51 protein-coding genes, 1 tRNA gene and 1 pseudogene are annotated in these 55726 nt (G+C 67.2%); 25 read left to right on the top strand and 28 right to left on the bottom strand.

Annotation, left to right across the window (positions count from 1 at the left end):
* Positions 1-79: 79 nt before the first annotated feature.
* Together ACH0CP_RS00480 and ACH0CP_RS00475 are read right to left on the bottom strand one after the other, a co-directional pair.
* A complete protein-coding gene (locus ACH0CP_RS00480) occupies positions 80-1600 on the bottom strand; it encodes an acetyl-CoA hydrolase/transferase family protein (protein ID WP_406893852.1) in 1521 nt (506 codons plus the stop codon).
* Between the two features lie 135 nt (positions 1601-1735).
* Complete coding sequence (locus ACH0CP_RS00475; RefSeq protein WP_294443186.1) at positions 1736-3070, bottom strand: diguanylate cyclase; 1335 nt, start codon at positions 3068-3070, stop codon at positions 1736-1738.
* 274 nt (positions 3071-3344) lie between these two features.
* On the opposite strand from ACH0CP_RS00475, the pseudogene ACH0CP_RS00470 reads away from it, so the two are divergent.
* The 6 genes and pseudogenes from ACH0CP_RS00470 to ACH0CP_RS00445 form a co-directional block, all read left to right on the top strand.
* Positions 3345-3686 (top strand): annotated as a pseudogene (locus ACH0CP_RS00470) (asmA family protein); the annotation flags it as partial.
* Between the two features lie 153 nt (positions 3687-3839).
* Positions 3840-5195 (top strand): AsmA-like C-terminal region-containing protein, encoded by a 1356-nt coding sequence (locus ACH0CP_RS00465; protein ID WP_294443212.1) that lies wholly within the window; start codon positions 3840-3842, stop codon positions 5193-5195.
* Positions 5196-5384: 189 nt separating this feature from the next.
* Positions 5385-6062 carry a nucleoside triphosphate hydrolase gene (locus ACH0CP_RS00460; RefSeq protein WP_294443187.1) on the top strand — a complete coding sequence of 226 codons (678 nt, stop codon included), beginning with the start codon at positions 5385-5387 and terminating at the stop codon, positions 6060-6062.
* 29 nt (positions 6063-6091) lie between these two features.
* On the top strand, positions 6092-6775 hold the full coding sequence (locus ACH0CP_RS00455; protein WP_294443189.1) for a nucleoside triphosphate hydrolase: 684 nt from the start codon (positions 6092-6094) through the stop codon (positions 6773-6775).
* Entirely contained in the window at positions 6772-8097 is a 1326-nt protein-coding gene (locus tag ACH0CP_RS00450) for a lipopolysaccharide biosynthesis protein (RefSeq protein ID WP_294443190.1), read from the top strand. Before ACH0CP_RS00455 ends, ACH0CP_RS00450 begins: the two co-directional genes overlap by 4 nt.
* On the top strand, positions 8094-8969 hold the full coding sequence (locus tag ACH0CP_RS00445) for a hypothetical protein (RefSeq protein ID WP_406888929.1): 876 nt from the start codon (positions 8094-8096) through the stop codon (positions 8967-8969). Before ACH0CP_RS00450 ends, ACH0CP_RS00445 begins: the two co-directional genes overlap by 4 nt.
* On the opposite strand, the gene ACH0CP_RS00440 is transcribed toward ACH0CP_RS00445, so the two are convergent.
* Entirely contained in the window at positions 8930-10390 is a 1461-nt protein-coding gene (locus ACH0CP_RS00440) for a glycosyltransferase family 39 protein (protein WP_294443192.1), read from the bottom strand. The two genes, ACH0CP_RS00445 and ACH0CP_RS00440, sit on opposite strands and share 40 nt — an antisense overlap.
* Positions 10391-10649: 259 nt before the next feature.
* Here ACH0CP_RS00440 and ACH0CP_RS00435 point away from each other — a divergent pair, with 259 nt between their 5' ends.
* The 3 genes from ACH0CP_RS00435 to ACH0CP_RS00425 are packed head-to-tail and all read left to right on the top strand — an operon-like array spanning position 10650 to position 13224.
* Positions 10650-11540, top strand: coding sequence for a diacylglycerol kinase family protein (locus ACH0CP_RS00435; RefSeq protein ID WP_294443193.1), 891 nt, complete (start codon positions 10650-10652; stop codon positions 11538-11540).
* A complete protein-coding gene (locus ACH0CP_RS00430) occupies positions 11537-12454 on the top strand; it encodes a hypothetical protein (RefSeq protein ID WP_294443195.1) in 918 nt (305 codons plus the stop codon). The genes ACH0CP_RS00435 and ACH0CP_RS00430 overlap by 4 nt, the downstream gene beginning before the upstream one ends.
* Positions 12451-13224: a nucleotidyltransferase family protein gene (locus ACH0CP_RS00425; protein WP_294443196.1), complete on the top strand. Its 774-nt coding sequence runs from the start codon at positions 12451-12453 to the stop codon at positions 13222-13224. Before ACH0CP_RS00430 ends, ACH0CP_RS00425 begins: the two co-directional genes overlap by 4 nt.
* On the opposite strand, the gene ACH0CP_RS00420 is transcribed toward ACH0CP_RS00425, so the two are convergent.
* On the bottom strand, positions 13221-13382 hold the full coding sequence (locus ACH0CP_RS00420; protein WP_294443197.1) for a DUF1674 domain-containing protein: 162 nt from the start codon (positions 13380-13382) through the stop codon (positions 13221-13223). The two genes, ACH0CP_RS00425 and ACH0CP_RS00420, sit on opposite strands and share 4 nt — an antisense overlap.
* A 41-nt stretch (positions 13383-13423) precedes the next feature.
* Between ACH0CP_RS00420 and ACH0CP_RS00415 the strand changes: the two genes are divergently transcribed.
* The 4 genes from ACH0CP_RS00415 (at position 13424) to purH (ending at position 18982) form a co-directional block, all read left to right on the top strand.
* Positions 13424-14743 carry an RsmB/NOP family class I SAM-dependent RNA methyltransferase gene (locus ACH0CP_RS00415; RefSeq protein ID WP_294443213.1) on the top strand — a complete coding sequence of 440 codons (1320 nt, stop codon included), beginning with the start codon at positions 13424-13426 and terminating at the stop codon, positions 14741-14743.
* A gap of 121 nt (positions 14744-14864) precedes the next feature.
* Positions 14865-15524 carry a ribulose-phosphate 3-epimerase gene (rpe, locus tag ACH0CP_RS00410; protein ID WP_294443198.1) on the top strand — a complete coding sequence of 220 codons (660 nt, stop codon included), beginning with the start codon at positions 14865-14867 and terminating at the stop codon, positions 15522-15524.
* Positions 15521-17254, top strand: coding sequence for a heparinase II/III family protein (locus ACH0CP_RS00405; protein ID WP_406875425.1), 1734 nt, complete (start codon positions 15521-15523; stop codon positions 17252-17254). The genes rpe and ACH0CP_RS00405 overlap by 4 nt, the downstream gene beginning before the upstream one ends.
* Positions 17255-17410: 156 nt before the next feature.
* Positions 17411-18982, top strand: coding sequence for a bifunctional phosphoribosylaminoimidazolecarboxamide formyltransferase/IMP cyclohydrolase (gene purH / locus ACH0CP_RS00400; RefSeq protein ID WP_294443200.1), 1572 nt, complete (start codon positions 17411-17413; stop codon positions 18980-18982).
* A 57-nt stretch (positions 18983-19039) separates the two neighbouring features.
* On the opposite strand, the gene ACH0CP_RS00395 is transcribed toward purH, so the two are convergent.
* The 6 genes from ACH0CP_RS00395 to ACH0CP_RS00370 form a co-directional block, all read right to left on the bottom strand.
* Complete coding sequence (locus tag ACH0CP_RS00395) at positions 19040-20128, bottom strand: MBL fold metallo-hydrolase (RefSeq protein ID WP_294443201.1); 1089 nt, start codon at positions 20126-20128, stop codon at positions 19040-19042.
* Positions 20129-20238: 110 nt separating this feature from the next.
* The gene (locus tag ACH0CP_RS00390) at positions 20239-20919 is read right to left on the bottom strand and encodes a DUF1013 domain-containing protein (RefSeq protein ID WP_294443202.1); all 681 of its coding nucleotides are present in this window, start codon (positions 20917-20919) and stop codon (positions 20239-20241) included.
* Positions 20920-21024: 105 nt separating this feature from the next.
* Positions 21025-22041 carry a glycosyltransferase family 1 protein gene (locus tag ACH0CP_RS00385; protein WP_294443203.1) on the bottom strand — a complete coding sequence of 339 codons (1017 nt, stop codon included), beginning with the start codon at positions 22039-22041 and terminating at the stop codon, positions 21025-21027.
* Between the two features lie 5 nt (positions 22042-22046).
* Positions 22047-22934 (bottom strand): UDP-2,3-diacylglucosamine diphosphatase, encoded by an 888-nt coding sequence (locus ACH0CP_RS00380; protein ID WP_294443214.1) that lies wholly within the window; start codon positions 22932-22934, stop codon positions 22047-22049.
* Positions 22935-23015: 81 nt separating this feature from the next.
* Positions 23016-23633, bottom strand: a complete 618-nt coding sequence (locus tag ACH0CP_RS00375) for a glutathione S-transferase family protein (RefSeq protein ID WP_294443204.1) — start codon at positions 23631-23633, stop codon at positions 23016-23018.
* An 8-nt stretch (positions 23634-23641) separates the two neighbouring features.
* A complete protein-coding gene (locus ACH0CP_RS00370; protein WP_294443205.1) occupies positions 23642-24643 on the bottom strand; it encodes an NAD(P)H-quinone oxidoreductase in 1002 nt (333 codons plus the stop codon).
* 93 nt (positions 24644-24736) lie between these two features.
* Between ACH0CP_RS00370 and ACH0CP_RS00365 the strand changes: the two genes are divergently transcribed.
* Both ACH0CP_RS00365 and clpA read left to right on the top strand, forming a co-directional pair.
* Positions 24737-24934: a DUF1192 domain-containing protein gene (locus ACH0CP_RS00365; protein ID WP_294443206.1), complete on the top strand. Its 198-nt coding sequence runs from the start codon at positions 24737-24739 to the stop codon at positions 24932-24934.
* Positions 24935-25062: 128 nt separating this feature from the next.
* Positions 25063-27381, top strand: coding sequence for an ATP-dependent Clp protease ATP-binding subunit ClpA (gene clpA, locus ACH0CP_RS00360; RefSeq protein ID WP_294444904.1), 2319 nt, complete (start codon positions 25063-25065; stop codon positions 27379-27381).
* Positions 27382-27437: 56 nt separating this feature from the next.
* On the opposite strand, the gene ACH0CP_RS00355 is transcribed toward clpA, so the two are convergent.
* A complete protein-coding gene (locus tag ACH0CP_RS00355; RefSeq protein ID WP_294444903.1) occupies positions 27438-27944 on the bottom strand; it encodes a TetR/AcrR family transcriptional regulator in 507 nt (168 codons plus the stop codon).
* 106 nt (positions 27945-28050) lie between these two features.
* On the opposite strand from ACH0CP_RS00355, the gene ACH0CP_RS00350 reads away from it, so the two are divergent.
* On the top strand, positions 28051-29226 hold the full coding sequence (locus ACH0CP_RS00350) for a cytochrome P450 (RefSeq protein WP_294444901.1): 1176 nt from the start codon (positions 28051-28053) through the stop codon (positions 29224-29226).
* Here the strand turns inward: ACH0CP_RS00350 and ACH0CP_RS00345 are convergent.
* Both ACH0CP_RS00345 and ACH0CP_RS00340 read right to left on the bottom strand, forming a co-directional pair.
* Positions 29216-29662 (bottom strand): thioredoxin-like domain-containing protein, encoded by a 447-nt coding sequence (locus tag ACH0CP_RS00345; RefSeq protein ID WP_294444899.1) that lies wholly within the window; start codon positions 29660-29662, stop codon positions 29216-29218. The genes ACH0CP_RS00350 and ACH0CP_RS00345 overlap by 11 nt on opposite strands.
* 79 nt (positions 29663-29741) lie before the next feature.
* A complete protein-coding gene (locus tag ACH0CP_RS00340; protein ID WP_294444897.1) occupies positions 29742-31829 on the bottom strand; it encodes a TonB-dependent siderophore receptor in 2088 nt (695 codons plus the stop codon).
* 110 nt (positions 31830-31939) lie between these two features.
* Between ACH0CP_RS00340 and mntR the strand changes: the two genes are divergently transcribed.
* From mntR to ACH0CP_RS00325, 3 genes are all read left to right on the top strand, one after another.
* Positions 31940-32362 (top strand): manganese-binding transcriptional regulator MntR, encoded by a 423-nt coding sequence (gene mntR, locus ACH0CP_RS00335; protein WP_294444896.1) that lies wholly within the window; start codon positions 31940-31942, stop codon positions 32360-32362.
* Positions 32363-32467: 105 nt separating this feature from the next.
* Positions 32468-33733, top strand: a complete 1266-nt coding sequence (locus tag ACH0CP_RS00330; protein WP_294444895.1) for a sugar MFS transporter — start codon at positions 32468-32470, stop codon at positions 33731-33733.
* A 1-nt stretch (position 33734) separates the two neighbouring features.
* Positions 33735-35066: a carbohydrate porin gene (locus ACH0CP_RS00325; RefSeq protein WP_294444894.1), complete on the top strand. Its 1332-nt coding sequence runs from the start codon at positions 33735-33737 to the stop codon at positions 35064-35066.
* Positions 35067-35087: 21 nt separating this feature from the next.
* Here ACH0CP_RS00325 and ACH0CP_RS00320 read toward each other — a convergent pair whose 3' ends face one another.
* The 9 genes from ACH0CP_RS00320 to ACH0CP_RS00280 all read right to left on the bottom strand — a co-directional run bounded on the left by ACH0CP_RS00320 (position 35088) and on the right by ACH0CP_RS00280 (position 44819).
* Positions 35088-37514: a PAS domain S-box protein gene (locus ACH0CP_RS00320; protein WP_406875426.1), complete on the bottom strand. Its 2427-nt coding sequence runs from the start codon at positions 37512-37514 to the stop codon at positions 35088-35090.
* Between the two features lie 117 nt (positions 37515-37631).
* Positions 37632-37859, bottom strand: coding sequence for a Trm112 family protein (locus ACH0CP_RS00315; RefSeq protein WP_365929056.1), 228 nt, complete (start codon positions 37857-37859; stop codon positions 37632-37634).
* The gene (locus tag ACH0CP_RS00310) at positions 37856-38473 is read right to left on the bottom strand and encodes an LON peptidase substrate-binding domain-containing protein (protein ID WP_294445206.1); all 618 of its coding nucleotides are present in this window, start codon (positions 38471-38473) and stop codon (positions 37856-37858) included. Before ACH0CP_RS00310 ends, ACH0CP_RS00315 begins: the two co-directional genes overlap by 4 nt.
* Positions 38470-39366 (bottom strand): tetratricopeptide repeat protein, encoded by an 897-nt coding sequence (locus ACH0CP_RS00305; protein WP_406875439.1) that lies wholly within the window; start codon positions 39364-39366, stop codon positions 38470-38472. Before ACH0CP_RS00305 ends, ACH0CP_RS00310 begins: the two co-directional genes overlap by 4 nt.
* A gap of 116 nt (positions 39367-39482) precedes the next feature.
* A complete protein-coding gene (locus ACH0CP_RS00300) occupies positions 39483-40331 on the bottom strand; it encodes a TorF family putative porin (protein ID WP_406875427.1) in 849 nt (282 codons plus the stop codon).
* 156 nt (positions 40332-40487) lie between these two features.
* Positions 40488-42020: a SulP family inorganic anion transporter gene (locus ACH0CP_RS00295; RefSeq protein ID WP_406875428.1), complete on the bottom strand. Its 1533-nt coding sequence runs from the start codon at positions 42018-42020 to the stop codon at positions 40488-40490.
* On the bottom strand, positions 42017-42712 hold the full coding sequence (locus ACH0CP_RS00290) for a carbonic anhydrase (RefSeq protein WP_294445181.1): 696 nt from the start codon (positions 42710-42712) through the stop codon (positions 42017-42019). Before ACH0CP_RS00290 ends, ACH0CP_RS00295 begins: the two co-directional genes overlap by 4 nt.
* Before the next feature lie 68 nt (positions 42713-42780).
* Positions 42781-44112 (bottom strand): ATP-binding protein, encoded by a 1332-nt coding sequence (locus ACH0CP_RS00285; RefSeq protein WP_406875429.1) that lies wholly within the window; start codon positions 44110-44112, stop codon positions 42781-42783.
* A complete protein-coding gene (locus ACH0CP_RS00280; RefSeq protein WP_294445182.1) occupies positions 44109-44819 on the bottom strand; it encodes a response regulator transcription factor in 711 nt (236 codons plus the stop codon). Before ACH0CP_RS00280 ends, ACH0CP_RS00285 begins: the two co-directional genes overlap by 4 nt.
* A gap of 141 nt (positions 44820-44960) precedes the next feature.
* On the opposite strand from ACH0CP_RS00280, the gene ACH0CP_RS00275 reads away from it, so the two are divergent.
* Positions 44961-45035 (top strand) — tRNA-Gly (locus tag ACH0CP_RS00275).
* A gap of 81 nt (positions 45036-45116) precedes the next feature.
* On the opposite strand, the gene ACH0CP_RS00270 is transcribed toward ACH0CP_RS00275, so the two are convergent.
* Positions 45117-46769, bottom strand: coding sequence for a mechanosensitive ion channel family protein (locus ACH0CP_RS00270; RefSeq protein WP_294443513.1), 1653 nt, complete (start codon positions 46767-46769; stop codon positions 45117-45119).
* A 140-nt stretch (positions 46770-46909) separates the two neighbouring features.
* Between ACH0CP_RS00270 and ACH0CP_RS00265 the strand changes: the two genes are divergently transcribed.
* Together ACH0CP_RS00265 and ACH0CP_RS00260 are read left to right on the top strand one after the other, a co-directional pair.
* The gene (locus ACH0CP_RS00265; RefSeq protein ID WP_294443514.1) at positions 46910-47707 is read left to right on the top strand and encodes a DUF72 domain-containing protein; all 798 of its coding nucleotides are present in this window, start codon (positions 46910-46912) and stop codon (positions 47705-47707) included.
* Between the two features lie 65 nt (positions 47708-47772).
* Complete coding sequence (locus ACH0CP_RS00260; RefSeq protein WP_294443515.1) at positions 47773-48153, top strand: hypothetical protein; 381 nt, start codon at positions 47773-47775, stop codon at positions 48151-48153.
* A 21-nt stretch (positions 48154-48174) separates the two neighbouring features.
* Here the strand turns inward: ACH0CP_RS00260 and ACH0CP_RS00255 are convergent, their stop codons facing one another.
* Genes ACH0CP_RS00255 through hemC form a run of 4 tightly spaced genes read right to left on the bottom strand, consistent with a single transcriptional unit; the run spans position 48175 to position 52038 of the window.
* The gene (locus tag ACH0CP_RS00255; protein ID WP_294443516.1) at positions 48175-49401 is read right to left on the bottom strand and encodes an acyltransferase; all 1227 of its coding nucleotides are present in this window, start codon (positions 49399-49401) and stop codon (positions 48175-48177) included.
* A 58-nt stretch (positions 49402-49459) separates the two neighbouring features.
* Positions 49460-50404, bottom strand: a complete 945-nt coding sequence (locus ACH0CP_RS00250; RefSeq protein ID WP_294443517.1) for a hypothetical protein — start codon at positions 50402-50404, stop codon at positions 49460-49462.
* Between the two features lie 25 nt (positions 50405-50429).
* The gene (locus ACH0CP_RS00245) at positions 50430-51113 is read right to left on the bottom strand and encodes a uroporphyrinogen-III synthase (RefSeq protein ID WP_294443518.1); all 684 of its coding nucleotides are present in this window, start codon (positions 51111-51113) and stop codon (positions 50430-50432) included.
* A gap of 4 nt (positions 51114-51117) precedes the next feature.
* Positions 51118-52038 (bottom strand): hydroxymethylbilane synthase, encoded by a 921-nt coding sequence (hemC, locus tag ACH0CP_RS00240; RefSeq protein WP_294443520.1) that lies wholly within the window; start codon positions 52036-52038, stop codon positions 51118-51120.
* A gap of 94 nt (positions 52039-52132) precedes the next feature.
* Between hemC and tsaD the strand changes: the two genes are divergently transcribed.
* From tsaD to ACH0CP_RS00225, 3 genes are read left to right on the top strand one after another with little or no spacing between them, the layout of a single operon-like run.
* Positions 52133-53158, top strand: coding sequence for a tRNA (adenosine(37)-N6)-threonylcarbamoyltransferase complex transferase subunit TsaD (gene tsaD / locus ACH0CP_RS00235; RefSeq protein ID WP_294443521.1), 1026 nt, complete (start codon positions 52133-52135; stop codon positions 53156-53158).
* Positions 53155-54126, top strand: a complete 972-nt coding sequence (locus ACH0CP_RS00230; protein ID WP_294443522.1) for an NAD(P)H-dependent glycerol-3-phosphate dehydrogenase — start codon at positions 53155-53157, stop codon at positions 54124-54126. The genes tsaD and ACH0CP_RS00230 overlap by 4 nt, the downstream gene beginning before the upstream one ends.
* A complete protein-coding gene (locus tag ACH0CP_RS00225) occupies positions 54126-54653 on the top strand; it encodes a DUF1697 domain-containing protein (RefSeq protein ID WP_294443523.1) in 528 nt (175 codons plus the stop codon). Before ACH0CP_RS00230 ends, ACH0CP_RS00225 begins: the two co-directional genes overlap by 1 nt.
* A 49-nt stretch (positions 54654-54702) precedes the next feature.
* On the opposite strand, the gene ACH0CP_RS00220 is transcribed toward ACH0CP_RS00225, so the two are convergent.
* Complete coding sequence (locus ACH0CP_RS00220) at positions 54703-55533, bottom strand: alpha/beta fold hydrolase (RefSeq protein ID WP_294443524.1); 831 nt, start codon at positions 55531-55533, stop codon at positions 54703-54705.
* Positions 55534-55726: the final 193 nt, after the last annotated feature.

Here is a 55726-nt window from a genome sequence, read left to right as displayed (position 1 = left end):
CGCGTCGCGCTTCGGAAGACGACACCTGAGATACCTGGCAGCAGATCCGCGATCCACCGCCAGGCGCGTGCAACGAACCTCAGGCGGAACGCATCGTTCCGGTTTCGATGAAACGGCGATGCCAGGAGAGCGCCTCGCTGAGGAGCGACGGCGCATGAAGACCATAGGCGCCTTCACGCGCACGCTGCGCATAATGGTGCAACTCGGGCCGGAAATCCGGATGGGCGCAGCGTTCGATGACGACGTCGGCCCGCTGCCGCGGACTCAGCCCGCGCAGATCGGCAAGTCCCTGTTCCGTGACGATCACCTGCACGTCCTGCATGATGTGATCGACGTGGCTAACCTGCGGCACGATTGCGGAGATCTTGCCGCCCTTGGCGGTCGACGGCGTCATGAAGATCGACACATAGGCGTTGCGCGCGAAATCGCCCGAGCCCCCGATCCCGTTCTGGATTCGCGAGCCCATCACCAGCGTCGAGTTGACGTTGCCGTATATGTCAGCCTCAATCAGGCCGTTCATGGCGATGCAGCCGAGCCGTCGAACGAGCTCCGGGTGATTGCTGATTTCCTGCGGGCGCAGGATCATGCGATCAGCATAATGCGCCATGTCCGCATTCAGCCGCTCGGCGGCCTGAGGACTAAGCGAGAAGGCCGTCGCTGACGCCATGCGCAACTTTCCGGAATCGAGCAGGTCGAGCATCCCGTCCTGAATGACCTCGGTATAGGCAGTCATCGGTTCGAACGGTGCATCGATCAGGCCCGAGAGCACTGCATTGGCAATGTTGCCGACGCCCGACTGGATCGGCAGCAGCGATGCGGGCAACCGTCCGCGCCTCACTTCATGAGTCAGGAACTCGATGATATGGCCAGCGATGGCCAGCGCAGTGTCGTCCGGCGCGGCGAACGGCAGATTACGATCCGGCGAGTCCGTTTCGACAATCGCGACGATCTTGTCCGGGTCACAGGCGAGATAAGGGGTGCCGATGCGATCGTCCGGACGAACGAGCGGAATGGGCACGCGATCCGGCGGCAAGCGCGTGCCGTAGTAGATGTCGTGCATCCCCTCGAGCGCGGCATTCTGCCAGCGGTTGACCTCGAGAATCACGCGCTTCGCGCGGTCGAGCCACGTCTTGTTATTGCCAACGGAGGACGAGGGAATCAGCGATCCATCCGGCCGAATTCCGGTGACCTCCACGACCGCGGTGTCGAGCGTTCCGATCACGCCTTCCCAAGCCATCGGTGCAACCTGGCTGAGATGCATGTCGAGATAATCGATCTCGCCGCGGTTGATCTTCTCTCGTGCAACCGGATCCGAACTGTACGGCAGGCGCTGCGCGATGCCGTCGACGGCGGCCAGCGCACCATCTAGCTCCGGACCGGTGGATGCGCCCGTCCACAGATTGATGCGGAAATCCCGACCTGCCTCGTGCTCCGCCGCAATCCGGCGGGCAAGCGCCTGGGGCACCGCCTTGGGATAGCCCGACCCGGTGAAGCCGCTGGCGCCCACCGTCTCACCCGGCTGGATCAGGGCAGCCGCTGTTTCGGCATCCGTCACACGGGAACGAAGCGGGACACAGGCAATACGATCAGACACGCACATACACTCCAGGTTGGAGACGCTCGTTTATCAGTGAGGATAGCGACGCGAAAGAACGGGAGACCCCGTAAACAATTCGAATCGGTTCGCTATCGTAACGAATTCAGTGGCTTGGCTGCCAGCTTCGGCAGGCGGTGCCTAGTGGCAGTTATCCGACACGACGACCCGGTTTCGGCCTTCCGCCTTGGCGGCATAAAGGGCGTCATCGGCAACCTTGATCAGGTACTTCTGATCAGGGTGTCCGCCGTGCGCCGCCACCCCGAACGAAGCGGTGACACGCAATTCTTCGCCGGCGCTCGCCTCGATTGCGCTCTGTTGCAGCGCGCAACGTATCCGCTCGGCAACAGCCCTCGCCTGCTCGACACCCGTCTCGTTCAGCACGATGAGGAATTCCTCTCCGCCATAGCGGAAGACGAAGTCGCTCGGCCGCACCTGATCCATCACGATCTGCGCCACTTCGCGCAGCACCATGTCGCCCGTCTGATGGCCGAAACGATCGTTGATCTGCTTGAAGTGATCCACGTCCAGCAGGATAATGCACAAGGGACTGTCGTGTTCGTTGGAAAAGGCGATCTCCCGTCCGAGGATCGCTGGGAGGAACCGGCGATTGAGCGCACGGGTCAGCGGATCACGCCCGCTCTCCATGGCGGCCAAGCTTTGAAACAACTCGTTGAGCAGAAATGATACCCGGCCGACGGCGGCCTGAAGCGCGGTCAGCGTCTCCACCTGGCGATTGGTGCGAGCGTCGCCTTCCAATTGGGGGAGCAGCAGTCGATCGATCTTCTGCGTCTCGGCCATCAGATCCTGAAACAGGCCGGACTTGTCGAACATGAAGCTCGCGCGGTGCCGAAGCCACAGGCCAAACGGCGATTCCGCCAGCCGTTCCAAACCGCCGTCGCCGCCGCGCAGCAATGTGAAGAGCGTTTTCTGGCTCCATTCCATGAGGCTGGCCTTCTGCGCCTCCTTTTCCGTCGACACGTCCTGATCGATCGAAAACAGGCGATAGGCTTCATCGAGCCGAGCACGGGCCGCAGTGTCGTTGACGTAGGCCTGGCTCATCAACAGAATCGAGGTGTCGATCCGTTCATATGCAAGTTGAAGCGCCCCCAGCGCCTCGCGCGGGGTGGCCGCGCGGGCGGCCAGCAGGCGCGCGCAATCCGCCTTGATCGCCATCGCCCCCTCCATCACCAGATGAATGGGGATCTTGATCCGCGCATGAACCTCGCCGATCACCTTCTGCCGCTCCTGCAATGCGGCGGACGAGCGAATGTCATCGGCATCGAACAGCGCTGACAACCATTCCAGCAAGGAGGCACTGAGCCGACTATGCACGACCGAATGGTTCAGAAATGCCTGCGCCTGCTCATCTTCCAGCAGCTTGTCGTAAAAGGCGGCGACCATCGCGCCGCCGTGATCGGCAACCACCCCGCGCAGAAGCGCAACCCTGCGCTCGGCGGCATCCTCAACTGACATCGTAGACGACATAGGTATCATGGCGGTCCAAAGGCAACCGTTCCCGTCCGCCAGCGAACCCTACTCCGGAAAAGTGAAGTGAAGGACAGTTCGGCCAAACCATGGCCGCCTCTCCTGGACAAAGCCGGTCGCGATCTGATCGGCGCCGCCTCGCTTATCCGAGATCGAGGTACGAGTTGGCGCAACACCGGGTCAACCCTTACGCGGCAAGCCGCTCGAGCCGCATTTTCCTTTCACCACCGGAACGAACCACGATGAGGCGCGTCTCGCTGCGATGCGCCGCCACTTTTTCGACCGTCGCGTCCATCTCGCGATCGGGTTCTTTGCCATCACGCTGGCCGCGCTTGCACTGCTTCTCGCCGCGTTCCCGTGGGGAATCTTCAAGAGGATCGCCGAACAGCGCCTGACCGCGCGGTTCGAACGCCCGGTGCGGATCGGCGCGATGGAGCGCGTCGACCGCTTCGGTTTCACCCCGACGATTGCCCTGCGTGACGTGCGCATTCCTGGTCCGGGCTGGGCGGGCAGGAACGATCTGGTTCGCGCAGAGCAAATCCAGGTCAGCTTCCCGGCGCTCCCCCTTCTGATCGGTAAGTTGAGCCCGCGCGAGATCACCGTCGATGGAGCGCAGGTCCACCTCGTTCGCGCAAAGGACGGACGCGAAAACTGGCGTGATGAGAGACGCACAGGTAAATCCGGGCAGAGCACGCTCGAGGGCCTGACCGTTCGGCGATCGCGCCTGATATATCGCGACGCGAAACGGGAGCGACAGGTGAACCTAGCGGTCACTTCGGACACGCAGGGTCTTCGTCTTTCCGGGCCAGGCGTAGTTCGCGGCGCGAAGGTGGACGTGACGCTTCGCGCGCCGGCCGTGACAGGCAATCGTCAGGGTGGCTGGCCGTTCGACGCGCGGATCGCCGGCGATCAACTCCGCATGCATGCCAAGGGCGTGATGGCCGCTCCGCTGGATACCAGCCGCATGACGCTTGATGTGACGGCAGAAGCAGCAGACCTCGCCTTGATCGATGCGGTGATCGAGGCGGGCCTGTTTCAGAGCCAGCCGGTGTCCCTGTCGGCGCACGTGCGGCGCGAACCGCAACGCTGGCTGATCGACCGGCTGAACGGACGGATCGGGCGATCCGACATCAGCGGCACGCTCACTGTCAACAAGGTCGACGGGCGCAGCAAGCTCGACGGGACCGTCCGCTCGCGTCAGATGGATTTTGCCGACCTGTCGTCGGACGAAGGCCTGGCCCGAGCGGCCGCGAAGGAACAGGCGCTCGGCCCACGCATCGTCCCGGACACCCGGGTGAACCTCGCGAAGGTGGGGCGCACTGACGGGCGCATAAACTTTCGTGTGGACAGGATCGTCAGTCGCGAGGGGCCGTCCTCGTTGACGAACATGGCGGGGACGTTGGTACTCGACCATCGCGTGCTGACGATCGCCCCGTTGAGGATTGGCCTGCGCCGCGGCTACATCACGGGACGCGCGGTGGTCGACCAAGGTGATAATGGGCCCGTCCCGCTCGTTCGGCTCGATCTGAAGCTCATCGACAGCAGCATTCCCGCGCTTGGCGGGGGCGGCGGCACCGTGACCGGCCGTGTCGACGGCCGGGCAGTGCTCGCCGGCCGCGGCAGCACAATCCGCGAGGCGGTCGGAAAAGCGGACGGGCGCATCGGGATCGTCGCACGGGACGGTGCCTTGCCAACCGAGATCGCCGCTGCGCTTGGCTTCGACGCCGGGCGCGCGATCCTTGCCGGCAGCGATGATCGCGCGGCGCTGCGCTGCGTGGTCGCGGGCTTCACGCTTCGCGGCGGGCGCGGCCGCGCGGGCCCATTCGTGGCCGACACCGCACAAAGCCGCCTTGACGGCACCGGAACGCTCACGTTCCCGCAGGAAGCATTATCGATCCGCCTGACCGGCGCGCCGAAACGCGACGCCATCCTCCGCCTGCCTGGGTCAGCGACGATGACGGGCACGCTCAGCAGGCCTGACATCGTCGTTCCGCCCGAGGTCAAGTCTGTCGGCAACGTGTTCAAGGCACTCGGCCGCGCGATTACAGGCCGACAAGGGCCGGTGGCGCAGGACGCGGATTGCGAGCGGCTCTCCGCGCGGGTGCTCCGCTGATCGACCTGAGCACCAATGGTGAATGCTGCAATGCGGTAGTAGCGCTGCCCCGCGGCGGCACTATATGGCGCACATGTCGCGCGCGGCCCATCCTTCGATCAGATCATGGCCAGCAGGGACGGCACATCGCGCCCGCGGGCCGACGCCTTGGTTTGTTCAGGTTACATTTCTAAGCTGCGCGGACCTGCGATGCCTGCGCCGTTAATCGCGATTGTCGGTTGCGACGGATCCGGCAAGACGACCCTGACGGCGGATCTACTTCGTGTCCTCGGCAACGAGCGCCTGGTGGGCACGACGTATCTCGGCCTTGGCTCCGGAACCCTCGGCGCGCGTATCCGCGAACTTCCCGTGATCGGTGCGCCGATCGAGAAGCGGCTGGCAAAGAAGGCTGAGCGGACGCGTTCGAAGGAGGATCGTATTCCCGGGCTGGCTACCGCGTTGGTCGTCTACGGGTTCTCTCTGCTCCGTCGCCGCCGTTTTCGCCGTGCGCTCGCCATGCGCGACAGCGGCGTCACCGTGATCACCGATCGCTATCCGCAGGTCGAAGTGCCCGGTTTCTATGACGGCCCCGGACTGTCGGCAGCCAAGGCGGATAGCCCCGCCGTCGCCCGGCTAGCGGCGCGCGAGCGGCGGATGTACGAGTGGATGGCGAGCTATCGCCCCACATTGGTGATTCGCCTCAATGTCGACGTGGAGACGGCCGCAGCGCGCAAGCCGGATCATGATCGCGCGCTGCTCGCCCGCAAGGTGGCAGCGACGCCGCTGCTCCGCTTCGGCGGCGCCCCTATTGTTGATCTGGACGCGCGCGCTCCTTATGAGCAGCTGCGCCAGCAGGCGCTCGATGCGGTTCGCGCCGCCATCGCCTGAACCGCGCGATCCTGCCGAACAGAGATGCAATGACCGAACCGAGCCTGGCGCCATTGATCGCCATCGTGGGAACCGATGGATCGGGCAAGTCGACCGTCGCCAATGCGCTGCTGCCATGGATGCAGGAGCAGCGCCCCACCGAACTCCATCATCTCGGCAAGCAGACCGGGCACATCGGGCGGGCGATCGCGCGGTGGCCGCTGGTTGGCAAGCGCCTCGACAAGACGATCGTGAAGAAGGCCGGGATCGCGCCTGACAGCGATCGGCCGGATACGCTGGCCGCAATGGTGATCTTCGCCTTCTCGATGCGCCGCGTGCGCCGGTTCCGCCGCATGCTCGCCGCGCGTCGGCGCGGGATCGCGATCCTTGCCGATCGCTTCCCGCAGATCGCCGTGCCTGGTCCGATGGATGGACTTGGCCTCGCCCGGGCTCATCCCACCGGCCTTCCCGCGCTGCTCGCACGCCGCGAGCGGGCGCATTACGAGTGGATGGAGCAATATCGCCCCGATCTGGTCGTGCGGCTGAACGTTGATCTTGCCACTGCGCTCAAGCGCAAGCCCGATCATCGACCCTCCTCGCTCGAGACGAAGATCGCGGACGTGCCGCGCCTCACCTTCAATGGCGCGCCGATCGTCGATATCGATTCCACGCTGCCGCTGGATGAGGTGATCGCGCAGGCGAAGGCGGCGATCGCGCCCGTTCTGCGCCGATGAGAAAGTGGTTCGCCGATGGCGTCTTCCGCACAGTGCTGCGCAACGCGGGCTATCTCATTTCCGGCAAGCTGGCAGGCGCGTTGTTCAGCCTGCTCGCTTTTGCCTGCGCCGGCCGCGCGCTGACACCCACCATCTTCGGCGTGCTGATGATCGTTCACAGCTACGCCCATACGGCGGGCGGTCTCGCAAAGTTTCAGACGTGGCAGTTCATCGTGCGGGAAGCGACGCCGGCGCTTCACCATGGCAACGTTGACAAGGCGCGCGACGTCATCCGCTTCTCGTTCGGCCTCGACATTGCGAGCGGCTTGATCGGCATGGTCGGTGCGATCATCGCCTTGCCCTGGCTGGCGGAACGGTTCGGCATCGACCAACGCATGCTGCCGCTGGCGATCGCATATTGCACCCTGGTGCCGACCATGTCCGCGGCAACCGCCACAGGCGCGCTTCGCGTGCTTGACCGGTTCGACCTCATCGCCGGCCAGCAGATCGTCACCCCCGTGCTGCGGGCTGCAGGCGCCGTCCTCTCCTATTTTGCCGATCTCGGCTTCGTCGGGTTCGTCATCACCTGGTATTTGTCCGACCTGCTCGGCGATCTCGTGCTTTGGGCCTATGCCGTTCGTGAGCTGAAGCGGCGCGATATGCTGGACGCGCTGAAGCCGGGATTGTTCGGCACCGCGCGACGTCTGCCGGGCGCATGGGCGTTCGTCTGGACGACCAATGCGGCCCACTCGGTCTATGCCGCATGGGGCCCGCTCAGCAATCTCGTGGTCGCTGCCATCCTCGGCCCGGTCGCCGCCGGCCTCTACAAGATCGCCAGCACCCTGCTCGACTCCGCGGCTAAGCCGGCGGACCTTCTTCGCCGCGGCTATTACCCGGAGATCATGCGCCTCGATCCCCGCGAGCCGCGCCCCTGGCTGCTGGGGGTGCGCGCCGGTGCCCTGGCCGGGCTGACCGGCCTGGCCATCGTCGGGCTGGTGCTGATCGGCGGAAAGCCGCTCATCGGCCTCGTCTTCGGGCAACGGTACCTTGAGGCCTATGACCTGTTGAAGCTGATGGCGGTCTCTCTCGTCGTCGCGATGGCCTTCTTCCCGTTGGAATCGCTGCTCTACATGGCGCAGCGTCAGACGGCCGCATTCCTCGCCCAACTGGTGGCGGTGATCATCTACCTCGCCCTGCTTGCGGGCCTGACCCATGCCTACGGCCTGGAGGGGGCGGGTGTCGCCTACCTCGCCGGCAGCATCGCGGTCGCGCTGTGCATGCTGGTGCCGACGATCAGTGCCTACCGTCATCGCGCCAGCCTGCCTTGGGCCGTGCCGGCATGACGCCGTTGCGCCGCGCCGCGTTGGAAGAAGGAGCCTATGGCGCGCAGACGCTCGACGCGCTCGTCTCAGCCATCGACGTCAACGACCTGATCGATCTGCAAGCGGCGCTGCCCCGAGCCGTGACGCTCGACTACCCGCCGGAGCGCTTTATCGAAGGCTTCCGCCTGTCGCGGCAGCTATGGCAGCTCGGCTTCGATCGTGCGGGCCTGATCGCGCTCGCCGCGCGGCTGCGGCGGGGCGAGACCATCGATGAAGCGCAGCGGCACTGGTTCAAGCAGGTGCGCGCGCGCTTCAAACACCTGCGCTTTGCCTTCTTCCTCTATTCGCAACAGCATCGCTCCCCCAAGATGCTGTCGCTGGTAACCCTCGTGATGGGTGAGCTGCAGGACGCCGTCAAAGTGAAGGGCCCTGCCGAGGTGCAGCAACAGGCGAGCAGGCTGTCCTTCCTCCTGAAGGCGCCGACATGGCGGCTGCTGACGCGCGAAGCGGATCGCTTCGTGCCCAGCGGTGCGGCGGGCTTCCGGCGCTTCACCTTGGCGGAGATGGCATCGCTCCAGCCGCTGCTGGCAGCGCCCACCATCGGCGCACACGCGTTCCACGCCGGCCGCAAGGTGATCAGCCGTCAGGTTTCCTTCCACGACGACATGCGCACGCTCTATCCGGCGGAAGAGCATCAAACCATGGCCCGGTGGCTTGCGACGCTGAACGGCCTGATGGGGCAGTTCCACGACGATCTCGTCGCGCGCAACGCTTCAGGCAAGTTCAGCTACGCACGCGATACCTTTGCACTGCCTGATGACATCCGCAGCCGGCTTGCTGAGCTGGCGACGCTCTATCTCGGCACCAGCAGTTCGGTACCGTCTGCCTCGTAGACCGTACGATAGTGCTTGCGGATCGCGGGGATCAGGCGATTCTCGTGCCACCCCGGATTGCTGCTGCGCATCGCGATCATCGCGATCTCCTTGCGCGCTAGTGCCTCGGTGAGTGCCGGCTGGTCCCCCTTCACCAGGCGCTGCTTGAGCGCGAAGAAATCGAGCGCACTTTGCCGGCCCGCCCAATGGCAGATCGATTGATCGTCACACGCCACGGGTCCGTCTGCCCGGGCGATCTGCTCGATGAAGGGGCGCCAATGGCGCTCTGACTCGCCGCGCCCGGCGAGTTCCCTCACATCCGCCGCTGCCGCCACGGGGAGGAAGGCAATCGGCGGGACCAGCGCCAGTGCAAACCACCGCCATGGCCTTTCCGTCCGCAATGAAGACCCGATCGGCACGACGATCGAAAAGGCAATCATCGTTTCGAACATCGCATTGATGTCCACGCCGGCGCCCGAACGCTGGAGGAAAGCCGTGGGCACGGCGGCACCAAGAAACAGCAACGGCAACAGGAGCCGGGTGTCAGACCGCCAAGCGGCGAGCAGTGGACGCGCCGCGAGCACACCGGGCAGAATGAACATCAGCAACGGAACGCCGTGGACGAGCATTCGGCGCAGCGAATAGCTCCGCGCAGGCCCCAGCACCTGCGCGAACACATCTTCGCCCCAGATCACGTAGAGCCCCCCCAGCGCCGCAGCGGCAATGACCGCGCCCGACGAGACCCAGATCCAAAGCGAGCGGCGATCCGTGAACCAGAGCCACAACGTTACGGCGATGGGGATGGCGACGAGGTTGTGCTTCACCAGGCCGCCAGCAACCACGAGAGCGGCGGCTGCGATCACCGTGCCGGCACTAAGCCCTGCATCGGCACGACGCGGCACCATCAACACCAGAGCCCAGGCCATGAACGCCTGGCCCAGCCACTGCGGATCATTCATCGCGAGATACTTGCGTAGGATGGTGACGCTCAGCGCGGCGAACAATCCCGCGGCGGCGGCGGCAAAAAGCCGATCTGGCACCAATCGTCCGGCAATGATGTAAATTGCCACGCCGACCGCCATCTGGCTCAACAGCGACACGATCCGGCCAGCGAGGATTGCGTCGCCGACGATCGGCTCTACCAAGCTGACGACGAAAAATGACAGCGGAGGGTAATTGTTCGCGAACAATGCGTCCGGCGAGGGATAGAGCAAGCCTTCACCAAAGGCCCGGGCCACATGGCCAGCGTTCCAGCCTTCGTTGACGTTCAGCGAGGCGTGCGCTGGAAGCCACCACAGCCGTCCCAGCATCATCAGCAGGACGACAATGGCGGCGGACAGGGCCAGGCGGCGTGCCCGTGGCGTCCATTCTCCCCGGCCATGGTGATTCTGCGGCGGGTGCCCCTGCGGGCCTCCACCCTCAACATTCGCGACGGCTTGCATTGAAATTTGGCTGGACCTTCATACGTGTTGCAACATATTAGCAACAAGCAAAAAACCGCACCAGCGGATGCTCGGTGCCTTGAACGAGTCTCACTGCTGATGCCTTGGAAGTGCCTCTGTGGCCACTGTTTTGGATAGGGCCGAGGCGTCCCCGATGCCATCGGCATCCAAGTTGAGCGCCGCCATGTCAGCGGATCGTCGCACTCCCCCGCAGGTCAAACCCGGTTCCATTAAGACCGGCCGAACTCCGCGTATCGGCGTGATTCATAACGCACGCGCCCGCCACAACATCGGCCGGGACTTCCCGTTGGTGATCGACGGATGTGACCGCGTCATCCCCCGCACCCATGACGAACTTCACTCCGTGCTCGGCAGCTTTGTCGACAAAGGCATCGACACGCTGATCGTCGAGGGCGGGGACGGCACCGTTCGGGACATACTGTCGATCATCGCGCGCCACTTTCCCCGCTTTCGACCGAGCATGGCGATCGTGCCGTCCGGCAAGACGAACGCGCTGGCGCTGGACCTTGGCATCTCCTCACGCTGGACCCTGGACGATGCGGTGGCCGCGGCTGCCACCGGCCGGACGGCGGAGCGGACGCCGATCGAGATCATCCGTGATGGCCGTGTCGATCTGTGTGGGTTCATTTTCGGGGCCGGCGCCTATCTGCGTGCTACGAAGACCGCCCAGGGAGCGCATCGGATCGGTGCCTTCAATGGGTTGGCGGTCGGCATGTCGATCGCCGCGGGCGTGGGACAAACGGTATTCGGCAAGCCGCACAACCCCTGGCGGAGCGGAGAGCATATGCGCCTCGCATGGGATGCGGAGGAGGCAGTCGACGGCCCGCAATATCTGATCCTCGCCTCCACGCTTGGACGGATGCCGCTGCGCATCAAGCCGTTCGGCCAAGAGCGACTGGGCATGAAGATGCTGCGCATCGACGCGCCGGCTTCGCATGTACTGCGCGCCCTTCCTGCCATCCTGACCGGCGCGCAATGGGCATGGCTCGAGCGTGCCGGCTACCACCGGCATGACATGCGGCAGCTGCAGCTTTCGATGGAGGGCGGCTTCGTCCTCGACGGGGAGACCTTTCCGGGCGGTGACCTAATCTTGCGGCAGGGCGCCCCTGTGGCATTTGTGGTGCCATGACGGACGCCGCCCTCATCACCTTCGTCACGGGCGAACTCGACGTGCATGTCGAGCCCGAAGTGGAGGCCGTGGCGAGCCAGCTGGCGCGCGATCTCCATGGCGTCGCGATCCTCTATTATGGCTCGACGCTGCGCACCGGCGACTTCGACGGGGTGCTCGATTTCTACGTGCTGACCAGCCAGCCTGTCGGCAAGGCGATCCGCCGCCTTGGGATCCGCTGGCTTTGGCCGGACGTCAGCTATCACGAGGTCGTCGTCGACGGTCGTACGATCCGCGCCAAGGTCGCCACCATGCCGATCAGCACGTTCGAAATGGCGGCGCGCGGCCACATGCTGGATACGACGATCTGGACGCGATTCGTCCAGCCCGCCGCCTTGGTGTGGCAGGCCGATCCAACGATCAAGCACCGCGTCGTTCGGGCCGTCGCCGATTCGATCATGACGGCTGCGCGGTTTGCGGCAGTGCTCGGCCCGTCGCGGGGTGAGCCGCGGGATTTCTGGCTGGCGCTGTTCCGCGAAACCTATCGTGCCGAGCTTCGGGTCGAGCCGCCCGGGCGCGAGGCAGTGATCCTGATGCACGATCCGGATCGCTACACCCGCCTGCTACCGATTGCCTGGGAGGCGGCCGGCGTGGAGTTCGAGGAAGCGGACGGTTTGCTGGCGCCGGGCTTCGCCTTCGATCTGGGCCGGGCCACGGCACAGGCATGGCTCTACCGGGCCGACACGGGCAAGCTTCTCAACGTGGCGCGCCTGATCAAGGCTGCCTTCACGTTCGATGGTGCCGCGCGTTACGGCGCGTGGAAGGTGCATCGCCATACCGGCGTCGCGATCGAGTTGACGCCCTGGCGTGAGCGGCATCCGATCCTGGCGTCGTTCTCCGTTATCTGGCGGGTGCTTCGCGCGCGGACATTATGACATTCAATGCGTTGGTCCTCGCCGGGTCACGCGGCGGGGCGGATCCGGCAGCCGCTTATGCCGGCGTCGCGGACAAGGCGATGATCGAGGTCGGCGGGCGCACGATGCTGCACCGGGTAACCGACGCGCTGCGCGAGGCGGGCGCCAGCCGAATTCTTATCGTCGCCTCGTCAACCGCGGTGAAGGATCATGCGGCAACGCTCGGTGCCGAAGCGGTGGACGCTGCCCCGGGCCCGAGCCGAAGCGCGGCGCTGGGATTTGAGCTGCTCGGCGCGCCGCTGCTCGTCACGACGGCCGATCACGCGTTGCTCGAGGCGCGATTGGTGAGCGACTTTCTCGGGCGAGTCCCATCGGACGCTGACGTGGCCATGCTCCTCGCTGAGCGGGCGGTGATCGAGCGCGATGTGCCCGGTACGGAACGCACCTATCTGCGGTTTGCCGATGGCGCCTGGTCGGGGTGCAATCTCTTCTATCTCGCGACGCCGCACGCCATGCGCGTGATCGATTTCTGGCAAGGTGTCGAGGCGGATCGGAAGAAACCGTGGCGCATCGTCCGGCGGCTCGGCCCGCGCTTGCTTCTGCGGTACATCACCGGTCGATTATCGATCGCCACGGCGCTGGACCACGTGGGCGACCGTCTAGGTGCCCGCATCGCGATGGTGCCGAGCCGTTGGGGCCTTGCGGCAGTCGATGTCGACAAGCCGGCGGACCTCGATCTGGTCCGATCGCTGGTCGAAGCCCCCCTTCAGCCCGCAAGCGTCCCAGCCTAGAAATCGACGGCAATTCCCTTCTTCTCCCAATCGCCATAGCGCACGGGGTCGCGACCCAGAGGATCCTCCGCCGGCCGTGGAGCTTCCGCAGGCTTGGGCACCGGTTTGTTAGGCGTCAGATACGCTGGCGGTTTCACATGGGGCGGGCGTTTTGACATCGGCTCTTCCGGTTGCGGCGTTCAACCGCCACATGGGCGCGATGTCGGTCACCGCCAAGCCCCCACGCCGCCCCTCTCAGGACGCCACCAACCGCAATGCCCGTCGTCCGGCCGATCCGCCGGGTACTCCCGCCCGTCGCGCGGCACTTCGACTGCTTGACGCAGTGCTTCGCCGGGGCGACCCGCTCGAGGCGGCGTTGCCCGCGGCGACGCGTGACCTGAAGGAAGCCAATGATCGCGGCCTGGCCCACGCCATTGCCGCAGAGACGCTGCGGCGCCTGCCGGATCTTGATGCGCTGATCGACTCCGCCACTCGTCAGCGGCTTCCGCACGACGCCAAGGCGCGGGCCGCGCTGCGGATCGCCCTGGTGCAGACGCTCGCACTCGGCACACCGCCGCATGCTGCCATCGCTACCGTCCTGCCATTGGTGGACGGGGGGCCGCGCAAGCTCGTCCATGGCGTGTTCGGCTCCCTCACCCGCGGCGGCGGCGCCCTGCCGCCCGCGCCGACGCTTCCGGACGCGGTCGAGGACCGCTGGCGGAGCGCCTGGGGCAGTGACATGATCGAGGCAGCCGCACAGGCGATCGCGACACCGCCACCGCTCGACATCACCCTCGCTGCTCCAGACGGCACTTCGCCTGACGGGGTTTCGCTCGCGCCGAATCATCGCCGCCTGCACAATGCTCCGCCCGTTACGCAGTTGCCGGGGTTCGCCGAAGGGAACTGGTGGGTGCAGGATCTCGCCGCATCGCTGCCGGCGCGGTTGCTGGGGCGCGGGCCGGGCGCCGCGCTCGATCTGTGCGCCGCGCCGGGCGGAAAGACGATGCAACTCGCGGCTGCCGGGTGGGACGTGACGGCGCTGGAGATCGCTCCGGCACGTGCGGCGCGTCTTCATGAGAACCTCGCCCGCACGCAGCTGAAAGCGAAGGTGGTGATCGCCGACGCGCTGGCGTGGGAACCGGAAGCCCCGGTCGATGCCCTGCTGCTCGACGCACCATGCAGCGCAACCGGCATTTTCCGGCGCCATCCGGACGTGCTGTACCGCGCTCACCACGGCGTCATTGCGGAAATGGCCGCACTCCAGACAAAACTGCTCACGCGTGCCGCGTCCTGGGTCCGCCCGGGCGGCCGACTGGTTTATGCCACCTGCTCGCTTGAGCCGGCGGAAGGCGAAGAGCAACTGGCCCGCTTCCTTACCAACCATCCGGACTATCGTGTCCAGGCGCCCGAGCCCAGTGAGCTTCCCGACGGCATCACCGCGCAGGCCGACGGGTTCATCCGCACCCTCCCTGGGACCCTTGCCGGCCTTGGCGGATGCGACGGCTTTTTCATTGTCCGGCTCGTGCGCGCTTCCGCCTGATCGAAACGCACGTTAAGCATTGAACGTCATCCCGACGTTCGGGTCTTGCCCTGTCGATTGCGCCGCCGCTCCCGGTGCGCAGCCGGTGCAAGCACGATCGAAACACATTGCGAGTAGACCGTTGAAGCCTGTCCGTATTGCCCCCTCGATCCTGTCCGCCGACTTTGCGAAACTGGGCGAGGAAATCCGCGCGATCGATGCGGCTGGGGCCGATTGGATCCATGTCGATGTCATGGACGGCCATTTCGTGCCCAACATCACCATCGGCCCCGCCGTGGTGAAGGCGCTTCGCCCGCATACGACCAAGCCGTTCGACGTCCACCTGATGATCTCGCCGATCGACGCCTATCTCGATGCCTTTGCGGAGGCGGGCGCCGACACGATCACCATCCACCCGGAGGCGGGCCCGCACATCCACCGCTCGCTTCAGCACATCAAGTCGCTGGGCAAGCGGGCGGGCGTGGTGCTGAATCCGGGCACGCCGGCCAAGATGCTGGATTACCTTATCGACATGGTCGATTTAGTGCTGGTGATGAGCGTCAATCCCGGCTTCGGCGGCCAGAGCTTCATCGACAACCAGTTGCGCAAGATCGAGGCGATCCGCCGGATGATCGACGCGAGTGGCCGGGATATCGACCTTGAGGTGGATGGCGGGATCGATCAGCGCACGGCGCCGCTGGCGATCAGCGCCGGCGCCGACGCGCTCGTCGCGGGCACCGCCACCTTCCGTGGCGGGCCGTCCGCCTACGCCGACAATATCCGGACGCTGCGAGGCGGATGAAACCAACCGCGGAGACTCCTGCCGCCGACGGGATCGACGAAGGCAAGCGGCTGGTGCGGGCTGGCGGCGACAAGGGCCTGTCGCTCGCCGAACGGCTGACGGATCGCTTCCACCGCCTGACCTGGCGCACGCCGATCCACAGCATCCGTCTGAAGGGGCGGTACCCGCTGAAGCTGATCGCTGTGCCGGACGATCCGCTGTTCGGTGACGTGGAGCGAGGGCAGGCGCTGCTTGCGGGCAAGCTTTCGTTCCGCGGCGAAAGCCATGTCATCGAGGGTCTGGACCTGCGCAGCTTCGCGCCGCGACCAGCCATGGCCGATTATGTCCACAGCTTTGCGTGGCTTCGGGACCTCTCCAGTGTGGCGACCCGCGCCCAGGCGGCGCCAGTCGCAGAAGGGCTGATGGAGCGCTGGCTGGCGGCGCACGGTGAGAAGATCACCGCGCAGGCTTGGCGCCCGGACCTGTGGGGCCGCCGCATCCTGTTCTGGACCGCGCATGCCCCGCTGATCCTTTCCTCGACCGACCTCATCTACCGCTCGAAGGTGCTGAACGCCCTCGCGCGTGGGGCCCGGCACATCGACGGCAGCGCGGACAAGGCGCCGGCCGGCAATGCCCGCGTCGCAGCGTGGTGCGGCGTGATCGCGGCCGGGCTGTTGATCCCGGGCGGCGACCCTCGTCGCGCATTTGGCGAAAGCGGCCTATCCCGTGCACTCGGCTCCGCCTTGTTCGAGGATGGCGGAGTCGTCAGCCGCTCGCCAGAAGCGTTGCTCGACATCGTCATGCTGCTCGCCATGCTGCGGGAAACCTACGCGGCGCGCCGGCTTCTCCTGCCCGAGGTCATGGAGGAAGCGCTCGCCCGCATGGTCCCGGCATTGCTCGGCGTCTGCCACGCGGATCGTGGGCTTTCGAGCTGGCAGGGTGGCGGCCCCGTTCCGGCGGAGCAGGTCGCCCAAGTGATTACCGCCAGCGGCGTGCGCACCCGCCCGCTGCGCCAGGCGCGCGACTGGGGCTATCAGCGGCTGACCGCCGGCACCACCGTCCTCATCATGGACGCAGCGCCCCCGCCGGTTGCCCGCGTCGTGGAGGGCGGCTGCGCGTCCACCCTCGCCTTCGAGTTCTCGGACGGCGCGGCACGCATCATCGTCAACTGCGGCGGCGCGCGCGCGGCGGACGCCCGCCTGCCGACGCCGCTGATCGAGGGGCTGCGCACGACCGCCGCCCACTCGACGCTGACACTTGCCGACAGCAACTCCACCGCGATCCACTCCGACGGCACGCTGGGCCGCGGGGTAGCCGAGCTTGAGCTCAGCCGCCAGGAATCGGAAAATGCCAGCCGGATCGAGGCCAGCCACGACGGCTATGTGCGTCGCTTCGGTTTCGTGCATCGACGACAGCTGATCCTGACCGCCGAGGGACGTGAATTGCGCGGCGACGACGTTCTCCTGCCTCAGGGGCGCCGCCGCCGGACGGGTACGACGCCGTTCACGATCCGCTTCCATCTTGGCCCGGGCGTCGAGGCTTCACCGACCGCAGACAGCCTGGGCGCCGTGCTGCGCGTACCGGGCGGCGCAATCTGGCAGTTCCGCAGCCGCGGCGAATCGCTCGCGATCGAGGAAAGCCTGTGGATCGACTCGGACGGCCGACCGGTCGCCACTCAGCAATTGGTGATCGCGGGGGCTGCCGAGGCAGGCGGCGCGACCGTCAGCTGGAGCCTGAAGCGAGCGCGCTAGGCGCTTTTCTCGTCCGTCAATGCTTGTCGAGGCTTGGGGCAACGGCTCCGGCCCGCTAGGGGAGCGCGCGTCGAATGCGACGCACCGGGCCTGCTGCTCGATCGCCGCTCACCCACCCCTTGCTGCTCCCCGACGGGAGAAGCGGAAAAGAGTGTCATGACCACCATTCCCATTCGCCGCGCCCTGCTGTCCGTATCCGACAAGAGCGGCATCGTCGAATTCGCCACCACGCTTTCTGCCAAGGGGGTCGAGCTGGTTTCCACCGGCGGCACGGCCAAGGCACTGCGCGAGGCCGGTCTGGAGGTGCGTGACGTATCGGATCTCACCGGCTTTCCCGAGATGATGGACGGCCGCGTGAAGACGCTGCACCCGATGGTTCACGGCGGGCTGCTCGCGGTGCGCGATGACGCGGCCCATGCCGCAGCAATGGAAGAGCATGGCATCGGCGCGATCGATCTGGTCGTCGTGAATCTCTATCCTTTCGCCCAGACGGTCGCGAAGGGCGCCGATCGTCCGGAAGTGATCGAGAATATCGACATCGGCGGGCCCAGCATGGTGCGCTCGGCCGCCAAGAACCACGCTTATGTCGCGATCGTCACCGATCCGGCCGACTACGCAATCGTGGCGCGCGGCGAGACGACGCTGGAGGAGCGCAAGCGCCTCGCGGCCAAGGCATTCGCGGCGACCGCCACTTACGATTCGATGATCGCCAGCTGGTTCGGTCTGTCGGATCAGGGCGAGCAGTTCCCGGCTACCCTGCCCTTCACGCTCGAGGCACCCACCGTATTGCGTTATGGCGAGAACCCGCATCAGCAGGCTGCCTTCTATCGCCACGCTGGCTTGTCCACCCCGGGCATCGGTCAAGCCCGCCAGGTCCAGGGCAAGGAGCTGAGCTACAACAACCTCAACGATGCCGACGCCGCGCTGGAACTCGTCAGCGAGTTCCGCGATGCGGACCCGACCTGCGTCATCGTCAAACACGCCAACCCGTGTGGCGTGGCGACCGGCGCCACGTTGGCCGAAGCCTATGAGGCGGCGTTTGCTTGCGACACCGTGTCTGCGTTCGGCGGGATCATTGCCCTCAATCGGCCGCTGGATGCCGCGACTGCCAAGGCGATCACCGGCATCTTCACCGAAGTGGTGGTGGCGCCGGAAGCCGATGAGGAAGCGATCGCGCTGTTTGCGGCGAAGAAGAACCTCCGCTTGCTGCTGACGGGCGCGCTGCCCGATCCGAAGCGGGCCGGGCTGACCGCGAAGACGATCACCGGCGGCTGGCTGGTCCAGTCGCGCGACAACGGCCTGCTGTCGGAAGACATGCTGAAGGTGGTGACCAAGCGTCAGCCGACGCCGCAGGAGCTGGCCGACTGCCGCTTCGCCTGGACGGTGGCGAAGCACGTCAAGTCGAACGCGATCGTCTATGCCAAGGACGGCAGCACGGCGGGGGTCGGCGCGGGGCAGATGAACCGGCTCGAATCCGCGCGCATCGCCGCATGGAAGGCGAAGGACGCGGCCGACAAGGCCGGGTGGAGCGAGCCGCGCACGATCGGGTCGGCCGTGGCCTCGGACGCTTTCTTCCCCTTCGCCGACGGCCTGCTTGCGGCGGTCGAAGCGGGCGCGACGGCTGTGATCCAGCCGGGCGGCTCGATCCGCGACGCGGAAGTGATCGCTGCCGCCGACGAAGCTGGCCTCGCAATGATCTTCACCGGCATGCGCCACTTCCGCCACTGAGGCGCCGCTTGACCAGCCGTCACTCCGGGCTGTCTCCGGCGTGACGGCAAGCAGCGTCTAGCTGCGGGCGAACCACCAGGTGCCGTCGCGCTCCTCGCGGATCGCGCGGCCTTCGAGTTCCAATCGCCGAAGGTGCGCCAGCGCTTCCCCGGTCGCCATGCCGATGACGTCGAGGCCGATTGGCCGGCGGAAGAGAACCTTGAAGCAGTCGACGGCGCGCACCGGTCCGGCCGCCATCAGGTCGACGATCGCATCGAGTCGATCGAGATGCTCGGTCGCGAGCGCGTCCAGCCGCGTGTGGAGCCCGTAGAAGGGATCACCGTGCCCCGGCAGGACGAGCAGATCGTCCGGCAGTTGCTTGAACCGCTCGATCGAGCGCAGCCAGTCACCCAGCGGGTCCTCGTTGGTCTGGCTGACGTGCATCGACACGTTCGAACTGATCTTCGGCAGCACCTGATCGCCAGCGATCAGCACCCGCCGATCGTAATCGATGAGGCACGCATGCTCGGGGCTGTGGCCGCTTCCGGTAACGACGTGCCAGTCGCTGCCACCGATGCGCATCACCTCGCCGTCCTGGATGCGAGTGTATGCCACCGGCATGCGCGCGATCGACTTGCCGAAGCTGGACCAGCCGCGCGACGTGCCGTGCGCCACCTGCTCCTCGTCCCACCCGGCGCCACGCCAGAAGGCGATCTGCTCGGCCGGCACCTCCGGCTGCGCATCGGCCGCCAGCATCCGCACCATCAGCCATTCGGTGCGGGTCATGACGATAGCGGCATCGTCGAAGCGACGGGACAGCCAGCCCGCCAGGCCGACGTGATCGGGATGCATATGGGTGCAAAGGATCCGCCCGATCCGACTGCCGCTGAGCGGACCATCGAGGATCGTTCGCCACGCCTCGGTCGAGCGCGGGCTGGCTGTGCCGGTATCGATCGCCAGCAGATCAAGGCCATCGTCCAGGATCAGGCCATTGACGTGCTTCAGCGGCCCGGACATCGGCACGCGCCACCAGCGAATGCCGTCCATCACGGTCAGCAATTCGCCCGGCTGCGGTCCACGATCGCCGAATGGAAAGGTAAGACCGGCCCAACTGGTGGGCGTCAGCCCCTCATCCCCGATCAACGTGCGTAGATATGCCGTTGCCATGCAGGCAACGCTATCAGCATAACATTCGTTACGTCGAGAGGATTGTTGCCGTTCGTGTCTTTTGCGGTCCGCGGCGCTGGCCGATCATCTGCGCGCCGCGGACAAACCAATTAGCGGCGGAAAGGATCGTCGAACAGCGACTTGGCAGTGGGCACGCCTTCGTCGCCCGCGAGCTCCGCGTCGCGCGCCGCCTGCTGGCGCTCGGCACGCAACTGTTCGATCAGCGCTTCGCGATCGCCATCGAGGCGCGTGTCGACCGGCTGCGCCTCGACGCCGGCGCTCTTGGCGGCCTTGGCGACCGCAGCATCCAGCTCGCGCTGGGTGGTGAGGCCCAGCGTCACCGGATCCTTCGGCGTGATGTTGCTGATGTTCCAGTGCGAGCGATCGCGAATCGCCGCGATGGTCGTGCGGGTGGTGCCGATCAGGTTGGAGATTGCGCCGTCGCTGATTTCCGGATGGTTGCGAATGATCCAGGCGATGCCGTCCGGCTTGTCCTGTCGCTTGGAGACCGGCGTGTAGCGCGGGCCCTTGGTGCGGCGGACCTGCTCGGGCCCCTTGGTCATCTTCAGGCGATAGTTGGGATCCGCCTGACCGCGCTCGATCTCGTCCTGGGTCACTTCGTGGGCACGGACGGGATCACGGCCGGTCAGCTTCGTAGCGGCCGTGTCGTCGGCGATCGCCTGCACTTCAAGAATGTGAAGCCCGCAGAACTCCGCAATCTGCTCAAAGGTGAGCGACGTATTGTCGACCAGCCACGAAGCGGTCGCGTGGGGCATGAGCGGCTGGGCCATGCGAAAAGCCTTTCGGTATAAACAAATAGGGCCGCCCCTTACCGGAGCGGCCGCTTAACCTGCGATGATCTAATGCGGTGGGCCGCTAAGGGCAAGCGTTGCAAGTCACGCAGCCCGCGGGATCTTGATCGGGATCAGCGCGGACAGGAACTGTTCGGCGCTCGCGCGCCAGGTGAAGCCGGCGCCGGCCACCGCGCAGGCGGTGCGATCCAGTGCCAGTGCCTGCGCGATCGCCTGAGCTAGATCCGGGTGCATCGCGCCCGTTTCCGGCGTCAGGACGTCGAGGGGGCCGGGTACGGGATAAGCGGCGACGGGGGTGCCGCAGGCGAGGGCCTCGATCATCACGAGGCCGAACGTGTCGGTGCGGCTGGGGAAGACGAGGACGTCGGCGGTGCGGTAGCAGGCGGCGAGAGCGGTGCCGGTGCGGGGGCCGAGGAAATGGGCGGTGGGGAATCGCTGGCGCAGGCCAGCGAGCGCCGGGCCGTCGCCGACCACGGCCTTGCTGCCCGTAACGGCAACACGCAGGAAAGCCTCAATATTTTTCTCCACCGCGACCCGGCCAACGTACAACAGCAGCGGACGAGGGAGCACGGCGAGGGTGGGATCAACCTTGCCATCAGGTGTGAAATCGGAGGAGACGCCGCGGCCCCAGCGGCGGATGCGGTGGAGGCCCTGCGCCCTCAGCACGGCCTCTATCGTGGGGGTGGAGACGAGGATCGCGTCGGCCGGCTGGTGGAACCAGCGGATGAAACGCCATACCCAGGCGGGGTCAGCACCCGTGCGCGCCCGTACATATTCGGGAAATTGTGTGTGATAAGCGGTCGTGAATGGCCGGCGATGGTCGAGACATGAACGCCGCGCGGCGAGCCCGAGCGGCCCCTCGGTAGCGATATGAACCGCCTCAGCGCCGAACGCCGCGATCCGGCGGCCGACGCTGGCCGCATTCGCGATCGCGAGGCGGATTTCCGGATAGGTCGGGCAAGGCAGTGAGCGGAAGCCGGCGGGGGTGATCGCCAGCACCTCGTGCCCCATCGCGCGAAGCTCGCCGATCACCGATTCGAGCGTGCGCACGACGCCATTGACCTGCGGCGCCCACGCATCCGTGACGATCGCGATCCGCATGGCGATCAGGCTGCCAGCAGGAGGGACTGCGTGCGATCGCGCGCGGCGATCACGTCCGCCCAGTGGAGAATTTCCATCCGGCCGTCCACGTGCTCGACCAGCGCCGTCGCGCTCTCCACCCAGTCACCGTCGTTGTAGTAAGCGACGCCGCCGATCTCGCGGATCTCCGCGGTATGGATATGGCCGCAGACCACCCCGTCGACGCCTCGCGCGCCGGCGGCCTCCGCCACGATCTCCTCGAAGCGGGAGATGAAGGCGACGGCGTTCTTCACCCGCGCCTTGGCGTGCTTGCTGAGCGACCAATAAGGCAGGCCAAGGCGGCGGCGGCAGCCGTTCAGCAGCCGGTTCGCCGCCATCAGCAGCGTGTAGGCGCCGTCCCCAACATGCGCGAGCCAGCGGTGCGCGAGGGTGATCGCGTCGAACTCGTCGCCGTGGAGCACCAGCAGGCGGCGCCCGTCCGCGGTCTCGTGCACGGCGTTGCGGCGGATCGCGATGCCGCCGAAATCGAGGCCACAGAACTGGCGGAACACCTCGTCGTGGTTGCCGGGGATGAAGACCATCCGCGTGCCGCGGCCGGCACGCTTCAGCAGCCGCCAGACGACGTCGTTGTGCGCCGCCGGCCAGAAGAAGCGCCGCCGCAGTCGCCACCCGTCGACGATGTCGCCGACCAGATACATCGTGTCGCTGTCGACATGGTCGAGGAAGTCGATCAGCATCTGCGCGTTGCAGCCGCGGGTGCCGAGATGGACGTCGCTGATCCAGATCGTGCGGTAGCGGGTCCGCTCGACGATCCGTTCGGGCAGATGCGGGCGCGAATTGGCGAAATCGGCGAGGTCGGCGACGTCTGCCATGGAGATCGGGGCAAGCGTCACTGGTGCGAGCGTTGGTTGCATCGGCATGGCGGGGCCCTCCCTGCCGGATGCCGATAGCGGCGCCCCGTGACGCCCACGTCACAGCACGGTGACGGTTTCGAGTCAGGCGTCGAAGGCGATATGCCCCGGCTGTGCCGCCACGCGGGCGAGCCAGGCGCGGAGCGCGGGATGGGCCGACAGGTCGAAGCCGCCCTCGCCCGCCAGATGCGTGTAGGCGTAGAGCGTGATGTCCGCGAGCGTGAGGCGCTCGCCGACGAACCAGCCGCGAGTGGCGAGGTGCCGATCCATCAGGCTCAGCGCTTCGCGACCGGCGACTTCCTTGGCCGGCACCAGCGCAGCCTGCGCGGGCGAGAGGTTCGCCTCGCCGACCAGGTGCCGCCAGAAGCGAAGCGTCGCGATATTGGGTTCGTGGCTATATTGTTCCCAGAACATCCAGCGGAGCATGTCGGCATGCTCGAAGCGATCGCTGGGCGCCAGGGCGCTGCCGTGCGCCAGATAGGCGCAGGCGGCATTGCTTTCGGGGAGGAAGCGATCTCCCACCTGGAGGACCGGGATCCGGCCGGCGGCGTCCACACCAGTCAGGAACGAAGCGGTGCGCGTCTCCCCGCGGCGGATGTCATAGGCGCGCCGCTCGATCGGGATGCCGAGATGCGCGGCGGTGAGGCGGATCTTGTAGCAATTGCCCGAGACCGGGTCTTCGTGGAGGATCAGCGCACCCACCGTCCCGCTCACTTCATCGTCAGGACGATCTTGCCGACATGATCGCCCGCCTCCATCCGGCGGTGCGCCTCGGCAGCTTCGGCCAGCGGGTAGCAGCGATCGAGCACCGGGCGGAGCCTGCCCGCCTCGACATGCGGCCAGACGGTGCGGGAAAGCTCGTCCGCGACCATCGTCTTGAACGCCGTATCGCGGCCGCGAAGCGTGGAGCCGGTGAGCGTCAGGCGGCGGCGCATCACCTCGAAGATCGGGATGGTGGCGGTGGCCCCGCCCTGCACCGCGATCGAGACATGGCGACCGTCGTCCGCGAGGCACTTCAGGTTGCGCGGGACGTAATCACCCCCGACCATGTCGAGCACCGCGGCGCACCCCTTGCCGCCGGTGATCTCGGCGACGCGCGTAACGAAATCCTCGGTCTTGTAATTGATCGCGTGATCGGCCCCCAGCGCCTTGGCCGCGGCGACCTTGTCGTCGGAGCCGGCGGTGACGATGATCGTCAGCCCGAAGATGTTGGCGAGCGCGATCGCCATGGTGCCGATGCCGCTGGTGCCGCCGTGGACGAGCACGGTGTCTCCCTCGACCGCGAAGGCGCGTTCGAACAGGTTGGTCCAGACGGTGAAAAGCGTTTCGGGCAGCGCCGCCGCTTCCTCCATCGACAGCACCTCCGGCACCGGGAGGCACTGGCCGGCGGGTGCGACGGCATATTCGGCATAGCCGCCGCCGGCGACGAGCGCGCAGACCCGCTGGCCAAGCATCTCGCGCCCGACATCGGGGCCGAGCGCGACGATTTCCCCGGCGAGTTCCAGCCCGAGGATCGAGGGCGCGCCGGGCGGCGGCGGATAGCCGCCCTTGCGCTGCAATACATCGGGCCGGTTCACCCCGGCGGCGGCGACGCGAATCAGCACCTCGCCCGCCGCGGGCGTCGGCACGGGCCGTTCGACGGGCACCAGCACCTCCGGCGCGCCTGGCGCCTCCGGATCAATCGCCAGCATCGTCGTCGGAACATCGTGCATTGCTATCCCCTCGCCGCTTCCCGGGTTTCCCCGCCCGGTTGGTAGGCGTCGGCCTTATTGACTTCGCACCTGCAGCGGTCAACGATGCAGCCCATGGATCTGGATGATATCCTTGGGTCCCGGCCCGACGATCCCCTGCCCGCGTTACTGCGCGAGGATCTCGATCGTCTATCCGTTACCGAACTCGAAGCGAGAATTGGCGCGCTGGAAGGCGAAATCGATCGCTGCCGGCGGAAGATCGACAGCGCGGTTAATCACCGGGCAAGCGCCGACGCGTTATTCAAGCGATGAACGCTGGCACACTGGGCTGGCCAATCGCTCCCAGTGTGGAAGCCCCAGCGCTTGATGCCGGGCCCTCCCATCACGACATTGTCGGAAAGGACCCAGCTTCTGCCTGTGGTCCGCTAGGAGTATCCTGAATGCCATCCTTTGCCAGCGCTCTCGAGACCACGCTGCACAAGGCACTCGAGGCCGCATCATCCCGGCGTCACGAATATGCCACGCTCGAACACCTGCTGTTCGCGCTCGTCGATGACGAGCACGCCAGCCAGGTGATGACCGCGTGCGGCGTCGATCTCGGCGAACTCAAGACCACGGTCGCGCACTATCTCGACACCGAGCTTGGCGCACTGAAGGTCGACCAGCAGACCGACCCCTCGCCCACCAGCGGCTTCCAGCGCGTCGTCCAGCGCGCGATCCTGCACGTCCAGTCCTCCGGCCGCGACGAAGTGACTGGCGCCAACGTGCTGGTCGCGCTGTTCTCCGAACGCGAAAGCTATGCCGTTTATTTCCTGCAGCAGCAGGACATGAGCCGCCTCGATGCCGTCAGCTACATCAGCCATGGCGTCGGCAAGGGCGTGTCCGCGCCGGAAGCCTCCACGCCCAAGGGCGCCGAGGACAAGGAAGAGAAGAAGCCGGCGGAGAAGGCCGGCAAGGGCGAAAGCGCGCTCAAGCAGTTCACCGTCGACCTCAACGAGAAGGCGCGGAACGGCAAGGTCGATCCGCTGATCGGCCGCGGGCCGGAGGTAGACCGCACGGTGCAGATCCTGTGCCGCCGCTCGAAGAACAACCCGCTCTATGTGGGCGATCCGGGCGTCGGCAAGACGGCGATCGCGGAAGGCCTGGCGCGCAAGATCGTCGAGGGCGACGTGCCCGACGTGCTGAAGCCCGCCGTGATCTATTCGCTCGACATGGGCGCGCTGCTCGCCGGCACGCGCTACCGCGGCGATTTCGAGGAGCGGCTGAAGCAGGTCGTCAACGAGCTCGAGAAGATGCCGCATGCGGTGCTCTTCATCGACGAGATCCACACCGTGATCGGTGCCGGCGCGACCAGCGGCGGCGCGATGGATGCATCGAACCTGCTGAAGCCGGCGCTGTCGGGCGGCACGATCCGCTGCATCGGATCGACCACCTACAAGGAGTTCCGCAACCACTTCGAGAAGGATCGCGCGCTGCTGCGCCGGTTCCAGAAGATCGACGTGAACGAGCCGACGATCGAGGATACGATCAAGATCCTCGCTGGCCTGCGCTCCGCATTCGAGACGCACCATGACGTCAAGTACACGCCCGACGCGATCAAGTCGGCGGTGGAGCTGTCGGCGCGCTACATCAACGACCGCAAGCTGCCGGACAAGGCGATCGACGTGATCGACGAGGTTGGCGCGATGCAGATGCTGGTGGCGCCGTCGAAGCGGAAGAAGACGATCACGCCCAAGGAGATCGAGCAGGTCATCGCGACGATGGCGCGCATCCCGCCGAAGAGCGTGTCGACCGACGACAAGAAGGTGCTCGAGACGCTCGAGACCGATCTGAAGCGCGTCGTGTTCGGCCAGAACAAGGCGATCGAGAACCTGGCGAGCGCGATCAAGCTCAGCCGCGCTGGTCTGCGCGATCCGGAAAAGCCGATCGGCAATTACCTCTTCACCGGCCCCACCGGCGTCGGCAAGACGGAAGTCGCCAAGCAGCTTGCGACGATCATGGGCATCCCGCTGCAGCGGTTCGACATGTCCGAGTACATGGAGCGCCACTCGGTCAGCCGGCTGATCGGTGCGCCTCCGGGCTATGTCGGCTTCGACCAGGGCGGTCTGCTGACCGACGCGGTCGATCAGAACCCGCATTGCGTGCTGCTGCTCGACGAGATCGAGAAGGCGCATCCCGACCTGTTCAACATCCTCTTGCAGGTGATGGACAACGGGCGCCTGACCGACCAGCACGGCAAGACGGTGGATTTCCGCAACGTCATCCTGATCATGACGACCAATGCGGGCGCCAGCGACATGGCACGCGAGACGCTGGGCTTCGGCAATCTTTCCCGCGAGGGCGAGGACGAGCAGGCGGTGCAGCGGCTGTTCACGCCGGAATTCCGCAACCGTCTCGATGCGATCGTGCCGTTCAGCTACCTGCCGACCGAAGTGGTCGCCCGGGTGGTGGACAAGTTCATCCTCCAGCTGGAGCTGCAGCTGGCGGACCGCGACGTCCACATCAAGCTCGACGACGAGGCGCGCCAGTGGCTCACCACCAAGGGTTATGACAAGCTCTATGGCGCGCGCCCGATGGGCCGCCTGATCCAGGAGAAGATCAAGCAGCCGCTGGCCGAGGAATTGCTGTTCGGCAAGCTCGTCCATGGCGGCGAGGTCGTCGTGAAGCTGAAGGACAATGCGCTGACGTTCGAGATCGTCGGCGCAGCGCCCAAGAAGCCGAAGCGTAAGGGCCGGGCCGCGAAGGTCACGGTGGAGTGAACCAAAAGGGCGCCGGTCGCGGGATCGGCGCCCTTCTTCTTTAGAGCGGCGTCCGGTCAGCCATCCAGCGCAAAGCGGGCGATGACAAGCCGGTCGAGCAGCGCGGCGACGGCGGCGGGCGGATTGTCCGGTGCCTCGCGCAGCCACCAGTCGAGGATCTCGATCGTGCTCGTCACCGCGACGCGAATGGCGAGCGTGCGCGGCAGCCACGCGGGCGACAGGTCTGGCAGGCTGGCGACCCGCGCCATCGCCTGACGCGCGACTTCGCCGCGAAGGGCATCCCCGGCCCCGACGAGAAGGGCGTGGAACACGGTGCGGCGGGCGGCGACTGCGTCCACCAGCGCCGCGGACGCCCTGCCGCTGTCCGCCGCGAGCAGGGCGGGCATCATCGTGGCGGCGATCTCGTCGGTGACCTGCGCCACCGTATCGATCAGCAGCGCGCGCACGTCCGCGTAATGGCGGAAGAAGGTGGCGTAGCCGATGCCGGCGCGGGCGGCGATCATCGCGCCGGTGATCTGGTCGAGCGGCATCTCCGCGAGGAGCGACAAGAGCGCCTGCTGCATCGCTGCGCGTGACCGCAGGACTCTCGCATCCGGCCGCCCGGCCCTTGACTCTGCCACGCTCGTTCCGATCTTATGATAAGATACTGATCATAACTGGAGGCGAAGCATGCCAACAGCGCCAGCACAAGTCGAGGCCTGCCCATTCCATGCGGCGGGCGACAGCAAGTCCCGCCGCGCCGCGGGGCCCGGCAGCGTGCCGGATGCACAGCCGGTGACGAGCTATGCCGATGCGCGCGACGTGCTGCGGCAGCCGGATATGCGGCAGGCGGGGTTCAAGGCGGAGCTGGTTCATCGTCGCGGCAACCCGACTCGCCCGCCGGTGCTTTACCTCCACGGCCCCGCGCATCGTCGCCAGCGCGCCGCCGCGGCGCGGTTCTTCGCGCCCAAGGTAGTCGACGAGAAGCACCGCCCGTTCATTGCGGAGAATGCCGACCGGCTGATCGAGGATCTGCGGCGGAGCGGGCGGGCGACGCTCGACACGCTGGCGCTGGACCTTGCCGTGAGTGTCGCGGCGCAGATCGTCGGACTGACCGAGAGCGACAAGGCGGGGATGATCCGGCGGATCGACGGTTTCCTGTCGATCGGCAGCAGCGGGCGGACCGACGCGGGGCATCGCGCGATCACCGCGATCCTCGGCCAGCTGCGCATGCTCCACTTCCACTGGCGCGACGTTCGGCCTGCGATCAAGGCGCGGCGGGCGGAACCGCGCGAGGACGTGATCTCGCACCTGATCGGCGACGGCTATCGCGATCTCGATATCCTGGTGGAATGCGTCACCTATGGCGCGGCCGGCATGGTGACGACGCGCGAGTTCATCACCATGGCCGGCTGGCATTTGCTGGAGAATGACGCGCTGCGCCGCGACTTCCTGGAAACCGACCGCGCGGGACGGATCGCGATCCTGGAGGAGATTCTGCGTCTCGAGCCGGTGGTGGGCATCCTCTATCGCAAGGAGGATGGCGCCGGCACGCCGCTGGCGCTGGACATCCGCGCCGCCAACACCGACGCCGCGGCGATGGGCGAATGCCCGTTCCAGCTGCGTGCCGATCGCACCCGAGGTGAGCGTGTGCCGGGCGCGGGGCTTGCCTTTGGCGACGGCGAGCATCGCTGCCCCGGCGCGGGCGTCGCGCTGGCGGAGGCCGAAGTGTTACTCGACCGTCTGTTGCGTGTGCCGGGGCTGCGACTCGAACGGGTGCCCGACATCAGCTGGAACCCGCTGGTCACGGGGTACGAGCTGCGCGGGTGCGAGCTGGTGGTGGACCGGGCGGCTGCTACCGGCTGATCTGGCCCGCGAGAAGCTGGCGCAGGATGCGGCGCGGCTGGCTCTCACCGCCCGGACCCCAGCTGGTGGTGAGCGGGATTCCTGCCGGGCTGACCACGACAATGCCCGGCAGCGCCTCGCCACCGAGCGCGCGCAGGGCGTGCCGGCGGCGGCGATCGCACGGGAGCAGCAGCCAGGGCATGCGGCTGGTGCGGGCGTAATCGAGCGCCGCCGGACAGGTCGCGTCATCGCTGACGAAGAGCACCTCGATACCAGCGGCGCGCAGCCGGGGGTAAGCGGCGATCAGTTCGGGCACGAAGGCGCGGCACGGGCCGCACCAGCTGGCGCCATAATAGATCGCGATCGCCTTCGTCCCGGGCGGGAGCATTGCGGTCGTGATCCGTCCCTGATCCAGCCGATGGAAGCGTGAGCCGAGCGGAGCGGCGGCGCCGCCCACTGCAGGCTCTACGGGACGGGCGGCCGTCGGTGGCGCTGACGCGAGCGAGAGGAGCCCGCAGGCCAGCAGCGCGCGCGGGCTAAAGATGCGCATTGATCCGCACAAAGAAGGTCCGCGGGAGGCGCGGGCCATAGACATAGTCGCTGTCGCGATTGGCGCCGACCTCCAGATCGCGCTGGCGAACGTCCGTCAGGTTCTTGATCCCGACGGTAATGTCCACTTCACGTTCGCCATCGCCGATCGGGAAGTGGCGCGTTCCGGTGAGATCGAGCACCAGGTGATCGTCGCTGCGCCGGATCGCCCCGAGACGATTGTTCAGGACGCGCATCGAGCCCGTGTAGCGCGCGGCGAGCAGTGCATCGAACCGGGGCGCCGCCCGCCATACCATCTGGGCGACGGCCGAGACGCGCGGGGATTTCAGGTAGCGCCGCGTGGTGAGCAGCCTGTCCTCATCCTCGAACACCGCCTGCGCATCGTCATAGCGGGCGTCGATATAGGCGCCGCCGATGCTGGCGTTCAGCGTAGGCGAGAAGCGATAGGACGCGCTCATCTCCGCGCCGGCGACGCGGCTGCCACCCGCGTTCGAGCGGGTGCGCAGCAGGCCGGCGCCCGCACCCTCCTCGATCGGGCCGAGGAAGAAGGTGTCGCGCAGGCGGGTGAGATAGGCCTGGCCGTCGAGCGTGAAGGCCCCGTCAGCCCAGGTCGGCCGCCAGTCGAAGCCGAGTGCGACACTGTGCGCCCGTTCCGGCTGGAGGCCCGGCGCATTGACCACCCGGATCGGATCGCTGCCGAGCACGTCGACATGAATGTCCTCGCTGAACACCTCCGGCGCGCGATAGCCGGTGGAGTAATTGGCGCGCAGCACCAGCGTAGGGTTGGGGGAGGCCCAGACGCCGATGCGGGGAGAGACGACCACATCGTCCAGTTCCGAGCTCTTGTCGGCGCGCGCACCGATCACGAGCCGCAACGCCTCGCTTAGCGTCCATTCGTCCTGCACGAAGGCACCGAGCGTGCTGAAGCGATCGTCGACGATCGTCGCGAGCGGCTGCGCGCGCACATCCTCGCTCCGGTCGACCACCTTCTCATGGCGATATTGCACGCCGGCGAGCAGCGCGTGTGCGCCGGCCAGAGTTTCGAGCCGTGCCTCGCCGTAGTGGAAGGTGTTGCTGGTGCGGCCATATTGCCGGCGGCTCGCTGCGATCGCATCCGACAGTGCGGCGGGATCGTATCCGGGCGCGCCCGGATTGGTCTCTACGTCGCCAAGCCCGCCGTAGAAGCTGCGTCGCTTCAGCGCCGCAACGGCATAGCTGCCGACGAGCCGCGTGTCGGCCCCAAGCTGCTGCGTGATGGTGATCGAGCCGCGATGAAGATCACTGTCGATCTGTTCGGCGATGTTCGCGAGATAAGCCGGGCGATCGAGCAAGTTGCCGCCGCGCCGCCGCTCGGCGGTGAACTGGTAATCCATGCCGATGGTGGTTTCGGGCCCGGGCTGCCATTCGCCGCGCGTGCCGGCGGTGACCATGCGGCGGCGGGCGAGCTCGCTATAGCCATCATCGTTGAGGTCGACGGCGGGGCTGTATTCCGCCTGGGCGAAGAGGTTCGCGAAGCCGTGCTCGAATGTCTTGGCGCCGAGCAGCGAGCCGAACACCGCGGGTGTCCCGGCGATGAGCTGGCTGTCGATCGTCGCCTGAATCCCGTCGCGCGCGGGGCGAACCGGGATCACGTTGACGACGCCGGCCACCGCGCCGGGGCCGTAAAGCACCGAGGCACCGCCCTTCACCACCTCGATCCGCTCGACCAGGATCGCGGGGATCTGCTCGACGCCATAAACGGCGGCCACCCCCGTCACGAGCGGCAGGCCATCGAGCAGGATCTGGTTGTAGGCGCCGGGCAGGCCGAGCAGCTGGATCTCGGTGGTGTTGCAGTTCTGGCAATTGCTCTCCGACCGGGCGGCCGGGAGGAAATCGATCGCATCGGCAAGGTTCCGCGGCGCGGCGCGACGGAGGATGGCCGGGCCGATCACGTCGGTGCGCACTGGCGCCTCGCGGATCGTACGCGGTGTGCGGGTGCCGGTGACGACGAGCGTGCCGTCCTGCGCCGACTCCCCCGCCGGCTCCACCGGGCGCTGATCGCTGGCTGCTGCCACGGCGAGGGCCAGTGTGATCACATGCTCTTCCAGCCCTAAGATAGTTAGTCTTTGCTGTGTTTGTTGCGTGAGCGCAAGTCGGCAGCGGTACGGCAGTTCAACTTGGCGGGATCAGGCCCTAAGGTGGCGCGATGACGCTTTCCGCCGCCGATCGTGCTGCCGCCTTCCGCAAGACCCGAGAGGCGAGCCTGACCGAGATTGCCGAAGATTATGTCGAGTTGATCGGCGATCTCATCGCGCAGCGCGGCGAAGCGCGCCTGACCGACATCGCCGAGCGACTGGGTGTCGCCCAGGCCACCGCATCGAAGGTGATCGCGCGGCTGCGACGCGACGGGCTGGTCGAGAACGCCCGCTACCGATCGATCTTCCTCACCGAACGCGGCCGCGAGATGGCCGATGCCTCGCGCGAGCGGCACCGCATCGTCTTCGAATTCCTCCGCGCGCTGGGGCTGGAGGAATCGATCGCCCACGCCGATTCGGAAGGGATCGAGCACCACGTGAGCGACGCGACGCTGCTGAAGCTGAAGGAGCTGACGCAGAAGCTGCGCAGCTGACGCGGTGATGGGACCGACCACAACCGGCTAGACGTTGGTATGATGGCGCGGGGATCCGCGCGCCACGATTTTCCGTCGCACACGACAGGCGACGGAGCTTTCTGGATGCGTGCTTCAGCGATGCCGGACGAAGGCGGTGCAGGGCCAACCGGGCGGTCGCTCGTCTGGCTCGTCTTCGCCGTCTTCTTCATCTGGGGTGGTGCGACCAGCCTCAACGACGTCCTCATCCCGAAGCTGAAGGGCCTGTTCGCGCTCACCTATGCCGAGGCGATGCTGACGCAATTCGCCTTCTTCGGCGCCTATTTCCTGTTCTCCATTCCCGCCGGGCAGATGGTGTCGCGTGTCGGCTATGTCCGCGGGCTGGTAATCGGCCTTGCGGTGATGGCGGCGGGCGCGCTGCTGTTCTGGCCGGCGGGGCTTTCGGGCGCTTACTGGCCGTTCCTGATCGCGCTGTTCGTCCTCGCCGCCGGGATCACCGTGCTGCAAGTGGCGGCCAATCCGCTGATCGCGACGCTGGGCCGGGCGGACGGGGCAAGCAGCCGGCTGACCTTCGCCCAGGCGTTCAACTCGCTCGGCACGACCATCTGGCCCTATATCGGTGCGCAGCTGATCCTGGGATCGGTGGCGGCCGCACCGGCACCGACAGAGGCGGCCCAGGCAGCCGCCTTTCGCAGCGCCGAGACGGCGATCGTCGGCCATATCTACCTTGGCATCGCCGCGGTGCTGGCGTTCGTCGCGGCGGTGTTCTGGACCAGGCGCAACGTGCTGCCGACGCGCCGGCCGACGGGGATCGGGTTCGCCGACAGCCTTTCCCTGCTTGGCCAGCCACGGCTGCGCTTCGGCACGATCGCGCTGTTCCTCTATGTCGGTGCCGAGGTTTCGATCGGCAGCCTGCTGGTGAGCTATCTCGAACAGCCGGACACGCTGGCGCTGAGCGCACACCGCGCCGGCGAGCTCCTGTCGCTCTACTGGGGCGGCGCGATGCTGGGGCGGTTCCTCGGCGCATGGCTGCTGCGGCGGATCAACCCGGGCAAGCTGCTGTCGGTGTTCGCCGCGGCGGCCGCAGCGCTCGTGCTCCTTTCCATGGCGACGAGCGGGGCGGCGGCGGGCGGCTCGCTCATCGCGGTCGGACTGTTCAATTCGATCATGTTCCCGACGATCTTCTCGCTGTCGCTGCAGGGGCAGGGCGACAAGGCGGCGGAGGCATCGGGGCTGCTGTGCATGGCGATCGTCGGCGGCGCAGTGGTGCCGATCCTAACCGGCGGGCTGGCGGACGCGCTCAGCATCTCCGGCGCGCTGATCCTGCCCGCCCTGTGCTACCTCGCGATCGCCGGCTTTGGCCGATCCGCGCGCCAGCCGGTGGAGGGCTGAGATGCGCCGCCTCTCCTGGCTGCTGGGCCTGGTGCTCGGATCGTCCCTCGCGGCACAGGCCAGCGCACAAAGCGAACCAGCGCGCCGAATGGAGCACGATCCGGTCGCGCACCAGCACGGCACCGACGCGCCAACGTCGCTCACCGGGGAATGGGGCGGGCTGCGCGCACGGCTGCGCGACGACGGCGTCGACCTGACGATCGGCTATGTCTCCGAGACCGCATGGAACCCGCGCGGCGGCGAACGCGAGCGGGTGCGCGAGACCGGGCAGCTCGCGATCGGCGCGACGATCGACACCGGCAAGCTGATCGGGCTGGAAGGTGGGACGTTTCAGGCGACGGTCACCTACCGGCGGGGGAAGGACCTCGGCGCTGCCGCGGGGCTGGGCGTGCTGCAGCAGGTGCAGGAGGTTTATGGCCGCGGGCAGACGTGGCGGCTGACGCAATTCTGGTATCAGCAGGCCTTCGCCAATGGCCATGCCGACGTGAAGCTGGGGCGGCTGACCCAGGGCGAGGATTTCGCGGCCTTCTCGTGCGACCTCCAGAACCTGAGCTTCTGCGGTTCGCCGCCGGGCAATCTGGCGGGTGATTACTGGTACAACTGGCCGATCAGCCAATGGGGCGCGCGGTTGCGCGTTAAGAACGAGCGTTTCTATGCCATGGTGGGCGCCTATGAGGTGAACCCGCGCAACCTCTCCAATCGCTTCACCATCGGCCACTTTCATGGCGCGAAGGGCGTATTGGTGCCGGTCGAGGTCGGCTATACGCCGCGCCTTGGGCCTGGCGGCCTGCCGGGCAGCTATCGCGTCGGCGCCTGGTACAACAGCGCCAAGGCGGACGATGTCGGGCTGGACATCAACCGCGCGCCGATTGGCGTGACCGGCCTTGCCCCCTTGCAGCGCCAGGGACGCTATGGCGTCTACGCGCAGTTCCAGCAGCAGCTCACCGGCAGCGCGGAAGATGGGCCCGGCGGCGCGACGACCACCCGTGGGCTGACGGCGTTCCTGAACGTCACCCAGACCGACCGGCGCACCACGGTGACCGACAATCAGGTCGCCGCCGGGCTTTCCTACAAGGGCATGTTGCCGAGCCGGCCGCTGGACGAGGTGACGTTCGCACTGGCGCGCACCAATGTGAACGCGCGGGCGCTGCTGGCGCTGGCGCCCGGCGCGGCGCGACCCGATGCGGAATACGCGGCCGAACTCGCCTATTGCATCCACGCAATCGACTGGCTGACGTTGAGGCCGAACGTGCAATATATCGCCAATCCCGGCGGGTTCAGGGATGCGCGCGACGTCGTGGTGATCGGCCTGAAGGCATCGCTGACGCTTTGAGGCCGGGCTCGGCAGATGCGATCAGGAGGCCGGCAAGTCGAGGTCAGCGAGCTTGGCGGCAAGATCCGTCTGGCGGAAGGGCTTGGTCAGCCGGCTGAGATCGGCCCCGATCCCGTCGAGCTCGGCATAGCCCGAAATGACGAGGATCCTTACGTCCGGCTGGCGGAGCCGCACTTCGCGGGCCAGCTCCGGCCCGGTCATGCCGGGCATCAGGTGATCGGTGACGAGCACGTCGATGCCGAGCCCGCCGTCGATCAGCTGCAGCGCCTCGGCGGCCGAGGCGGCTTCCACGACCATATAGCCAAGATCAGCCAGCATGTCGGCGGTGCTGGCGCGCACCAGTTCCTCGTCGTCGACCAGCAGCACCGTGCCGGCGGCAGGGCCGATCGCTTCCTCTTCCCGCTGTTCGGGCTGAAGCGCAGCCGTGCGGCTGACCGGCAGCCATATGTCGACGTTCGTGCCAAGGCCGAGTTGGCTCTGGATCGTCATCGCGCCGCCGAGTTGCGCGGCGAGGCCGTGGACCATCGAGAGGCCAAGGCCCGTGCCGCGGCCGATGCCCTTCGTCGAGAAGAACGGCTCCACCGCCTTCTTCAGCGTCACGGCGTCCATGCCGGTGCCGGTGTCCGCGACCGACAGGCGCACGTACTGCCCGGGCAGAAGGCGCGAGCGATGATCGCCCGCAACATCGTCGCACGACACGGAAATGCGGATCGTGCCGCCGTCGGGCATGGCGTCGCGTGCGTTCACGCACAGGTTCAGCACCGCCATCTCGATCTGGTTCGGATCAGCCGTGGCCGCCGGCAGGTGCTCCGCCACGTCAAGCACGACCTGGATCTGCGGGCCGGTGGTGCTGCCGACGAGATCGGCCATCTCCGTCACCAATGCGCCGACATCGACCGCAACCGGCTGGAGCGGCTGGCGGCGCGCGAAGGCGAGCAGCCGCTGGACCAGCACCTTCGCGCGCTCGGCCGATTGCAGTGCGCCGGTAATCAGCCGCTGCTCGCGCTCGCCGCCGATCCCCTTGCGATGGAGAAGATCGAGCGAGCCGATGATCGGCGACAAGAGATTGTTGAAATCATGGCTCACGCCGCCGGTCAGCTGCCCCATCGCCTCCAGCTTCTGGCTCTGGCGCAGCTGCTCGTACGCCTGTTCGAGCTCCGCGGTGCGAGCGGCGACGCGCTCCTCGAGCGTCTCGTTCAGGTCGCGCAGATGCTCCTCGGTGCGTTTCTGGCGATCGATGTCGACGACGACGCACAAGGCGCCGGCGATATCGCCTTCGCCATCGAACAACGGCACGCCGCTCACGCGCACCCAGGTCTCGTGGCCCTCGTCGGAGAGGTGAAGGAATTCGGCGCCCGGCACCATCTCGCCGCGCAGCGCCCGCGCGCCGGGGAACATATGAGGTTCGACGCGGCGCCCCTCTTCGTCGTAGCCGATCCAGCGATCGCGCGCGTTGCGCAGGCGCGAGGGGATCTGCGCTTCCGGCACGATGCGCCTGTAGGCGGGATTGCACAGCAACAGCTGCGCATCCGCGTCCACCACGATCACTCCCACCGGCAAATGCTCGACGAGCGTCGCGAGCCGGCTCCGCTCTGCGATCAGCCGCGCCTCATTGTCGCGCAGCGCCGCCTCAACCGCCTTCTGATGCGTGACGTCGATCTGAATCCCGTCCCACACCACCGACCCGTTCGGCTGGAGGCGCGGCGCGGAGATGATCCGGCACCAGCGAATCTCGCCGTCGACGTGGCGGAAGCGGAGCTCCACATCGATGGTCGAAAGCGCCGCGAGCGCTTCCGCCTCAGCCTGTTTCAGGCGCGGGCGATCTTCGGGAAGGATCAGATTATAAGGGATCCTATGATCGGCGAGGACGGCATCGGCAGGTACGCCCGTCAATTGCTCGTGGCTTTGCGACACGTGGAGGAAACGGCGCTCCGGCCCCTCCTCGACCTGGAAGACGAGGCCGGAGGGGATGTTGTCGGTAAGCGCACGAATGCGCGCTTCGCTCTCGCGCAGCGCAGCTTCGGCGACGACCCGGCTCGTCGCATCCTCGACGCGGTGGATGATCGCCGTGACGGTGCCGTCGGCGCCAAGAACCGGGGTGTTCACCGGATCCCACCAGCGCTCCTCAAAGCCGCCACCGGGGTGCGGGATATCGTACTTCTGAAGCGACATCGTATCGGGCCGCTTGCCCGCCAGCGCCCGCTCCAGCGAGGCCCTGAGGTTGGCGACGCCGTTGGCGACCGGATCATCGGGATTGTCCGGCATGGCTTCGAACACGCCGCGCCCGATCAGATCATCGCGGGTCCGCATGACGGCCGTGAGATACGCCTGATTCACCTCTACGATGGTGAAGCGCGGTGCGTCCGGCGCCACCACCAGCATCGGCGTCGGCGCCGCGGCGAAGAGCGCGTGATAATCCGGCGCTGACGGGGTCGAAGAGCCGAACATCGTTTAATAACCCATGTTGCCGTCGCTCGATCGCCGGCCCGCAATAGGCTGCGTCCGGCTATCCGCAAGGGCAAGATAGCCGGGTATCGGCGGGAACCGTGCCCCGGCCGACGTCGGCTACGCGTTTAGCGTGCCGGCGGCCCCATGCTGGATCGGGCGCGCTTCATCCGCAAGCAGGACGGGCACGCCGTCACGGATCGGGTAGGCAAGGCCAGCGGCTTCGGACAGCAGTTCCCCCGCTGCCGCATCATATACCAGCGGCGTGCGCGTGACGGGGCAGACCAGCCGTTCGAGCAGCCACGGGTCAATCGTCTCCGAGGCATGCGACGGCGACGCGCTGCTCACTGCAGCGTCACCCGATCATCGCCGTCGTGACGGCCGAAGAACTGCATCAGCTGCACGATCAGCTCGGCGCGAGGCGCGATCCCGTCCGCTTCGAGCAGCGCCTGTTTCGCCGCGACGTCGAACGGCGCGATCTGGGCGATGCCGTTGACGAGGCTCTGGTCGTCGAGCCGCGAGACGGCTTCCCAGTCGACCGCATAACCCTGCCGATCGGCGAAGCGGCGTGCTTCCATTTCCAGCGCGGCGCGCGCGCCGAGCGAGAGCGTCTCGGGCTCCGCATTCGGCAGCAGTTCGGCCTCGACCTGCCGGAAGAGCGTGGTCGCTTCCAGCTCGCGCTCGACCCGGAACAGCGCCAGCCCTTCGAGTACGAGGTTCGAGCGCCCGTCGTCGAGCATCTCGATCTCCGCGATCCGCCCGAGGCAACCGATGTCGTAGAGCGGCGGGCGGTCGCCCGCGCCCTGCTCCATCGCCCGCGGCTGGATCATCCCGATCCGCCGGTCGCGCGCCATCGCATCGGACACCATGGCGCGATACCGTGGCTCGAAGATATGCAACGGCAGGTGCATGCCGGGGAACAACAACGCCCCCGGCAGCGGGAAGATCGAGATCCGCGTCATCCGAACAGGATCGCGGAGAGCCGCCGCCGCTGCGCCGACACCCAGGGGTCCTCCAGTCCGACCACTTCGAACAGCTTGAGGAGCTGCTGGCGGGCGGCGCCCTCGTTCCACTCGCGATCCTTGGCGGTGATGGCGAGGAAGCCGTCCGCCGCGGCATCACGGTTGCCCGCCGCCATCTGGGCATTGGCAAGATCGAACTGCGCCTGCAGATCATCCGGGTTCGCCGCGACCGCCGCCTCCAGCGGCGCGAGATCGTCGACCGCCGGTGCCGACTGGGCGAGCGCCAGCGCGGCACGGGCGCGCTCAATCTCCGGCCGCTTGGCGACGTCCTCCGGCAGCGCGGCAAGCGCGGCTTCCGCTTCTTCCTGCGCCCCGGCAGCGATCAGCGCGCGGACCCGTCCCGAGAGAACGCCGGGATGCTCCGGCGCCATCTCGAACAATTGATCGAAAATCGAGAGGGCCCGTTCGACATCCCCCTCACCCAGCACCTGCTCGCCCATCGCGATCAGCGGCTCGAGCTCGGCCTCCTGCGCCTGTGCCTCGCCTTCGATCGGCAACTGGCGGAGCAATTGATCGATCGTCGTGCGCAGCGCCGATTCCGTGCGCGCACTGGTCAGATCCGCGACCAGCTGGCCCTGGAACATCGCATAGACGGTCGGGATCGAGCGGATCTGGAATTGCGCGGCAATGAACTGGTTCTTGTCGGTATCGACCTTCGCCAGCACCACGCCCTTGTCGGCATAGTCGGCCGTCACCTTTTCCAGGATGGGCGTCAGCGCCTTGCACGGCCCGCACCATTCGGCCCAGAAATCGATGATGACGAGCTTCGTCATCGACGGTTCGACCACGTCGCGGCGGAACGCCTGGACGGCATCCTTCTCCGCGGCACTCATTCCCAGCGTAGCCAAGGGCTGCTCCCGATATTGCGATCAGCCCCTTATGTGGTGACGGGCCGGGGGAAGCAAACCCCCGGCCCGCCGGTTAGCGCATCAATCCTGGGGTGCCAGGATCAGAAAGCGGCGGTCACCGAGAAGACCACCGTGCCCTTGTCGATCCGGCTGCCGTTCTTCGTCGAGGAGAAGTTGGGCTGTAGATAGCCGATGTCGCTGCGCTTGATGTTCGTATCGACGAAAGCGACGCCCAGCGTCAGCGGCGTGGTGGGCACCGCGAAATCGACGCCCACCATGTAGTCGAGATACTTGCCGGTCGGCGCGATGCTGGTGCCGTTCGGCCCGAGGCCGCGGTTGCCGTCCGAGAAGCCGACATGGCCCTTCACCGTCAGCGGCGTGCTGGGGATGCCCGCCGAGCCGTCAACCCAGATGTAGAGGTTGTCTTCCTTGTCGCCCGGATCGTTGTAGATCCCGGTCGCAGCGTCAGCGCCGCTGAAATACCAGCGACCGAGCGCTTCCTGCTTGGGCGCATAAGCCACGCCGACGAGGAGGCTTGCCGGCCCAAACGTGCCTGACACCTTCACATAAGGCTCGGCGAAGTCCGTCTTGTCCGCGCCGCCGGGATACATGTACCACGTGAGGCCGGCATCGACCGTGACACCGGGCGACACTTCGGTGCGGAAGCCGCCGAACAGGTCGAGCTCCATGTTCGACCCGCCGAACGTGCCCCAGCCCGCAAGGTTGGAGGCCCAGGTGCCGGCATAAACGCCGCTTTCGTGGCTGACGGTGATGCCGCCCTGGACCGCCATTTCCTTGTCCGTCTGGGATACGCCGCGGAAACGGTAATCCGAGACCAAAGCGACGCTGCCGCTGACGGTGACTGGCTTGGGTGGCTCTTCCTCCTGCGCGGCGGCGGGAAGAGCGAGGACCGCGAGCACCGCGGCCGGGATATACTTCAAGAACGTCATGGAACCTCCTGGTTGAAAGAGGCTCCTCCTGCGTCCGATCCGCCCGCGCTCCTCCTCCCCCCGAGGGAGCGGTCGCGGGCTGGTCGGACCACACAACGCTATCGCAGCATGACGTCTTGAATGTTTCCGATTTGCGTCAAAGTGTTTCTGGCTGGATCAGGCTGCCAGTGTTGCCATGCGGCCACGTTGGCCCTGCAGCACGACCGGGTTGCCCGCTGCCTTACGCCGCTGGAACCAGTCCCGCAGCATCTCGGCCGTGGTGTGATCGACCGATTCCACCTTGGTGACGTCCAGCCGCACCGGCACGTTCGGCGGCACGCGATCGAGCGTTGCCGAAAGCTTCGGCAGCGTGACGAACGTCGCCGCACCATCCAGCGAGATGGAGTGCGCATCGCCCTGCTGCTCTTCGAACACCTTGAGCCGCAGGCGGCGCAGGTTCGGGATCAGTTCGAGCACCGTCAAGGCGATGCCGATCAGCACGCCCGTCAGCAGGTCAGTCGCCACCACCATGATCAGCGTCACCGCCCAGATCGCGACCGGCAGCACGCCATAGTCACGGAACAGGTGCTGCGCATGCTTCAGGCTGACGAGCCGCCAGCCAGTGACGACCAGCACGGCGCCAAGCGCCGCCATCGGGATCGAGCGCAGCAGCCAGGGCAGCAGCGCGACGAAGCCGAGGATCCACACGCCGTGCATCATGGCCGAGGCACGCGTGACGGCGCCGGCCTGCACGTTGGCCGAGCTACGCACGATCACGCCCGTCATCGGCAGCGAGCCGGCAAAACCGCACAGCAGGTTGCCGACGCCCTGCGCGCGCAGTTCCTTGTTGTAATCGGTGCGCACGCCATCGTGCATCTTGTCCACCGCCGCTGCCGACAGCAGCGTCTCAGCCGACGCGATGAACGCGATGGCGAGCGCCGCCGCGATGATCGACGGTTCGAGGAAGCGCGACATGAAGCCGGCTTCGGGCGGAGCGATCGCGCCGAGGATCGATTCGGGAACGACGACCTTGGCGACGTCGAGGCCGAGGCCCACCGACAGCAGCGTCGCGGCGACGACGCCGACCAGCGCCGCGGGCACCAGCTTCAGCGCGTTCGGGCGGAACTTCTCCCAGCCGAGCATCGCACCGATGGTGACGAGCGCCAGGAAGAAGGCGAGTTCGGTCGCCTGGATGTTGCTGAACGACAGGCCGAGCAGCCGGCCCGGCATTTCGGCCAGGTTCTCAGGGCCCGAGGAGAAAGGCTTGGCGTCGAACAACACGTGGAACTGGCCGACGACGATCAGCACGCCGATGCCCGCGAGCATGCCGTGCACCACGGCAGGGCTGATCGCGCGGAACCAGCCGCCAAGCTTGAATATGCCGGCCACCACCTGGATGATGCCGGCGAGAATCAGGATCGGGCCTAGCGCCGACAGGCCCTTGTCCCGGACGAGTTCGAACACGATCACCGCGAGGCCCGCGGCCGGGCCCGACACCTGCAGCGGCGAGCCGGCGAGCGCGCCGACCACGATGCCGCCGATGATGCCGGTGATCAGCCCCTTCTCGGGCGCGACGCCCGAGGCGACCGCGATGCCCATACACAAGGGCATCGCGACCAGGAAAACGACGATCGAGGCGGTGAAATCCCGCCCGAAGAATTTCAGCGATGGAATCGAGACGCCGGGGCGCTCAATGGCTTCCTGCTTCATTCTGCAGCGTCCTGATACATGAAGTCAGCCGCCAGGCGGCGCGAGGCCGGCTGCGCAACCGGGAGCGGCTGATCGCCGCGGATCGGCACGAAGCGGCCCGTCTCGCCGTCAAGCGCCAGCATGCGGCCGGCGTGGATGTCGACGAACCAGCCGTGCAGCGCGATCTCGCCGCGCGCGATACCCGCCGCCACGGACGGATGCGTGCGCAGGTGGTTGAGCTGCACCACCACGTTCTCGAGGCTCGCAGCGCGGACCGCGGCGCCATTCTCAAGATCGGGGTAGGACGTGTCGAGCACGCTCTTCGCCGCGGTGCTGTGGCGCAGCCATGCCGCGACATTCGGCATCTTTTCCACCATTTCCGGGCTGACCAGCGCCTTCATCGCGCCGCAGTCCGAATGGCCGCAGACAATGATGTCACGCACGCCAAGCGCCATCACGGCATATTCGACAGTGGAAGTGACGCCGCCGTTCTGCGTTGCATGCGGCGGAACAATGTTACCGGCGTTACGGCAGACAAAGAGATCACCCGGCTGGGCCTGCATGATCTGTTCGGGAACCACGCGCGAGTCCGCACAGCTGATCATCAAGGCCTTGGGCTTCTGGCCATCAGTCGCGAGCTGTGAATAGAGCGCGCGGCTGTCTTCGAAGACCTTCTTTTCGAAGTCGAACACTCGACCGATGAGTTCGTTCATGTGCGCTGCTCCTAACTTTCAGAGCAGCGTATCTACGCGCGGCATATTTCCGCAGCGCCGCGACAGTGTTAAATTTTGTGTCTGCCGTTAGATCTCTTGATCGGCAGGACAACGCACGCCTCCAGCCCGCCGGATGGCCGGTTGATCAACGTCAGGGTGCCACCTTCGGCCTCGATCGCCTGCACCACGATCGGCAAGCCAAGCCCGAACCCGATCGTGTCGCGGCCGCGCGCCGGATCGAGGCGAACGAACGGTTCCAGCACATGCGCCATTTCATGCTCGGGGATGCCCGGCCCGTCGTCCGTCACGCGGACGATCGCCTGCTCCGCGTCCGTCTCCAGCGCGACCGTCACACGCTGACCGTAATGGAGCGCGTTCTCGACGAGATTGGTGAGCGCGCGCTTCACCGCGAGGCGGCGGACGCTGAGATCGAAATGGTCCGGCCCGACATAGGTCGCGTCGCGGCCGCGATCGATCGCGTCATCGACCAGCGTGGCGCACAGCACGGCAAGGTCGATCGACGTCGGCGCCTCGGGATCGGCATCGCCGCCCAGGAACGCGAGCAGCGAGGCGATCATTGCTTCCATCTCGGCCACGTCGCGCCCGATCGCCGCACGTGTGTCGGCGCTGGCGATCGCCTCCGTGCGCAGCCGCAGCCGGGCGAGCGGGGTGCGCAGATCATGGCCCACAGCAGCCAACGCCTGCGTACGCGCATCGATCAGTGCGGAAATGCGCGCCTGCATGCGGTTGAACGCCTCGACCAGCCGGCGGACTTCGCCAGGGCCGTCCTCCGGCACCGTCACCACCGGATTGTAGCCGATCCGGTCAGCCGCCTCGGCGAGCTGTCGCAGCGGCCGCAGCGTCCGCCTGATCATCAACCCGCCGATCACCATCAGCGCGATGGCCGGCACCAGCGCCAGCACGATCCGCTCGAACGCGAAATCGAGCTTCGCCACGGCGTCCAGTGTACGGAAATGCAGCCAGCTTCCGTCGCGCAGCCGGATCGCACCGATCACCTTGGAGCTTTGCCCCGGCGAGATCAGCCGCAATCTCAGGTCACCGCTGCGCAGCGACGGCTCCCACTCCACGATCTGGCGCCGCATCTGATCGAGCGCGGGATCGAATACCGGCACGTCGGCAGTGCCGTTCCAGTGCAGCTCGTATCGATCGGTCGTCAGATCCGCCGCCATCGTCGGGCGCTGCTCGGGCGTCCGCTCCTCGATCAGCCGCCGGCTGATGACGAGATGCTCGGCCAGACGCCGCGCCTCGTCGTCACGCACCGAGAATTCGCTCGCCCGCTCGTACAGCAGTGTCGAGACACCGAACTCGATCACCATCGTCAGCAACAGGATCGCGAGGACCTGCCCGAGCAGGCCGACCGACGGGAGAAGTCGCCTCAACTGCGCTCCACCGGCACGTTCAGCATGTAGCCGACGCCGCGCACCGTGATGATCGGCGCCTGCTCGCCTGCGCTCGACAGTTTGCGGCGGAGCCGGCTGACGAGCACATCGATCGAACGATCCGAACTGTCGCCAAGCCGCGTGCGCGACAGCTCGATCAGCCGCTCGCGCGCGATCACGCGCTGCGCATGATCCGCCAGCGCCACCAGCAGGTCGAACTCGGCGCCGGTCAGGTCGACGGTGGCGCCGGTCGGCGAGGTAAGCTCTCGGCGCGGCAGGTTGATGGTCCAGCCCTCGAACGTCATCACGCCCTGGTCGCCCTCGCCCGAGCGGCGATCGAGCGCCGGGCGGCGAAGCACGGCGCGCACCCGCGCCACCAGCTCGCGCACGCCGAACGGCTTCGCGATGTAATCATCCGCGCCCAGCTCCAAGCCCACGACGCGGTCCGTCTCGCTCGAGCGCGCGGAGATGAAGATGATCGGGACGTCGCTCTTCTGGCGAAGCGACCGGCACAGGTCGATCCCGCTGGTGCCGGGCAGCATGATATCGAGCAGCACCAGGTCGACCGGGCCCGAATCGAGCGCCAGCCACATTTCCGGGGCCGCGGAAGCCGGCCGAACCGCGAATCCATTTTCCTGAAGCGCACGCGCCGTGAGCATGCGGAGGGCCGGATCGTCCTCGACGAGAAGAATGGTGGGGGCGGTCATCCTACGGATGGAGGTAGGCGGTCAGGGCCGCTTCGGTCAATGTTGCGCAACTTTGTTGTTGAAGGGGGTTGCGGGGTCAAAAAGTCGCTGCTAGTGGCCGCGCCTCACCCAGCCCGGAAGCATCCGGGACACGGCGCCAGAGCGGGCGTAGCTCAGGGGTAGAGCACAACCTTGCCAAGGTTGGGGTCGAGGGTTCGAATCCCTTCGCCCGCTCCAGTTCCTGCTGCATCAGGCAGCGGAACTGCATTGCCGGACGGGTCACCGTCATCGCGAACAGCATCGATAGCGGCCGCCGGATCAGGCCGGCGCGCTTGCCCCCTGCGTTCCCGCGGCGTCCGCGCCGCCCTCCACGCGAACGAAGCGCGCCGGCACCGCGAAACGCGCGCCGGCAGCCTCCACGCGGCGCATCAGCTCCAGCAGCAGCCCCTCCTGCAGGCGGACATATTCGTTGAAGTCCGATCGATCGACGTAGCTGAAGATCTCGATGTCGATCGAGCTTTCACCAAAGCCCTTGAGACTCGCCCGCGCGCCTTCCAGCAGGTACTCCGCCTCCGCCAGCGCCTCGCGGATGCTGACCAGCACGCGCTCCACCGTGTCGGCGTCGATGCCGTAGGCAAGCTTCAGCGTCGGCGCGAACAGGAAGCGATCTCGCCAAGCGAAGTTCTCGATCTGCTGCGAGGAAAAGACGCTGTTCGGGATGGTGATCCGCGTGCGGTCGTTGGTGCGGATGCGGGTCGACCGGATGCCGATGTCCTCCACCGTGCCGCTGACATCGCCCACCTTGCAGAAATCACCCACCCGCACCGGCTCGTCGGCGACGACGGAAATCGAGCCGACGACATTCTCCACCGTCTTCTGCGCGCCCAGCGCAATGGCGATACCGCCGATGCCGAGTGCGGCGATGCCGGTCGTCACGTCCACGCCCAGGATATTCAGCGCCTGTACGGTCGCGAACATCAGCAGCAGCAGCTTCAGCGCGCGGCGAACGAAGATGATGATCGATCGTGCGCGGAAGCGCTGGCTGTGCTCCATCCGCGCCGCGACGAGATCCGCGCCGACGCCGATCATCCGCCACAGGAACCAGCAGAAGCCGACGAAGGCGAGCGCCCCGGCGAACCGCCCGGTCAGCTGCCGCGCGACGAACGCCACCTCCAGCGTGCGCGTGGTGGCGAGGAAAAGCAGCATCGACACCCACAGGCTGAACGGCGTCGGCGCGGCGCACAGGAGCCGCCACAACAGCCCCCCGTCCTCTCGCCGCTTCACCCGCCCGAGCCCGCTCATCAGCAGCGCGACAATCAACCGAATGGCGAGGTAGAACAGCACCGCGCCGCCGATCAGGATGATCCAGTCGGCCAGCGGCGCCCCGCCAATGTCGGTATCGCGCATCGCGCTGGGGAACAGGCTGCGCAGCCGGCTGCCCGCCGCCTCGACGTTTGCCGCCGGCAGCGACGCGATGCTTGCCGCACTCAGCAGCCAGATCGTCTGCCCGTCGTCGTTGGTGGACTGGGTGGCGATCAGCGGCACCTCGGCCGCCTTGTCCTTGCCGGGGAGCGTGCCGACCCGCTCCTCGTCGATCGGCAGCTGGTCATCGATCCGGCCCGTCGCATCGTTCGACAGCTGGACCGGCTGCATCAGCGATCCGCCGGCATCGAGCGCCGCCTGCAGTCGCCGCGCCGCCTCCGGCCCCGCCGCGGCACGGCGCGAGCGCGCGATCCGTGACAGGTCTAGATACTGGCTCGCCCGGTCGTAATCCTGCGCCGACAGGGCGTTGATCAGCCCGGTCGCGAGGCCGCGCGGCGTCCCGCGGCCATAAAGGTCGGCCGCTGCCGGTGCGCTGGCATTGGCCGTGTCCGCCGCCTGCGCCTGGAGCCGCGCGGGCGCGAGCAGGAACGCGACGAGGAACAGCAGGACAGGAAGAACGTGACGGAGGCGGATGGGGCTTATCGTCATGCACGTCGGTACGCAGCCGCCCCCGCTGTCGTTCCCCCGAGGCGACGAACCGTGCTCCGCACCGCGCGGGCGGAACGCCTCTATAGCCGGCGGGAAACGCGGATTTCGCGGCCACGCTGCGACCTTGCTACAGCATGGCCATGACGAAGAGAGCGATTCGCGTCGGAATTGGCGGCTGGACCTACGAGCCCTGGCGCGGCACGTTCTTCCCGCCCAAATGGCCGATCAAGCGCGAGCTGGAATATGCCAGCCGCCATGTCACCGCGATCGAGGTGAACGGCACCTACTATAGCGGCTTCAAGCCGGCGACCTTCGCCGGCTGGGCCAAGACCGCTCCCGAGGATTTCGTCTTCACCCTCAAGGCCTCGCGCTACGCCACCAATCGCAAGGTGCTGGCGGAAGGCGGGGACTCGATCCAACGCTTCGTCAGCCAGGGGATTACCGAGCTTGGCGACAAGCTTGGTCCGATCATGTGGCAATTCATGGCCACGAAGAAGTTCGACGCCGAGGATTTCGCCGCTTTCCTTGCACTGCTGCCCGCCAGCCAGGACGGGATCGCGCTCCGCCACGCCGTGCATGTCCGCCACGAAAGCTTCGCCGTGCCGGAGTTCGTTGCCATGTGCCGCAAGGCAGGCGTGGCGATCGTCTATGCGGATTCGCGCGATTATCCGGCGATCGCCGACGTCTCGTCCGACTTCGTCTATGCCCGGCTGGAGGATGCGGTGGAGGAGGAACCGGCCGGTTATTCACCTGCCGCGCTGGACAAATGGACCGATGCTGCCCGGCTATGGTCGAAGGGCGACCGGCCTGATGGCCTGCCCTATGTCGCCGAGCATCTCGCGACCACGCCGCGGGACGTGTTCGTGTTCTTCATCAATGGGTTCAAGGAAAGAGCACCACACGGCGCCATGGCGATGATCGAGCGCCTGTCGGCATGAAGACCGTACCAAGAACCGCAAAGAAGTCTGCGGACGTTCGCCAGATCGTATAGTAATGGACGGAGATGTCGACCCGCGGCTGCCTCATCATCGTCGCCGCCATGCCATCCTTTCTACTCGCCGCTCTTGCAGCAACCCTTGCGTGGAACGCATCGGAATGGTCCCTTCCTCCGATTGCCAAAAAGCTCAACGGAGCCATGAGCGCACGCGACGCAGAGTTCAAACGGCGCGTGTCGTCGCGGTACCAGCCGGGTAGACCGGAGCACCGGCTCGTCTCTGACATGCGGGCACAAGCCTTTACGCTCTCGACCGAACGGGGAGGCTGGGCCGAAGCGGAACTGCAGCGGTTCGTTCTCTGCGGCAACGAGGAATGGTCCGATTACTGGCAAGCGAGCGGCGGCAAGATAACGCAGGTCGCTGGCGTTTACCGCGTGATCTGCCTGTGAATGCGACCACGCTCGCGGCGGTTACGCGGAGGGGCGATGCGTCTCTGCGGATCCTGCATCCCGCTTGCGCCGAAGCAGGCGCGTCGCGAGCCACCGGCGGGCGGGTTCGTCGTAGAGCTTGAGACTGGCAAAGGCGATCAGCAGCGCCGCGGCGAGCACGCCGGCACCGACCAGCGCGCCCGATACCGTGGACGGCTGCGTATTGGCCACCCAAGCCGTGTAGACATACACCAGCGGAAAGTGCGTGATGTAGAGCGGGAGCGACAAGTCCCCGAAGAAGCGCGCGATCCGCACCGCCACCCCGTCCGCTGCCTTGTCCCCCGCCCCGATCGCGACGATCAGCGGAAACAGCAGGATCACGCACGCCGCCTCATAGAGTCCGTTCAGCCACAGGCGATCCAGTCCGCCGAAGCGCGGCAGGCTGACCGCGACCACCAGGAGCGCGGTGCTGATCGCGAACGCGTGCGGCAGTCGTATCCTCAGCCCCAGGCGCATCATCAGCACCCCGGCGAAGAACGGGTACATGACGCGGGTCAGCCCGATCCTGATGCCGTTCGGATCGAGCGCCCATCCGCCGATCAGGTCGCCGCGCGGGCCGGCCATTGCAAGATGGACCAGCGCGCCGGCGCAGATGGCGACGAACACTGCCATGGCGCGGTTGGACAGCCGACGCAGCCCGATCGCATAGAGCAGGTTCGCGACATATTCGTAGAACAGCGACCATTGCGGGCCGTTGAGCGGATAGATCTCGTCCCAGCCGCGCACGTCCCCGCTCTTGGGCAGCGGGATCATGACGAAAGCCAGCAGCATCACGCCGACGACTTGTGCCCCGGTCGCTTCGCCGATCTTGGGAAACACGGAGGAGCCCTGGAAGGCGAACAGCAGCGCGCCGATGATGCTGCCCAGGATCACCATGGGTTGCAGCCGCACCACCCGCCGTTTGACGAAACCGATAAGGCTCAGGCGCCCCCAGCGATCGTCATAGGCATAGGCAATGACGAAGCCCGACAGCAGGAAGAAGAAGTCGACCGCCAGATAGCCGTGATTGATGATCTGCACCTGCGGATCGCCATGGGCATAAGGCTCGAACAGGTGGAACAACACCACCATCAAGGCCGCGACCCCGCGCAGCCCGTCGAGCATGACGAAATGGCTCTTGCCCGGTGCCGTAGGGTCAGTGGCAGTGGGGGCGGTGGCAGGAACGGCGCTCACCGGCGCGCCGATGCCGGGGCGTGCCGCGTGATGCAAGCATCGCCTCCTGCTCAACTGCTGGCCGCCGCGCGAGCATGATGGCCGCTAAGAAGCCTCAGGTCGACGAGACCGGACCCTCGGCCGCCGCTGCCGCGGGCTTCTCCGCCCCCTCCTCCGCCTGCGCCGCATCGTCGCCGCGCACCGGCGCGCTCTGCTGCACCGGCGCAGTGGGGATCGTGCCGATGATCGCGGCGGTCTCCAGCGTATCGAGCGCGCGCCGGGCCGCCACGTAGCGCGCGGCAGCGCTCGTCCATTTCGTCGCCTGGGCAGCGCCAGGCAGCCGGCTGATCTCTTCCAGCGCCGGCTCGACCTGCCCCGCGTCCAGCATCCGCCGTGCCCGCGCCAGCCGATCCGCGGGCAGGGGCGACGGCGTCGTCGCCTCGTGCAGCACGACGAGGCTGCGCAGTTCGTTCAGCAGGCCGTCGAACCAGCCGTTGGCGCCCGGGTTCAGGAGCACTGTCGCATTGGCATCCAGCGCCTGGCGCAGCGCCTCGATCGTCACCGGCTCGCGACCAGCCTCGATCACCGTGTCGACGGCGTCCGGCTGCGTCGCGCCGAAGCGCATGCGCAACTGATCCTCGAGATAGCCAAGCGAGGTGCCGCGATCGATCGCGCGCCGCGCGGCAAAGGCGACCAGGATCGCCTCCGCCCGCCCGGCGCGGTCGGCCGCGTTGGATACGTCCGCCCCGATGCCGGCGGCGCGTGCCTCCAGTGCCGCAAGCTGTGCAGCCAGCGCATTCTCGCGCGTCAGCGACATGGCATCCCCGCCGGTCGGCGCGACGGGGCGCGCCGACGTCGTCACCGGCGGAACGGGCGCCTCGATCGCGGGGCTGGGCTCGGCCGCGGGATCGGCGCCGTTGGTGAGCCACGCATTATCGTTGCGCATCCCGACCCACATCAGGGCCAGTCCGATGGCAAAGATCAATCCAACCGCGAGCGCGAAGGGGCCGATGCGGGATCGGCGCGGGGCGGCATCTTGCGGCGGCGCAGCATCGTCCATGGGGGGTCTTATCCCCGCCTGCGCCTCAGGGGTCAATCGCGAGCGTGGTCGCAGTCGCTACGAGACTGGCATCATTGGGCGCGTCGGCGATGCAAACCGCATCCCATCCCCTGCCCGCCGCGCGCGCCACCTTGTCGCTGATCGCCGCCAGCCGCACCGCGCCGCGCGGCACGCCATGGCGCCCGATCAACTCGGAAAAGCGCTCCGCCGCGCGGGTCGAATGAAGCAGCGCCACCGCACCGCGTGCGACATCCAGCGCGCCATCGGGTAGCGGCAGCGGATCGCTGGCATAGACGGCGACGTCGGTGATCCCGCCAAGTGCGGTTCGCTCCCGTCCCGTCAGCCGCAGGATCCGGCGCCAACCCCGCGCATGGGCTAGCGCGATCGCCGCCACGCCATCCGTATCGCCGGTAACCGCGACGTGAAGTCCGGCCGCTTCCGCCGCCTCCGCCGTCGCGGATCCCACCGCGATCACCGGCAGGCCGCTCAGCGCCTCCAGCCCCGCCCCCGCCTGGCGAACCGCATTGGCGCTGGTCAGCAGCAATGCGTCGAACGCGGCTTCCGGCACCGACCAGGGAAGCGGCACCACCTTGAACAGCGGCAGCCGGATTGCTTCCAAACCAGCGTTCGCCAGCCGCCCCGCCGTCGCGGCGTCGCCGGGCGCGGGACGAAGCACCAGCGCCGGACGCCGGGCGGCGCGCACGCTCACGCCCTCACCCCTCGAACAACCGCCGCACGTCGGGCGCGGCACGGCCAAGCAGATCGGCCGCCAGTGCCGCGCCGACCGCCGCGCCATCGCGGCCCCCCAGGCAGCCAGCGACATGCGCGTGGCCGTCTTCCGCCAGCAGCTCACCCTTGAGGGTGATCGTGCCGTCGTTGATCGTCGCCAGCGCGCCGACCGGCGAGTGGCAGTCCGCCTTCAGCGCGGCGAGCAACGCGCGCTCCGTCAGCACGCAGGCCATTGTGTCGGCGCAGCCGATCGCGGCGACAAGCGCGCGTGCTGATCCGTCGGCCAGCGTCTCCACCCCGATCGCGCCTTGAGCGGGCGCGGGCAGCATCACGTCAGTGGGGATCGGCGTGCCGGTGTCGTGCCGGCCGAGCCGCTCCAGCCCTGCCGCCGCGAGCAGCGTCGCGTCCACCTCGCCCGTCGCCAGTTTGCCCAGCCGCGTGTCGACATTGCCGCGGAACAGCACGATGCTGAGATCCGGCCGCCGCCGCAGCAGCTGCGCGCGCCGCCGCGGCGAGCTCGAACCCACCACCGCGCCTCGCGGCAGATCGTCGATCGCATCGACGCCGATCAGCCGGTCGCGCACGTCAGCGCGCGGCAACATGGCGGCGATCACGATCTCGCCGGGACGAATCGTCTCCACGTCCTTCATCGAATGGACGCAGGCATGAACCTTGCCGGCAAGCAGCGCGCGATCGAGTTCCTTGGTCCACAAAGCCTTGCCGCCGATCTCCGCCAGTGCGCGGTTCTGCACACGATCACCGGTGGTGCGGATCTCGACGATCTCGACATCGTCAAAGCCATGTTCGGCCCAGCCCGGCGCGGCCATCAGCGCGTCGCGTACCATGCCCGCCTGCGTCAGCGCCAGCGGGGAGCCGCGGGTTCCCAGTTTGAAGGTCTTGCTCACAACCACAGCCCTATCGGCCCCCGCTTCCCCTTCGACAAGCTCCAGCTTTGACAAGGCTGGCGACAAGGTTGGGCCAAACGGGTAAGCCGGCGCCATGCTCATTCTCGGCCTTGAATCCTCGTGCGATGAAACCGCGGCGGCGCTCGTCACTGGTGATCGGCAAGTGCTGGCGCACCGGCTCGCCGGGCAGGAAGCCGCGCACCGGCCATTCGGCGGCGTGGTGCCAGAGATCGCCGCCCGCGCGCATGTTGAGGCGCTGGAACCGCTCGTCGCCGGCGCGCTCGCCGATGCGGGCGTCAGCCTCAGCGATGTGGATGCGATTGCTGCGACCGCAGGCCCGGGCCTCATCGGCGGCGTCATGGTCGGCCTCGTCACCGGCAAGGCGCTGGCCCATGCCGCCGGCAAGCCGCTGATCGCCGTGAACCACCTGGAGGGTCACGCGCTGAGCCCGCGCCTGTCCGATCCCGACCTTGAGTTACCCTATCTGCTGCTGCTCGTCTCGGGCGGGCATTGCCAATTGCTGCTGGTGGAGGGCGTCGATCGCTACCGCCGGCTCGCCACGACGATCGACGACGCGGCTGGCGAAGCGTTCGACAAGACGGCGAAGCTGCTCGGCCTCGGCTTCCCCGGCGGCCCGGCGGTGGAGCGCGCCGCGCGCGCCGGAGACCCTGCCGCCGTGCCGCTGCCGCGCCCGCTGTACCGCTCACCCGAACCTCACTTCTCGTTCGCTGGCCTGAAGGCAGCGGTGGCGCGGATCGTCGGCCATTATGCGCCGGAAGATATTGCCGCCTCGTTCCAGGCCGCCGTCGTCGATTGCCTGATCGATCGCACCGCGCGCGCCATCAATCGTGCGCCCGGCGCGACGGCGCTGGTCGTCGCCGGCGGGGTCGCGGCGAACAGCGCGGTCCGCGCCACGCTGTCCGCGCTGGCCGCCGACAATGGCCTGCGCTTCGTCGCGCCGCCTCTCTGGCTGTGTACCGACAATGCCGCGATGATCGCCTGGGCCGGGGCGGAGCGTTTCGCCGCCGGGCTCACCGATCCGCTGGATGTGGCGGCGCGCCCGCGCTGGCCGCTCGATCCCGGTGCGGAGGCGGTGCGCGGCGCCGGGGTGAAGGCATGAAGATCGGCGTCATCGGCGGCGGTGCCTGGGGCACGGCCCTGGCACAGGTTGCGGCGCGCGGCGGCGACGTCCTCCTCTGGGCGCGCGAGCCGGAGGTGGTAGAAAGCGTCAACGAGCGCCGCGAGAACACCCTGTTCCTGCCCGGCATCGCGCTGTCGCCCGCAATCCACGCCACCGCCTCGCTCGATGATCTGGCGGACCGGGATGCGCTTCTCGTCGTAGCGCCCGCGCAGCATGTCGGCGCGGTGCTCGCGGCGACGCCGGTCGGCGGGACGCCGCTTGTCCTGTGCGCGAAGGGGATCGAGGCTGGCACGCGGCGGCTGGTAGGCGATATTGCGCGCGCCGCGCATCCGGATGCGCCGATTGCCGTCCTCTCCGGGCCCACCTTCGCGCATGAAGTCGCCGCCGGTTTGCCGACCGCGGTCACCCTCGCGTGCGCCGATCCGAACCTGCAGGCGCGGCTCGCGGCCCGCCTCGCCAGCCCCAGCTTCCGCCCCTATGCCTCCAGCGACGTGATCGGTGCGGAGATCGGCGGCGCGGTGAAGAACGTCCTCGCCATCGCCTGCGGCGTCGTCGAGGGCGCCGGGCTCGGCCAGAATGCCCGTGCGGCGCTGATCGCGCGCGGTTTTGCGGAAATGACCCGCTTCGGCATCGAGCGCGGCGCCAATGCCGAGACGCTAGCGGGCCTGTCAGGCCTGGGCGATCTCGTCCTCACCTGTTCCTCGACCAGCAGCCGCAATTTCTCGCTTGGCCTCGGCTTAGGCCAGGGCCGTCCGGCATCCGAGTTGCTGGCCGATCGCCGCACGGTCGCGGAAGGCGCCTTCACCGCACCGGTACTTGCCGAGATCGCGCTAGCGGCGGGTATCGACATGCCGATCACAGCCGCCGTCACACGCCTGCTCGCCGGCGCGGCTGCAAGCGACATCATCGGCGAACTGCTCGCACGGCCCTTGCGGGAAGAGCGGTAATGCGCTGGGCGGCGCTGCCGCGTGCAATTAACGCCGGCAAGCCGCTCGCCATGGCCGATCTGCGCGCGTTCCTGGCGGCCGAGGGCATGGCCGAGGTGAAGACCCTGCTTGCCTCTGGCAATGCGATCTTCTCCTGTGACGTGGAGGATGGCGCCGCGCTCGAGGCGCGGCTCCACGCCGCCGCCCGCGACAGGCTGAAACTCGACACCTTGTGGTTCGTGCGCAACCACGCCGATCTCGCCGCGACGGCCGCCGCCAACCCCTTCCCGGACGCGACCGCGACACGCCCGAACCGGGTGCAGGTGTTGTTCCACCACGCACCCATCGCACCTGCGGTCATCGAGGCGCTGTTCACGCATCATGCGGGGCCGGAGCGCCTCCACGCGGTGGGCCGCGAACTCTACGTCGATTATCCCGACGGCGTCGGCACGTCGAAGCTGCCTTCGGTGATGGCAAAGGCGAAGCTGCCGCCGTCCACCGGCCGCAACTGGAACACCTTGCTCAAACTGGTCGAAGCCACCGCCTGAGTGCAAGTACCGGGCGGGTGGCGGCGACACCCACCACCCGCCTTGGCGATCAGCTGCGGAAGAAGGCCAGCAGATCCGGATTGATGACGTCCGGATGGGTCTGCGCCATGCCGTGCGGGAAGCCGTCATAGGATTTGAAGCTGCCGTTCTTCAGCAGCTTGGCGGATTTCGGCCCGTGATTGGCGAAGGGCACGACCTGGTCGTCAGTGCCGTGCATCACCAGCACCGGCACGTCGATCGCGTTCAGATCCTCGGTGAAGTCGGTCTCGGAGAAGGCCTTGATGCAGTCGTAATGCGCCTTGGCCCCGCCGGTCATCCCCTGCCGGAACCAATTGTCGATCAGACCCTGGCTCACCGTCGCCCCATCGCGATTGAAGCCGTAGAAGGGCCCGGAAGCCACCGTGCGATAGAATTCCGGCCGGTTGGCGATCAGCGACGCGCGAAAGCCGTCGAACACGTCGATCGGCACGCCATCGGGGTTGCTGTCCGACTTCACCATCACCGGCGGCACCGCGCCGAGCAGCGCCGCCTTGGCCACCCGCCCGGGCTCTGCCCGCGCGACATAATGCGCCACCTCGCCGCCGCCGGTCGAATGGCCGACATGGATGACTTTCCTCAGATCCAGCGCGCGCACCAGTTCGGCGACGTCGGCAGCATAAGTGTCCATCTCGTTGCCGGTGTCCGTCTGGCTCGACCGGCCATGGCCGCGCCGATCGTGCGCGATGACGCGAAACCCTTCGCCCAGGAAGAACATCATCTGATTGTCCCAATCGTCGGCCGACAGCGGCCAGCCGTGATGGAACATGATCGTCTGCGCGTCCTTGGGACCCCAGTCCTTGTAGAAGATCTCCGTGCCATCGGTGGTGGTGATGATGCCCATGATAATCTGATCTCCATCATCGCGGGCGAAGGCGCCGCGCATCGTACGTCAAATGGGATAGGGCGCGGCGGAACGCTTGGCGAAAACTGACACGAACGGGCCAAACCGACAGCACCGCGATCATGCTATCATCGCGGCGGCCCGGAGTCCCGCCGCCCCGGCGAGACTAATGCTCCCTCGATGCGCGACGCGG

It is taken from the genome of Sphingomonas sp. 179-I 2A4 NHS, assembly GCF_045369135.1.
In the GTDB taxonomy this organism is placed as follows: Bacteria; Pseudomonadota; Alphaproteobacteria; order Sphingomonadales; family Sphingomonadaceae; genus Sphingomonas.
Note: the sequence above shows the minus strand (reverse complement) of the source record. Positions and strands in the feature narration are given on the sequence as shown.

Bases quoted from the DNA above. Each gene is read 5' to 3' on its own strand.
- ACH0CP_RS00405 (WP_406875425.1), top strand. From the start codon at position 15,521: ATGAAACCAACCGCGGAGACTCCTGCCGCCGACGGGATCGACGAAGGC.
- ACH0CP_RS00445 (WP_406888929.1), top strand. From the start codon at position 8,094: ATGACGCCGTTGCGCCGCGCCGCGTTGGAAGAAGGAGCCTATGGCGCG.
- ACH0CP_RS00430 (WP_294443195.1), top strand. From the start codon at position 11,537: ATGACGGACGCCGCCCTCATCACCTTCGTCACGGGCGAACTCGACGTG.
- ACH0CP_RS00390 (WP_294443202.1), bottom strand. From the start codon at position 20,919: ATGGCCCAGCCGCTCATGCCCCACGCGACCGCTTCGTGGCTGGTCGAC.
- ACH0CP_RS00475 (WP_294443186.1), bottom strand. From the start codon at position 3,070: ATGTCAGTTGAGGATGCCGCCGAGCGCAGGGTTGCGCTTCTGCGCGGG.
- tsaD (WP_294443521.1), top strand. From the start codon at position 52,133: ATGCTCATTCTCGGCCTTGAATCCTCGTGCGATGAAACCGCGGCGGCG.
- ACH0CP_RS00325 (WP_294444894.1), top strand. From the start codon at position 33,735: ATGCGCCGCCTCTCCTGGCTGCTGGGCCTGGTGCTCGGATCGTCCCTC.
- ACH0CP_RS00310 (WP_294445206.1), bottom strand. From the start codon at position 38,473: ATGACGCGGATCTCGATCTTCCCGCTGCCGGGGGCGTTGTTGTTCCCC.
- ACH0CP_RS00260 (WP_294443515.1), top strand. From the start codon at position 47,773: ATGTCGACCCGCGGCTGCCTCATCATCGTCGCCGCCATGCCATCCTTT.
- ACH0CP_RS00265 (WP_294443514.1), top strand. From the start codon at position 46,910: ATGACGAAGAGAGCGATTCGCGTCGGAATTGGCGGCTGGACCTACGAG.
- ACH0CP_RS00230 (WP_294443522.1), top strand. From the start codon at position 53,155: ATGAAGATCGGCGTCATCGGCGGCGGTGCCTGGGGCACGGCCCTGGCA.
- ACH0CP_RS00450 (WP_294443190.1), top strand. From the start codon at position 6,772: ATGAGAAAGTGGTTCGCCGATGGCGTCTTCCGCACAGTGCTGCGCAAC.
- ACH0CP_RS00425 (WP_294443196.1), top strand. From the start codon at position 12,451: ATGACATTCAATGCGTTGGTCCTCGCCGGGTCACGCGGCGGGGCGGAT.
- mntR (WP_294444896.1), top strand. From the start codon at position 31,940: ATGACGCTTTCCGCCGCCGATCGTGCTGCCGCCTTCCGCAAGACCCGA.
- ACH0CP_RS00270 (WP_294443513.1), bottom strand. From the start codon at position 46,769: ATGACGATAAGCCCCATCCGCCTCCGTCACGTTCTTCCTGTCCTGCTG.
- ACH0CP_RS00395 (WP_294443201.1), bottom strand. From the start codon at position 20,128: ATGGCAACGGCATATCTACGCACGTTGATCGGGGATGAGGGGCTGACG.
- ACH0CP_RS00305 (WP_406875439.1), bottom strand. From the start codon at position 39,366: ATGAGTGCCGCGGAGAAGGATGCCGTCCAGGCGTTCCGCCGCGACGTG.
- ACH0CP_RS00330 (WP_294444895.1), top strand. From the start codon at position 32,468: ATGCGTGCTTCAGCGATGCCGGACGAAGGCGGTGCAGGGCCAACCGGG.
- ACH0CP_RS00280 (WP_294445182.1), bottom strand. From the start codon at position 44,819: ATGACCGCCCCCACCATTCTTCTCGTCGAGGACGATCCGGCCCTCCGC.
- ACH0CP_RS00350 (WP_294444901.1), top strand. From the start codon at position 28,051: ATGCCAACAGCGCCAGCACAAGTCGAGGCCTGCCCATTCCATGCGGCG.
- ACH0CP_RS00355 (WP_294444903.1), bottom strand. From the start codon at position 27,944: ATGCAGCAGGCGCTCTTGTCGCTCCTCGCGGAGATGCCGCTCGACCAG.
- ACH0CP_RS00460 (WP_294443187.1), top strand. From the start codon at position 5,385: ATGCCTGCGCCGTTAATCGCGATTGTCGGTTGCGACGGATCCGGCAAG.
- ACH0CP_RS00295 (WP_406875428.1), bottom strand. From the start codon at position 42,020: ATGAAGCAGGAAGCCATTGAGCGCCCCGGCGTCTCGATTCCATCGCTG.
- ACH0CP_RS00455 (WP_294443189.1), top strand. From the start codon at position 6,092: ATGACCGAACCGAGCCTGGCGCCATTGATCGCCATCGTGGGAACCGAT.
- ACH0CP_RS00220 (WP_294443524.1), bottom strand. From the start codon at position 55,533: ATGGGCATCATCACCACCACCGATGGCACGGAGATCTTCTACAAGGAC.
- ACH0CP_RS00365 (WP_294443206.1), top strand. From the start codon at position 24,737: ATGGATCTGGATGATATCCTTGGGTCCCGGCCCGACGATCCCCTGCCC.
- ACH0CP_RS00380 (WP_294443214.1), bottom strand. From the start codon at position 22,934: ATGCAACCAACGCTCGCACCAGTGACGCTTGCCCCGATCTCCATGGCA.
- ACH0CP_RS00300 (WP_406875427.1), bottom strand. From the start codon at position 40,331: ATGACGTTCTTGAAGTATATCCCGGCCGCGGTGCTCGCGGTCCTCGCT.
- ACH0CP_RS00480 (WP_406893852.1), bottom strand. From the start codon at position 1,600: ATGTGCGTGTCTGATCGTATTGCCTGTGTCCCGCTTCGTTCCCGTGTG.
- ACH0CP_RS00370 (WP_294443205.1), bottom strand. From the start codon at position 24,643: ATGCACGATGTTCCGACGACGATGCTGGCGATTGATCCGGAGGCGCCA.
- ACH0CP_RS00420 (WP_294443197.1), bottom strand. From the start codon at position 13,382: ATGTCAAAACGCCCGCCCCATGTGAAACCGCCAGCGTATCTGACGCCT.
- ACH0CP_RS00225 (WP_294443523.1), top strand. From the start codon at position 54,126: ATGCGCTGGGCGGCGCTGCCGCGTGCAATTAACGCCGGCAAGCCGCTC.
- purH (WP_294443200.1), top strand. From the start codon at position 17,411: ATGACCACCATTCCCATTCGCCGCGCCCTGCTGTCCGTATCCGACAAG.
- ACH0CP_RS00385 (WP_294443203.1), bottom strand. From the start codon at position 22,041: ATGCGGATCGCGATCGTCACGGATGCGTGGGCGCCGCAGGTCAATGGC.
- clpA (WP_294444904.1), top strand. From the start codon at position 25,063: ATGCCATCCTTTGCCAGCGCTCTCGAGACCACGCTGCACAAGGCACTC.
- ACH0CP_RS00415 (WP_294443213.1), top strand. From the start codon at position 13,424: ATGTCGGTCACCGCCAAGCCCCCACGCCGCCCCTCTCAGGACGCCACC.
- ACH0CP_RS00440 (WP_294443192.1), bottom strand. From the start codon at position 10,390: ATGCAAGCCGTCGCGAATGTTGAGGGTGGAGGCCCGCAGGGGCACCCG.
- ACH0CP_RS00250 (WP_294443517.1), bottom strand. From the start codon at position 50,404: ATGGACGATGCTGCGCCGCCGCAAGATGCCGCCCCGCGCCGATCCCGC.
- ACH0CP_RS00320 (WP_406875426.1), bottom strand. From the start codon at position 37,514: ATGTTCGGCTCTTCGACCCCGTCAGCGCCGGATTATCACGCGCTCTTC.
- ACH0CP_RS00290 (WP_294445181.1), bottom strand. From the start codon at position 42,712: ATGAACGAACTCATCGGTCGAGTGTTCGACTTCGAAAAGAAGGTCTTC.